The 57,241-nt window shown below is 61.1% G+C and carries 50 protein-coding genes, 1 tRNA gene and 1 pseudogene (2 of these 52 only partly in view); 23 read left to right on the top strand and 29 right to left on the bottom strand.

Annotated features, from left to right (window positions below; translation table 11 throughout):
• Positions 1–16, bottom strand: partial view of an acyltransferase family protein gene (locus AC07OO_RS22490; protein ID WP_495084380.1) — the 5' end (the start) only. The gene continues 1,019 nt to the left of window position 1, outside the view; the window shows 16 of its 1,035 coding nt (coding positions 1–16); it begins with the start codon at positions 14–16; its stop codon lies beyond the left edge, outside the window.
• Positions 17–367: 351 nt separating this feature from the next.
• Between AC07OO_RS22490 and AC07OO_RS22485 the strand changes: the two genes are divergently transcribed.
• On the top strand, positions 368–1,375 hold the full coding sequence (locus AC07OO_RS22485) for an alpha/beta hydrolase family protein (RefSeq protein ID WP_495084379.1): 1,008 nt from the start codon (positions 368–370) through the stop codon (positions 1,373–1,375).
• Between the two features lie 96 nt (positions 1,376–1,471).
• On the opposite strand, the gene AC07OO_RS22480 is transcribed toward AC07OO_RS22485, so the two are convergent.
• The 7 genes and pseudogenes from AC07OO_RS22480 to AC07OO_RS22450 form a co-directional block, all read right to left on the bottom strand.
• Positions 1,472–3,193 carry a fibronectin type III domain-containing protein gene (locus AC07OO_RS22480; protein ID WP_495084457.1) on the bottom strand — a complete coding sequence of 574 codons (1,722 nt, stop codon included), beginning with the start codon at positions 3,191–3,193 and terminating at the stop codon, positions 1,472–1,474.
• Between the two features lie 999 nt (positions 3,194–4,192).
• Positions 4,193–4,903, bottom strand: a pseudogene (locus AC07OO_RS22475) (alpha/beta hydrolase fold domain-containing protein); the annotation flags it as partial.
• Between the two features lie 275 nt (positions 4,904–5,178).
• Positions 5,179–6,237 carry an RNA 3'-terminal phosphate cyclase gene (gene rtcA / locus AC07OO_RS22470; protein ID WP_495084454.1) on the bottom strand — a complete coding sequence of 353 codons (1,059 nt, stop codon included), beginning with the start codon at positions 6,235–6,237 and terminating at the stop codon, positions 5,179–5,181.
• Entirely contained in the window at positions 6,230–6,652 is a 423-nt protein-coding gene (locus AC07OO_RS22465) for a zinc-ribbon domain-containing protein (protein WP_495084378.1), read from the bottom strand. Before AC07OO_RS22465 ends, rtcA begins: the two co-directional genes overlap by 8 nt.
• Before the next feature lie 9 nt (positions 6,653–6,661).
• The gene (locus AC07OO_RS22460; RefSeq protein WP_495084377.1) at positions 6,662–7,894 is read right to left on the bottom strand and encodes an RtcB family protein; all 1,233 of its coding nucleotides are present in this window, start codon (positions 7,892–7,894) and stop codon (positions 6,662–6,664) included.
• 285 nt (positions 7,895–8,179) lie between these two features.
• A complete protein-coding gene (locus tag AC07OO_RS22455) occupies positions 8,180–9,319 on the bottom strand; it encodes a slipin family protein (protein WP_495084376.1) in 1,140 nt (379 codons plus the stop codon).
• Between the two features lie 248 nt (positions 9,320–9,567).
• Positions 9,568–9,641: transfer RNA gene (locus AC07OO_RS22450), tRNA-Ile, on the bottom strand.
• A 351-nt stretch (positions 9,642–9,992) separates the two neighbouring features.
• Between AC07OO_RS22450 and rtcR the strand changes: the two genes are divergently transcribed.
• The 5 genes from rtcR to AC07OO_RS22425 all read left to right on the top strand — a co-directional run bounded on the left by rtcR (position 9,993) and on the right by AC07OO_RS22425 (position 13,699).
• A complete protein-coding gene (rtcR, locus tag AC07OO_RS22445; RefSeq protein WP_495084375.1) occupies positions 9,993–11,618 on the top strand; it encodes an RNA repair transcriptional activator RtcR in 1,626 nt (541 codons plus the stop codon).
• Positions 11,619–11,635: 17 nt separating this feature from the next.
• Positions 11,636–12,097 (top strand): GNAT family N-acetyltransferase, encoded by a 462-nt coding sequence (locus tag AC07OO_RS22440; protein WP_495084374.1) that lies wholly within the window; start codon positions 11,636–11,638, stop codon positions 12,095–12,097.
• Between the two features lie 128 nt (positions 12,098–12,225).
• Complete coding sequence (locus AC07OO_RS22435; RefSeq protein WP_495084373.1) at positions 12,226–12,759, top strand: hypothetical protein; 534 nt, start codon at positions 12,226–12,228, stop codon at positions 12,757–12,759.
• A gap of 23 nt (positions 12,760–12,782) precedes the next feature.
• Positions 12,783–13,232 carry a GNAT family N-acetyltransferase gene (locus AC07OO_RS22430; protein ID WP_495084372.1) on the top strand — a complete coding sequence of 150 codons (450 nt, stop codon included), beginning with the start codon at positions 12,783–12,785 and terminating at the stop codon, positions 13,230–13,232.
• 185 nt (positions 13,233–13,417) lie between these two features.
• On the top strand, positions 13,418–13,699 hold the full coding sequence (locus AC07OO_RS22425) for a cupin domain-containing protein (protein WP_495084371.1): 282 nt from the start codon (positions 13,418–13,420) through the stop codon (positions 13,697–13,699).
• On the opposite strand, the gene AC07OO_RS22420 is transcribed toward AC07OO_RS22425, so the two are convergent.
• Positions 13,696–14,514, bottom strand: coding sequence for a cysteine hydrolase family protein (locus AC07OO_RS22420; protein WP_495084370.1), 819 nt, complete (start codon positions 14,512–14,514; stop codon positions 13,696–13,698). The genes AC07OO_RS22425 and AC07OO_RS22420 overlap by 4 nt on opposite strands.
• A 161-nt stretch (positions 14,515–14,675) precedes the next feature.
• Between AC07OO_RS22420 and AC07OO_RS22415 the strand changes: the two genes are divergently transcribed.
• From AC07OO_RS22415 to AC07OO_RS22375, 9 genes are all read left to right on the top strand, one after another.
• Positions 14,676–16,481 carry a methyl-accepting chemotaxis protein gene (locus AC07OO_RS22415; RefSeq protein ID WP_495084369.1) on the top strand — a complete coding sequence of 602 codons (1,806 nt, stop codon included), beginning with the start codon at positions 14,676–14,678 and terminating at the stop codon, positions 16,479–16,481.
• Between the two features lie 104 nt (positions 16,482–16,585).
• The gene (locus AC07OO_RS22410) at positions 16,586–16,720 is read left to right on the top strand and encodes a lmo0937 family membrane protein (RefSeq protein WP_495084368.1); all 135 of its coding nucleotides are present in this window, start codon (positions 16,586–16,588) and stop codon (positions 16,718–16,720) included.
• 131 nt (positions 16,721–16,851) lie between these two features.
• Positions 16,852–17,457 (top strand): transcriptional regulator, encoded by a 606-nt coding sequence (locus AC07OO_RS22405; RefSeq protein WP_495084367.1) that lies wholly within the window; start codon positions 16,852–16,854, stop codon positions 17,455–17,457.
• On the top strand, positions 17,454–17,756 hold the full coding sequence (locus tag AC07OO_RS22400) for a 2Fe-2S iron-sulfur cluster-binding protein (protein WP_495084366.1): 303 nt from the start codon (positions 17,454–17,456) through the stop codon (positions 17,754–17,756). Before AC07OO_RS22405 ends, AC07OO_RS22400 begins: the two co-directional genes overlap by 4 nt.
• A 104-nt stretch (positions 17,757–17,860) precedes the next feature.
• Positions 17,861–19,915, top strand: a complete 2,055-nt coding sequence (locus tag AC07OO_RS22395) for a M13 family metallopeptidase (protein WP_495084365.1) — start codon at positions 17,861–17,863, stop codon at positions 19,913–19,915.
• A 27-nt stretch (positions 19,916–19,942) separates the two neighbouring features.
• Positions 19,943–22,240, top strand: coding sequence for an FdhF/YdeP family oxidoreductase (locus tag AC07OO_RS22390; RefSeq protein WP_495084364.1), 2,298 nt, complete (start codon positions 19,943–19,945; stop codon positions 22,238–22,240).
• 17 nt (positions 22,241–22,257) lie between these two features.
• A complete protein-coding gene (fdhD, locus tag AC07OO_RS22385) occupies positions 22,258–23,427 on the top strand; it encodes a formate dehydrogenase accessory sulfurtransferase FdhD (protein WP_495084363.1) in 1,170 nt (389 codons plus the stop codon).
• Positions 23,428–23,498: 71 nt separating this feature from the next.
• Positions 23,499–23,903, top strand: coding sequence for a group II truncated hemoglobin (locus AC07OO_RS22380; RefSeq protein WP_495084362.1), 405 nt, complete (start codon positions 23,499–23,501; stop codon positions 23,901–23,903).
• A gap of 120 nt (positions 23,904–24,023) precedes the next feature.
• On the top strand, positions 24,024–24,503 hold the full coding sequence (locus AC07OO_RS22375; RefSeq protein ID WP_495084361.1) for an arsenate-mycothiol transferase ArsC: 480 nt from the start codon (positions 24,024–24,026) through the stop codon (positions 24,501–24,503).
• A gap of 28 nt (positions 24,504–24,531) precedes the next feature.
• Here the strand turns inward: AC07OO_RS22375 and AC07OO_RS22370 are convergent, their stop codons facing one another.
• The gene (locus AC07OO_RS22370; RefSeq protein ID WP_495084360.1) at positions 24,532–26,319 is read right to left on the bottom strand and encodes a methyl-accepting chemotaxis protein; all 1,788 of its coding nucleotides are present in this window, start codon (positions 26,317–26,319) and stop codon (positions 24,532–24,534) included.
• 439 nt (positions 26,320–26,758) lie between these two features.
• On the opposite strand from AC07OO_RS22370, the gene AC07OO_RS22365 reads away from it, so the two are divergent.
• Together AC07OO_RS22365 and AC07OO_RS22360 are read left to right on the top strand one after the other, a co-directional pair.
• Positions 26,759–28,423, top strand: a complete 1,665-nt coding sequence (locus tag AC07OO_RS22365) for a sulfatase-like hydrolase/transferase (RefSeq protein WP_495084359.1) — start codon at positions 26,759–26,761, stop codon at positions 28,421–28,423.
• Positions 28,423–29,469 carry a formylglycine-generating enzyme family protein gene (locus tag AC07OO_RS22360; RefSeq protein WP_495084358.1) on the top strand — a complete coding sequence of 349 codons (1,047 nt, stop codon included), beginning with the start codon at positions 28,423–28,425 and terminating at the stop codon, positions 29,467–29,469. Before AC07OO_RS22365 ends, AC07OO_RS22360 begins: the two co-directional genes overlap by 1 nt.
• Before the next feature lie 24 nt (positions 29,470–29,493).
• On the opposite strand, the gene AC07OO_RS22355 is transcribed toward AC07OO_RS22360, so the two are convergent.
• The 4 genes from AC07OO_RS22355 to AC07OO_RS22340 form a co-directional block, all read right to left on the bottom strand.
• Complete coding sequence (locus AC07OO_RS22355) at positions 29,494–30,285, bottom strand: substrate-binding periplasmic protein (RefSeq protein ID WP_495084357.1); 792 nt, start codon at positions 30,283–30,285, stop codon at positions 29,494–29,496.
• 84 nt (positions 30,286–30,369) lie between these two features.
• On the bottom strand, positions 30,370–31,404 hold the full coding sequence (locus tag AC07OO_RS22350) for a cytochrome d ubiquinol oxidase subunit II (RefSeq protein ID WP_495084356.1): 1,035 nt from the start codon (positions 31,402–31,404) through the stop codon (positions 30,370–30,372).
• Complete coding sequence (locus tag AC07OO_RS22345; protein WP_495084355.1) at positions 31,397–32,779, bottom strand: cytochrome ubiquinol oxidase subunit I; 1,383 nt, start codon at positions 32,777–32,779, stop codon at positions 31,397–31,399. Before AC07OO_RS22345 ends, AC07OO_RS22350 begins: the two co-directional genes overlap by 8 nt.
• A gap of 10 nt (positions 32,780–32,789) precedes the next feature.
• Positions 32,790–33,449, bottom strand: a complete 660-nt coding sequence (locus tag AC07OO_RS22340) for a GbsR/MarR family transcriptional regulator (RefSeq protein ID WP_495084354.1) — start codon at positions 33,447–33,449, stop codon at positions 32,790–32,792.
• Positions 33,450–33,634: 185 nt separating this feature from the next.
• Between AC07OO_RS22340 and AC07OO_RS22335 the strand changes: the two genes are divergently transcribed.
• The 3 genes from AC07OO_RS22335 to AC07OO_RS22325 all read left to right on the top strand — a co-directional run bounded on the left by AC07OO_RS22335 (position 33,635) and on the right by AC07OO_RS22325 (position 38,021).
• A complete protein-coding gene (locus AC07OO_RS22335; protein WP_495084353.1) occupies positions 33,635–33,958 on the top strand; it encodes an ArsR/SmtB family transcription factor in 324 nt (107 codons plus the stop codon).
• Positions 33,959–33,976: 18 nt separating this feature from the next.
• The gene (locus AC07OO_RS22330) at positions 33,977–35,422 is read left to right on the top strand and encodes a DUF2867 domain-containing protein (protein WP_495084352.1); all 1,446 of its coding nucleotides are present in this window, start codon (positions 33,977–33,979) and stop codon (positions 35,420–35,422) included.
• A gap of 154 nt (positions 35,423–35,576) precedes the next feature.
• Positions 35,577–38,021 carry a bifunctional diguanylate cyclase/phosphodiesterase gene (locus AC07OO_RS22325; RefSeq protein ID WP_495084351.1) on the top strand — a complete coding sequence of 815 codons (2,445 nt, stop codon included), beginning with the start codon at positions 35,577–35,579 and terminating at the stop codon, positions 38,019–38,021.
• Between the two features lie 22 nt (positions 38,022–38,043).
• Here AC07OO_RS22325 and AC07OO_RS22320 read toward each other — a convergent pair whose 3' ends face one another.
• Complete coding sequence (locus AC07OO_RS22320; protein ID WP_495084350.1) at positions 38,044–38,343, bottom strand: DUF2917 domain-containing protein; 300 nt, start codon at positions 38,341–38,343, stop codon at positions 38,044–38,046.
• A gap of 157 nt (positions 38,344–38,500) precedes the next feature.
• Between AC07OO_RS22320 and AC07OO_RS22315 the strand changes: the two genes are divergently transcribed.
• Complete coding sequence (locus tag AC07OO_RS22315; RefSeq protein WP_495084349.1) at positions 38,501–39,946, top strand: aminotransferase-like domain-containing protein; 1,446 nt, start codon at positions 38,501–38,503, stop codon at positions 39,944–39,946.
• A gap of 105 nt (positions 39,947–40,051) precedes the next feature.
• On the opposite strand, the gene AC07OO_RS22310 is transcribed toward AC07OO_RS22315, so the two are convergent.
• From AC07OO_RS22310 to AC07OO_RS22300, 3 genes are read right to left on the bottom strand one after another with little or no spacing between them, the layout of a single operon-like run.
• Positions 40,052–41,191: a GGDEF domain-containing protein gene (locus AC07OO_RS22310; RefSeq protein ID WP_495084348.1), complete on the bottom strand. Its 1,140-nt coding sequence runs from the start codon at positions 41,189–41,191 to the stop codon at positions 40,052–40,054.
• 53 nt (positions 41,192–41,244) lie between these two features.
• Positions 41,245–41,700, bottom strand: coding sequence for a DUF2269 family protein (locus tag AC07OO_RS22305; RefSeq protein WP_495084347.1), 456 nt, complete (start codon positions 41,698–41,700; stop codon positions 41,245–41,247).
• 4 nt (positions 41,701–41,704) lie between these two features.
• The gene (locus AC07OO_RS22300; RefSeq protein WP_495084346.1) at positions 41,705–42,349 is read right to left on the bottom strand and encodes an NAD(P)-dependent oxidoreductase; all 645 of its coding nucleotides are present in this window, start codon (positions 42,347–42,349) and stop codon (positions 41,705–41,707) included.
• A gap of 113 nt (positions 42,350–42,462) precedes the next feature.
• Here AC07OO_RS22300 and AC07OO_RS22295 point away from each other — a divergent pair, with 113 nt between their 5' ends.
• Positions 42,463–43,383, top strand: a complete 921-nt coding sequence (locus AC07OO_RS22295) for a LysR substrate-binding domain-containing protein (RefSeq protein WP_495084345.1) — start codon at positions 42,463–42,465, stop codon at positions 43,381–43,383.
• 22 nt (positions 43,384–43,405) lie between these two features.
• Here the strand turns inward: AC07OO_RS22295 and AC07OO_RS22290 are convergent, their stop codons facing one another.
• Positions 43,406–45,058, bottom strand: coding sequence for a C13 family peptidase (locus AC07OO_RS22290; protein ID WP_495084344.1), 1,653 nt, complete (start codon positions 45,056–45,058; stop codon positions 43,406–43,408).
• A gap of 294 nt (positions 45,059–45,352) precedes the next feature.
• Here AC07OO_RS22290 and AC07OO_RS22285 point away from each other — a divergent pair, with 294 nt between their 5' ends.
• The gene (locus AC07OO_RS22285; protein WP_495084343.1) at positions 45,353–46,180 is read left to right on the top strand and encodes a transporter; all 828 of its coding nucleotides are present in this window, start codon (positions 45,353–45,355) and stop codon (positions 46,178–46,180) included.
• Positions 46,181–46,679: 499 nt separating this feature from the next.
• Here the strand turns inward: AC07OO_RS22285 and AC07OO_RS22280 are convergent, their stop codons facing one another.
• The 10 genes from AC07OO_RS22280 to AC07OO_RS22235 all read right to left on the bottom strand — a co-directional run.
• Positions 46,680–47,981, bottom strand: coding sequence for a DUF8617 domain-containing protein (locus AC07OO_RS22280; RefSeq protein WP_495084342.1), 1,302 nt, complete (start codon positions 47,979–47,981; stop codon positions 46,680–46,682).
• A gap of 253 nt (positions 47,982–48,234) precedes the next feature.
• Positions 48,235–48,660: a hypothetical protein gene (locus AC07OO_RS22275; RefSeq protein ID WP_495084341.1), complete on the bottom strand. Its 426-nt coding sequence runs from the start codon at positions 48,658–48,660 to the stop codon at positions 48,235–48,237.
• An 84-nt stretch (positions 48,661–48,744) separates the two neighbouring features.
• Complete coding sequence (locus AC07OO_RS22270; RefSeq protein WP_495084340.1) at positions 48,745–49,185, bottom strand: hypothetical protein; 441 nt, start codon at positions 49,183–49,185, stop codon at positions 48,745–48,747.
• A 92-nt stretch (positions 49,186–49,277) separates the two neighbouring features.
• Positions 49,278–49,727 carry a DUF4826 family protein gene (locus AC07OO_RS22265; protein WP_495084339.1) on the bottom strand — a complete coding sequence of 150 codons (450 nt, stop codon included), beginning with the start codon at positions 49,725–49,727 and terminating at the stop codon, positions 49,278–49,280.
• Positions 49,728–49,866: 139 nt separating this feature from the next.
• Positions 49,867–50,418, bottom strand: coding sequence for a hypothetical protein (locus AC07OO_RS22260; RefSeq protein WP_495084338.1), 552 nt, complete (start codon positions 50,416–50,418; stop codon positions 49,867–49,869).
• A 525-nt stretch (positions 50,419–50,943) separates the two neighbouring features.
• Positions 50,944–51,393, bottom strand: a complete 450-nt coding sequence (locus AC07OO_RS22255) for a nucleoside/nucleotide kinase family protein (RefSeq protein ID WP_495084337.1) — start codon at positions 51,391–51,393, stop codon at positions 50,944–50,946.
• Positions 51,394–52,326: 933 nt separating this feature from the next.
• The gene (locus AC07OO_RS22250) at positions 52,327–52,626 is read right to left on the bottom strand and encodes a hypothetical protein (protein WP_495084336.1); all 300 of its coding nucleotides are present in this window, start codon (positions 52,624–52,626) and stop codon (positions 52,327–52,329) included.
• Positions 52,627–52,638: 12 nt separating this feature from the next.
• On the bottom strand, positions 52,639–54,261 hold the full coding sequence (locus AC07OO_RS22245; protein ID WP_495084335.1) for a SpoVR family protein: 1,623 nt from the start codon (positions 54,259–54,261) through the stop codon (positions 52,639–52,641).
• Positions 54,258–55,526: a YeaH/YhbH family protein gene (locus tag AC07OO_RS22240; protein ID WP_495084334.1), complete on the bottom strand. Its 1,269-nt coding sequence runs from the start codon at positions 55,524–55,526 to the stop codon at positions 54,258–54,260. Before AC07OO_RS22240 ends, AC07OO_RS22245 begins: the two co-directional genes overlap by 4 nt.
• 52 nt (positions 55,527–55,578) lie before the next feature.
• Positions 55,579–57,241: the 3' portion of a PrkA family serine protein kinase gene (locus AC07OO_RS22235; protein WP_495084333.1), read on the bottom strand. 260 nt of this gene lie beyond the right edge of the window; 1,663 of the gene's 1,923 nt are visible here — the last part of the coding sequence; its start codon lies beyond the right edge, outside the window — the gene reads right to left on this strand; its stop codon occupies positions 55,579–55,581.

The following is a 57,241-nucleotide window of genomic DNA, read 5'->3' as shown; positions in this document are numbered from 1 at the left end:
TCTGGCGGCGTGACATGGTTTCCTGGCGCGGTGTCTACGCAACCGCGGGCCGCAGTATAGACCCCGCCCGGGCGTGCCAGGGCCCCGTTTGCGTAACAATGCGCAACACTTCGCGATACGACACGACGGGCCTGTGCATGAAAGTTCTCGCTATCTAAACAGTAGCATATCACCGACCACCGCCAGAGAGACTCCTGCGGAAGGCGGCGGCACAGGCGCCAAAGCTCGCGCATCCCTGCGCGCATTTCGCGCCCGGAATAAGGCGCTTCGTCTCAGGCCGGGCGACGGACATGCTGCCGCTTTACACAATGGCCGCTTCAAAGAAAAGAAAGAAAACCTTTCTTCCATCCACAGGAGAGAACCCAACATGATGAAAATGCGCACCCTGCACAAAGCACTGTCTGCCCTGGTATTCCCGCTTGTCCTTGCCGCTTTGGCGCCCGTGGCGCATGCCGCAGGCCTCCAGTTCATCGAAGTACCGGCCGATAGCAAAGGCCCCGCGCTCAAAGGCGCCGTCTGGACGCCGTGCAGCGCACCGGCCGCTGAGATTCAACTGGGTTCCATGACACTGTCCGGCGTCAAAGATTGCCCGGCAACGGGCAACAATCTACCGCTGGTCGTGGTGTCACACGGCAGCGGCGGCAGCTTTCTGGGGCACCGCGATACGGCCGAGACACTGGCCGACGCGGGCTTTGTGGTGGCCGCCATCAGCCACCCGGGCGACAACTTTCAAGACCTGAGCCGCCAAGGCCATCTGTCGGCCTTTCTCACACGCCCGGTGGACATGCAGCGCCTGGTCGACTACATGACCACGCAGTGGCCAGAGCATGGCCGCGTGAACACCCAGGCCATTGGATTCTTCGGCTTCTCGCGCGGTGGCTACACCGGCCTGGTGGCATCCGGCGCGGTGCCAAATTTCCGCGTGGGCCTGGGCCTGTGCGCAGAGCGCAGCGCTCCGCTGTGCCAGGAAGTCCAGGCCAAAGAGTTGCCACCCGCGCCTGCGCGTGACAGCCGCATCAAGGCAGCGGTGATTGCAGACCCGCTGAGTTTGTTCGACGCCCAGGGCATCGCCTCCGTGAACGTTCCCATCCAGCTGTGGTCTTCGGCACTGGGCGGAGATGGCGTCACGCTGCGCAGCGTGGAGGCGATTCGCACCGCCCTGCCCACCCTGGCCGAATACCAGGTGGCCGAGCGCGCCGGTCACTTTGCCTACCTGGCGCCCTGCTCTGCCCAACAAATGCAGGCCCTGCCCGCCATCTGCCGCGACAACCCGGACTTTGACCGCGTGGCATTCCACCAGCAGTTCAATGCCAAGGTGCTGGCGTTCTTCAAGGCGCGTTTGGTGCAGGGCGCGGGCGAAGCCGCAGCCCGCTAAGCAGCCACCTGCACCAGCACGCCGCCATCCAACGGCAGCAAGGTGGATACGCTGATACCGAGCAATAGCACCTGTATCTTGGGACGGGATCGAGCCCTAGGGGTTCACAGGGTCACTAGTCCAATCTGACCAAGGACCACTGCCCACACTACTGTTGGTCCTGGCACGGCACATGTATTGTGTGCCGTGGACTAAGCCTGTAACGGTGATAGGCGAACTAGTGCCAGTGACCAACGTGCCGCCGCATGCGGCGGTGTAGTTGACCAATGTACCGCTACCCAAGGCGCCCGGCGTAAAGTTAACCGTGGCGGAACCAAAACCAGCTGTTGCAGTACCAATGGTTGGCGCGGACGGCAGGGTCTGCACCACGGGTGTTACCGTGTTGGATACCCCAGACCACGGGCCGACACCCGCGCTGGTGGTGGTGTTGACCTTGCAGGAATACGACGCACCATTGGTCAGGCCAGTCACGGTGATCGGTGAGTTGGTCCCCGTAGCTGTGATGCCACCGCAGTCTGCCGTGTAATTGACCAAGGTGCCACTGCCCAATGCACCAGGCGTAAAGGCCACGCTTGCGCTGGCATTGCCCGCCGTGGCGCTAATGCCAGTGGGCGCTGCAGGCGCTACAAGCTGTACAGGCGGCTGTGCACCCACGGCTGTCCAGGCTTCCAGCTCAATGATGTAGGACCAGCCCTTGAGGCTATTGTTCACGTTGACGCGTATGCGATCCGTAGTGACCGCGGGGAACGTGACGGTGCGCTTGACTAGGTTGTTGCCGGTAACCGTTGCCTGGGTCACCCAGGATGAGCCGTTCCAGGTTTGCACGTCAAATTCTGTGATGCCGTACACCGAGAACGTCATGGTGTCACTAGGCTCCACGGCAGAGTCGTTCCACACGTCTTGCGGCGAGAACAGCACTACGCGGTCGATGGTTTTGGCGCCGTTGAAAGTGATTTGCGCCCAGTCCGAGAAGATATAGCGATCGGCATCAAACCAGGTCGTGACAACGCCGTTCACAGACCCTCTACGCTCGTTGTCGTTCATGTACGACGCAGGGAAGTAGCTGCTAAACGTGCTGGAGGCACTGGCTACTCCGCCTTGGGAAGCCAGCGCAACGTTCACACTAGGTATTGATGGCGCCGCCGGGGTCACACTGTTCGAAGCTGCCGACCATGGGCTGACGCCCGCTGTGCTGGTGGTCTTGACCTTGCACGAATACGACGCACCGTTAGTAAGGCCCGTCACAGTGATGGGTGAATTCGCTCCGGTAGCTGTAACGCCGCCGCAATCAGCCGTGTAACTGACCAAGGTGCCACTGCCCAATGCACCCGGTGTAAAGCTCACGCTGGCGCTGGCGTTGCCCGCCGTAGCGCTGACGCCCATAGGCGCTGCAGGCGCTACGGGCTGAGCAGGCGGCTGTGCACCCACGGATGTCCAGGCTTCCAGCTCAATGATGTAGGACCAGCCATTGAGACTGCCGTTCACCTGAACGCGTATGCGGTCCGTAGTGACTGCGGGGAATGTGACGGTGCGCTTGACCAAGTTGTTGCCGGTAACCGTTGCTTGGGTCACCCAAGCCGAGCCGTCCCAGGTTTGCACATCAAAGGCTGTGATGCCGTACACCGAGAACGTCATGGTGTCGCTGGGCTCCACGGCGGAGTCGTTCCACACGTCTTGCGGCGAGAACAGCACTACGCGGTCGATGGTCTTGGCGCCGCTAAAGTTGATTTGTGCCCAGTCCGGGAACGTATAGCGAGTGGCATCGAACCAGGTTGTGACAACGCCGTTCACCGAACCTCTGCGCTCGTTGTCGTTCATGTACGACGCAGGGAAGTAGCTGCTAAACGTACTGGAGGCACTGGCTACCCCGCCTTGGGAGGACAGCGCAACGTTGACGCTAACACTTGGCGCAGCCCCTACTGGGGTCACAGCATTTGACGCTAGCGACCATAGGCTGGTGCCCACGCTGGTGGTGGCTTTGACCATGCAGGAATACGACGTCCCATTCGTCAGGCCCGTCACTGTGATTGGTGAGTTGGTCCCCGTAGCTGTGATGCCACCGCAGTCTGCCGTGTAGTTGATCAAGGTACCGGTGCTTTGTGGGTTTGGGGTGAAAGCGACGCTAATAGAACCGTTTCCAGGCGTCACGGCTGTGATCGTCGGCCCGGATGCGGGAAACACGGGAGTGACTGAGTTGGAGGAGCCAGACCACCCGCTGCTACCCGTGCTAGTGTTGGTTTTGACTTGGCAGGTATAGGTGGTTCCATTCGTCAACGGCGTAACGACGATGGGTGAGCTAGTCCCAGTGCTGGTGACACCGCCGCAACTGGCGGTGTAGTTCAACAGCGTGCCGGAGCCAATCCCCCCCGGGGTAAAGCTCACGACAGCAGCGCCATTGCCCGCTATGGCAGTACCAATCGAAGGTGCGGACAGGGTCGCTTGAGACGAGGGGACGACTGAAACAGTCGTCCAGTCTGACCAAGGGCTACTACCCACACTGCTGCTTGCCATGACGCGACACAGGTATTGCGTATTGCTGGAAAGCCCGGTTACTGTGATGGGCGAGCTAGTGCCTGTAGCGAAGGCACCTCCACAAGCGGCGGTGTAGTTGACCAACGTACCCCCGCCCAGTAGGCCCGGGGTAAAGGCTACATTGACAGAATCAATGCCTGGTGTGGGAATGCCAATCGTTGGAGCAGTCAGCGGCATGGCAGAAGAGGTGGCCCAAGCGGTTAGAAATGCCTCCAACGGCTTTCTGACTGATGGATCGATTGGATTGGATTGGAAAAGTAGGCCAACGTCTTTATGCTTCAATGAGCCCAGCGTGATCAACTCACAAGATGCGCCTTGACTACGAATTTTGCCGCACGCGGCAACCGCTTGGTTATAAGGAACCGTCGTATCCGAATCCCCATGAAAAAGGAGTGTTGGCGGTGTCTGGGAATTGATGAAAGCAATAGGGGATGCATTTTCAAGGGAGGGCTCAGAAAGCGGCGTATTGGCGTACAGCAAAGCATCAATAGACGCCTTACCGTCATCGTCGAAGTCAGGGAGACCAGAAACCGGATTTTTTCTTGTCAAATCCCATGGGCCGGATATCGACACAATGGCCTGGACTTGGCTCGATACGTTAGAGTCATAGATTGCCTTCACTCCAAGCCACGCCGCAAGATGGCCGCCGGAGGAGCCGCCTATGGCTACTATTTTTTGCGGGTTGATCCCAAGCGAGCTTGCATTGTTTCGCAACCACCACACACCCGCCGCCACATCTTCGCCCTGCTTCGACCACTTATTTTCTGGCGCCAACCGGTATTCGACCGACATGGCGACCACTCCGTGCTCGGCCAGCCATTTCCCGATTGGGGCAAACTCAGTGCGCGTGAACGACTTATCAAGTCCCCAGCCGCCGCCATGAATCAATATCGCCGCAGGACGTGGGACAGTGGGAATAGGGCCGGGCGGTAGATAGAGGTCGTACGCCAAGTCGCCCTTGTAACAACTCGATTGAGTTGGGCATGTCTGTGCCATTGCACCCATAGGAAGCAACGAAACGACCAGCGCAAACAACAATAGTTCCAAATATTTTTTCATAGAAGAGGACACGGGCGTCCGGTTAAAGGTCAAACGAAAACAATGGATTGCAGATGTAAGAGAGGTCGATTTGGGAGCATTCGGACGACAAGACACGAACAACTCGATTTCCACACATTAATGGCCTACAAAATCGGCCGGCAAGTGTAAAGCAAGACGTTGGATGAATTCCTCTTAGCGATGGCCATCAGCACTTCGGTGGTGTACGTGGACTAAGCATCCACCCGCACCAAGAAACCGCCATCCAGCGGTTCCATCATGAAGTGCAGCGGCAGGAACTGCTCAATGACTTTGGCATTGGTGCGCGTGTGCTCCGACAATGTGGTCGCCCAGTACCGCCCGGCACGGCCTCGCAATGCCGCCAGCGCCAAAGGAATCATCAACTGGTCCGCCAGGTGTTCGCCCACCGGCGCGCGGTGAGCCAGGTAGACCTGGGTTTCGCGCAGCACGGTGCGAGCCACTTCCTCGGCACGCACGCTCTTCTCGCCAAAGGCGGTCAACACTTCGGTGATGTGCTCGTATTGCAGCACCACTTGCAGCGCGTTGCCAGGGCCTTCGTTGGCGCGCAGCGCGCGGTTACGCAACTGCGCTTCCGTCCACCCCAGCGCTCGGCCCAGCACGTCCAGCTCGCGGTCGGCCACACCACGGGGAATGCCCGCGTGCAGGCATTCGGCCCAGGCCTCGACCAAGGCGCCGCGCTCCATCAGGTGGATGGCTGCCAGTCCCTCTGGCAGCGGGGCGATGCGCACGCGCACCTCACCACCGCCAGCAGGGTAGAAGCCATGGCGCTGCAGCTCCAGCGCATACAGTGTCTGGCCACCTCCAGAAAAGTAGGGCGCCATGCGGCTCAAGAAGGTAGCCGATGGCGCCATCGGGTTGTGGGTGCCACCACGCAGCGTGAGGCTGGAGGCTTGCGCCGCCAGCGCCAACGGCCATAGCACGGTTTGCAGCACCAGCATGCAACTGCCGGCCGAGCCGACTGCAAACTCATAGTCGCCGCCACGCACTGGGCCGGGCGTGAAGTGCAATTGGTCGGCGCCAATCTGCACCGGTGCGCCCTCGGCGTCGAGCGCCTGGCAATGCTCAGGCCCGCCGCCTACAGCCACAGCCGCCTGCACGCAGGCCAGGTGCTGGCGCATCAGGCCGGGCTTGGGGCGCTTGGCGCGGATGTTGACCAGCTTGAACGCCTGGCCGGTGATCAGGCTCAGGGCGAGGGCTGTACGCAGGATCTGCCCACCGCCCTCGCCTTGCGAGCCGTCGATTTCAATCACTTCTTTGATTTCGGTTTTCGTCATCATCATTCTTCTTTTTCTCTGCTTTCAATGCCAAGCCGGCTTGGCTTACGCGCCGGGCCTCTTCAACCCGCGCGCGCTCCACCGCCCGGCAGGGGCGGCAGCGCACAGCGCGGCTGTCTATAGGCCCCTTGGCAATTTCATACCACCACTTTTGCTGCTTGGCCGTCCATATTTCGTGTGCGCCACAGTCTTTGCAGACGAAAGGCGTATCGATGTAGAACGAAGGCAGCAAACCCCATGTAGTGTTGTGGGCCAGTTGCGCAGGGTCCACCGCCACGGCACCCAGAGGCACTGCCTTTGCAGGCATATAGGGGTTGGGCGCCTGCGCGGCACGCAGGCGCACTAGGCGCTTGGCCTTGATTTCCTCCCGCCTTTGCTTTCCGCTCTTCATTTTCTTCAATCAACCTTTCACACACACCACTTGCTTCAGCGTGTAAACCACTTCCACCAGGTCGTTCTGCGCCAGCATCACGGCGTCGATGTCCTTGTAGGCCATGGGGATCTCGTCGATCACATCGGCGTCCTTACGGCATTCCACGCCGGCCGTGGCATCAATCTGGTCCTGCACCGTGAACAGTTTCTTGGCCTTGGTACGGCTCATGGTGCGCCCCGCACCGTGGCTGCAGCTGTTAAAGCTATCCGGGTTGCCCTTACCGCGCACGATGAAGCTCTTGGCACCCATGCTTCCGGGGATGATGCCCAGCTCGCCCGCCTTCGCGCTCACGGCGCCCTTACGGGTCACGAACACTTCTTGCCCAAAATGGGTTTCCTTCTGCACATAGTTGTGGTGGCAGTTCACCGCTTCCAGGTGCGTCTCGAATGGCTTGCTGATCGTCTTGCGCAATGCGCCGATCACGGCCTGCATCATCACCTCGCGGTTCAAGCGCGCAAACTTCTGGGCCCAACCCACGCCGCGCACGTAGTCACCAAAGTACTGGGCACCTTCTTCAAAGTAGGCCAGGTCCTGGTCGGGCAGGTTGCGCTGGTGCAGCTCCGCGTCCTTCTTGGCCAGCTCAATGAAATGCGTACCAATGGCGTTACCCACACCGCGCGACCCGCTATGCAACATGATCCACACACTACCGGCTTCGTCCAGACAGATTTCCACAAAGTGGTTACCCCCACCCAGCGTTCCCATATGGCGGTGGTTGTTGGTGTTCTTCAAGCGTGGGTAGTCCACACACAGCGCGTCAAATTCGGTCACCAGTTGCGCCCAGGCAGTGTCCGCAGCGGCAGGCGTGTTCTCCCACGAACCCTTGTCGCGGTTGCTCCCCTCACGACGGTACTGCTTGGGCGACATGCCGTGCGGCACGGCCTTTTCAATCTCGCTACGCAGCGGTCCCAGGTTGTCCGGCAAATCGCTGGCGACCAGCGTGGTCTTGCAGGCGATCATTCCGCATCCAATATCCACCCCCACCGCAGCGGGAATGATGGCCTTGAGCGTAGGGATCACGCTACCAATGGTGGCACCGATACCGTAGTGCACGTCGGGCATCACGGCCACGTGGCTGAACACGATGGGCAGCTTGGCCGCGTTTTCCAGCTGGCGCTGGGCTTCGGCTTCAATGGGCACGCCATTGGTCCACATCTTCACGGGCACGCCGTTGGGGACGTTGAGTTGTTGGTAGTTCATTTTTTTGATTCTCTTTCATTCATTTCTAATTTATGGTGGACACGGCGGGATTCGAACCCGCATCAATACGGCGACCACGGTGTTTGAATCCTGTGGCCCAGTGGACGATTGGAAACGCGCGCCAGTGACAGACCCGTCATCGGAGCCAGCACCTGCATCCTCAACCTTGCTCGTCCACCGACTTGCCCGCCGTACTCGGTGTTACCCGAGCTGCCGGCAATATCAACATTTTTGGCAGTGGCGCTCCCTTCTGTGCCTGCGTGCCCTTATCTCTTCAACTCCTACTCAACGCAGCTTCACCAGCCCGTTGAGCACCTGATCCAAACCGCCAAACACAGAGATCTTGTCAATGCGTTCAGCCACGCGTTCCAAGGTCTCCAGCTCTTTCATACGCAAGGCGATGGGGTTGTCTTCCATCAGCTTGGCGGTGTTCAACAGCGAACGCGTGGCGGCAGTCTCTTCGCGGCGGCGGATCACGTTGGCTTGGGCCGATTTCTCGGCTTCCACCACCTGGGCCAGGATGGTCTTCATCTCGCCGGGCAAGATGATGTCCTTCACACCCACGCCTTCCAGCGTGATGCCGGCTGCCATCAGTTTCTGCGCTGCGTAGTCCTTCACGATGGTGTCGATGGTTGCCTTGTCTTCCAGCAACTCGTCCAGCGTGCGGGTACCCACGGCGGCGCGCAGACCAAACTGCAGCTCGCGGTAAACCAGTTCCGCAGGCTTGGCGGTAGTAGCGAATGCCTTCTGCACTTCGTCATAACGCCAGGTTGCCGAAAGGTTCAAGCGCAAGCCCACCTTGTCCTTGGTCAGGATATCCTGGCCGCTGATCTCCAGCGCCTGCGAACGCAAATCGACACACTCCACCTGCACCTGGCGGTTGTAGCGCCAGAACCCGTAGGCACCGGCACCCAGCAACTCTTGCAACTTGCCGTCCACGGTCAACACACCCACGTGGTAGTCCGGCACTTGCACCAGCAACACACCGGCCAAACCAGTCACCGGGCGCTGGCGCAACTGGGTCTGGCTCAGCTTGGCGATCAATTCGGCAGACAGCTTTTCGCTGGTGGCGATATCCACCACATCCACACGCACATCGTTCAAGCCCTTCCAGTACAGCTTGCGGGTTGCGGGCGGCAAAATTTCCACTAGCAAACCGTTCTCATACCGCAGGCCCACTTGGGAGTCGGTCAGCGCGGCGTGCACAAATTCTTGCGCCAAAACTTCGGGCTCCTTGGCCATGAAGTAATCGGCCAGGCCGTGTACAAATGCCGTTTGCTCCATGGCAAAGGTCTCGATGCGCACGGGTGCACCCCAGGTACCCACCCAGTGTTGACCGGGCTGCAACACGCGCTCGAAGTCGCCATTGCGCAGCAACAGGCCGCGTTCGTTTTTCTTGATGGTGATGCGTTTTAAACCTAACATTTTTTTCTTCCTATTTTTCTACTTCTATCCGTGTGAAGGGCCGCTGCAGCAACAGGCGCGGACTCCGGGTGCAGGCACCGTTTGGCAGTGGTTTGAGGGGCCTGGGCGTCACCCAAATCTCAGTCCACTGTCGCTCGGTGTCGCAGATCCTTTGCTCTGGCGACTGCTGCTGGTGGGCTTTTTGACGACCCACGTGCGGCACTTCTCTCTTCTTCACTACTTCCAAGTAAGCTGGCTTTTTGACGACCAGCGTTCGGCGGGAATCGAACCCGCGACAGACGCGTTATCAGCGCGTTGCTCTACCAATCTGAGCTACAGAACGGTGGCATCCAGGAGTTGAACCTGGCGGGGCGGCTCCTCTACCCGAGCCACCCCTTGACCGCATGCCTTTGCCCCACGTTTCCAGGTCGCGGCATACAAAAAAACATGGCATGAACCAAATCTCTTTGCACCAGCGAGGCCCGGCTACCCGGAAACCCCTGCTTGTCAGCGAACACCTTCTGCGTATGGCACTTCCTATATTGCATGGGGCGTGCCAAATCCCCTCGCCCGGCATGAATTTTTCATAAACCATTGAATTTATTGAATATTTTCAATACTCAACCACATTCAACCCCAAACAGCTCAGATGGAAAATCAATTAATTTATCTTTTTAGCTAGTAAACTAGCCATATGAAAAAGCTCGTCGTCATAGGATTCCTGGGCACCCAACTCGATTCAGGCCTCAGCCCCACGCGCTGGGAGAAATGGCGACCCACGGTATCGCTGGCGCAGCATGAGGACTTGGTCGTGGACCGGTTGGAGCTGTTCCACGATGCGCGCAGCACGGCGCTGGCGCGGCAGGTGCAAAGCGACTATGCGCAGCTGTCCCCCAGCACCGAGGTCAAGCTGATAGAGATGAACCTGGCCAACCCCTGGGACTTTGGCGAGGTCTACACCGCGCTGTACGACTGGGCGGCGGCCTACCCGTTTGACACCAACCGCGAGACCTACCAGGCCCACATCACCACCGGCACGCACGTGGCGCAGATATGCCTGTTCTTGTTGGTGGAGGCACGCTTCCTACCCGGTGTGTTGCTGCAAAGCGCCCCGCCCCGGGGGCGCCAGGGGCGCGGCCCCGGCAGCCACGAGGTGATTGACCTGGACCTGTCGCGCTACGACGCGATCAACCAGCGCTTGCATGTGGCGCAGCAAGATGCCGTGTCTTTTTTAAAGAGCGGTATCGCCACCCGCAATGCCCGCTTCAACACGCTGATCGAAGAGGTGGAGCGCGTGGCGGTGCAGAGCAAGGCGCCGATGCTGCTGACCGGCCCCACCGGCGCGGGCAAGTCCATGCTGGCGCGGCGTGTGTATGAGTTGAAGAAGTCCCGCCACCAGATCGGCGGCGAGTTTGTCGAGGTGAACTGCGCCACGCTGCATGGCGACGGCGCGGGCTCCACGCTGTTTGGCCACAAGAAAGGTGCATTCACCGGCGCCATCACTGACCGGCCTGGCCTGCTGCGCACCGCGCATGGCGGCCTGTTGTTTCTAGACGAGATTGGCGAACTGGGCTTGGACGAGCAAGCCATGTTGCTGAAGGCGGTGGAAGAAAAGCGTTTTCTGCCCATGGGGGCGGACCGCGAGGCGCACAGCAATTTCCAGCTGATAGCCGGCACCAACAAGGACTTGCGCATCGAAATCAATGCGGGACGCTTTCGTGAGGATTTATTCGCCCGTATCAACCTATGGACCTACACCCTCCCCGGCCTGGCCCAGCGGCGTGAAGACATTGAGCCCAATATGGACCACCAGCTCACACTGGCCGCACAAGAACTGGGCCGGCAGGTGCGCTTTACAGCAGAGGCGCGTAGTGCCTACCTGCGCTTTGCCACGGCGGTAGACGCGGTGTGGCGTGGCAACTTCCGCGATCTGAGCGCCTCCATCACGCGCCTGGCCACGCTGGCGGACCATGGCCGCATCGGCATTGCACTGGTGAACGCCGAAATCCAGCGGCTGCGTTGGCAATGGCAAGCATTGCCGGCTGCTGATGTGGACGGCGAGCCGGGCCAAGCAAGGACGGCCGCAAGCAATCCGTCGCTGCAAGACCTATTGGGTGACACCGCGGCCACGCTGGACACATTCGACCAACTGCAACTCCAGGCGGTCATCGCGGTGTGCCGCAAACATGCCAGCATCAGCGACGCGGGGCGTGAGCTGTTCAACGTTTCGCGCCAACAGCGCAGCGTCATCAACGATGCAGACCGGCTGCGCAAGTATTTGCTGAAGTTTGGACTGGAGTGGGACACGGTGGCTGGGTAGCTATAGTCATCAACAGCATGCACATAGTCCCCGCCTCACCCGACATCCAATCCCACGCCGAGCGCGTGCTGCGCAGTTTGCCCATGTGGTTTGGGCAGGAAGAATCCACGCAGGAATACATCCGTGACAGATCTTTACACCCGACCTTTGCTGCGGTGGACGGTAAGGGCGTTGGCGGATTTGTCACGCTGAAACAGCACTTCGCCCAAGCCTTTGAAATCCATTGCATCGCGGTGCATGCCGACAAGCGCAACCAGGGCTTGGGGCAAGCGCTGCTGAAGCACGCTGAGGCGTGGGCCCTTGCGCAGGGAGCGCGCTTCATGCAGGTGAAGACACTGGCCGACTCCCACCCCAGCCCCGAATACGCGCAAACCCGCGCCTTCTACGCGCGTGCTGGCTTTGTGCCGATGGAGTTGTTTCCTACCCTATGGGGTGAGAGAACGCCCTGCTTGCAGCTCATCAAGCACCTTTTGCCATAGAGCAGGCCCACGCCCTCTTCCGGTTTAGGGATACGATGGCGCGCGATATTGGAACCAATGTTGACCAATCCACTACTGACAGAGCTGCCAGCCACACCAATATCTTCAACACACTTCAGGAACACGGAATGCACCGACGGCTATTGATTTCTCTCGTACTGCTATGCAGCGCGTTGCTGGCTTCGTGTGGCGGTGGGGGTAGCGCGAACAATCCCATCGAAGCCATCCGCATCGCAACGGTTACCCGATCCGTACTTGTCAACTGTTTGCAGGCGCCATCTTCGCTGGATGAAGTGTTGCTGGGCTGCCTGGCTGGAACGGTATCCACCGGACAAGATGCGTCGGGCAAGGCATGCACGGTGAATTTTTCCATCTCCGGGCTACAGCTCCTCAGCACGGCCTACCAAGGCGCTGTTGCCTACCAACGGGGCTCCAGCGGCAACGCGAAGGACACCACCTATGTATACGAGAGGGCCTACGATCCCAAGACCGGCGCCTTCAACTTCAGCGTGACCGCCAACACCAATGGAGCCGCCTACTTTGGCTTCAGCTTCAGTAACGCCCCGACAGAAGGCAGCAATAGCGCCACTTTCGGCTTCGAGGTAGCGCCAAGCGCACCAGGAGGCCCCAAGGTGTCGGTGAAGTGTGCGGTGCAAATCTAGCCCACCACGATTAGCCTCAGCCCATGCTTATCCGACCGTACAAGCCCAGTGACTGGGACGCCGTCTGCACCATCTACGACTTGTCGAAACCTGACGAGTTCAGAGGACAGCCCACGCCACCTGTCATTCCACCACTGAACGAGGACGCAAGGATGAAGCCCTCGTTTCAGGCCTCCGAAATTTCCGTAGCCGAGCGAGATGGTGTTGTCATAGGGTTTACCGGAATACATGGAAGCACCGTCTCATGGCTGTTTGTCCACCCTCTGCATCGTCGCAAGCGGGTTGCCGAGACACTGCTGCAAAAGGCGATAGCCGGCATGCACGACAAGATTGAACTCAATGTTGTCAAATCCAACGAGGCTGCGGTTCAGCTATACGAGAAGCTTGGCTTTTGTGTGCTGCGCGAGGTTACCGGTGCCTTCAATGGACAAGATTGCCAAGTCTTGCGATTGCAACTGAAGAAACCCGGATAGGTAACTGTTTGCGCAAGCAGTCAATGGAGTTGCAATATCTGAAGATATTCAACGCAGACAAGCGGCACTAAATGCCGAATGCCTGAAACACCAACTATGCCCTTGCCAACCCCCATCGCCCTGCACCCTGACGACCTTCCCTTCACAACTGTCTCCCCCGTGTAATGCTCAAGGAGCTGACTGGCTTGAGCGCCCTGCCCGGCGCCAAGACACCGCAGGTCAGCGTGGCACTCTTTCGCCTGGAGCCCGGCTGCGCTAGCGCGTGGAGCTACAACAAGGTGGGCGAGGAGTCATTTTTTGTGCTGCAGGGCCGCGGCGAGGTGTGGACAGATAGCACCGTCCACGCCGTGCGCCCCGGTTCCCTCATCCTGATTCCGCCAAGCACGGTGAGCTCCATTCGCGCCAGCCCTCTGAAAATAGACGCGGTCCGCTATCCCTACGATAGCAGGCATCAAAGCACAGTCTAGGCCAACAAGGAAGCTGCCTCTTTGCAAGTCATCACCTCCGCACCCCAGGTCGTGGCCCGCTGCATGAAGGCCTGGGCCATGTCTTCAAAGCCCGTCACCGGACTCATGCAATCGCCCAGCAGCACGATGCGTGGCCGCGGGCCGGGGTGCTGGTCCAGGTAGCGGGTCAGTTGGTCGAAGCTGGCGGCCACACAGTGGCTGGATGCCTCGCCAGCCACCAGCAGCAGATCCACGCCATCGGTGACGGAGCGGGCCAGCGCTGTATTGAACAGCGTAGAGGGCACGGCGGCATCAGGCGCATCGGCCTCGAAGACGCCAAAGTGTTCGGTCAACGGGTATTCCCCTTTCAGCACCTTGCGCACTGCCTTTTGCTGGTCAACTTCCCAGGCCTGTAGTGCATCCGCCACGGCGCCGTGGATGTTGTGGCCCCAGGTGCCGGTGACGCAGTGCACCGGCCACACGACCAAGCCTGGGCGGCCACGTTCGGCCAGTTGCTGCAGCATAGCCATCACCTTGGGCGTGTGCTCGGTCCTGCGGGGGCGGTAGCGGCCCGACGCCACATCGGCTGCTGTCACAAAAGTGAAGGGCGCGGGCGCAGCCCCCTGGGCATCCACCCAAAATGGGGTGCGCTCCACGGCCACGCTGGCGTGGGAGTCCAGCGTCACCACCATCGCATCTAGCCGTTGCTGCTGCGCGGTGATGAAGGCGGCAAGGCGCTGCATGTCCTGGTGAGCGCCCGTCACCGGCAGCGCGGCGCCGGGTATGTCGCAAAAATCGTTTTGGGGATCAATGATGAGCAGTGTGGTGCTGGGCATGGTGTGCGCAATTTACACCACAAGTGCCGCACCCAAAGCGTGCATGGCCACCGGTTTGTGCGCGGCCACCAAAATTTCAAACGATGGCTATTGCCCTGGCCCTGCTTTTGCTTTAGCCTCGTGGCAAACCTGCGGTCGAATGTTTTTTGGAGGAGTAGCCGATGCGCTTTTCTGATCTGAAAATCGGTGCCAAGCTGGGCATCGCGTTTGCGACGATTCTGGTGTTGACCGTCATCACTGGCGTCTTCGCCGTCAGCCAGCTGGGCAAGGTCAACGGCAGTACGCAAGACATCGCCACCAACTGGCTGCCCAGCATACGCATCCTGGGCGAGATCGACGCCGGGCTCAACGAATACCGCCGTGCAGAGATCCAGATGGTGCTGGCGTTGGAACCCAAGGGCGTAGAAGAGAACGACAAACGTGCGGCCAGCGCCCGCAAGCGCATCGAATCGGCCTTCACCAAATACGAGCCCACCATCTCCTCCGACACGGAACGCAAGCTGTTTGACGAACTCAAGCAGATGTCCCAAACCCACTACGGCAACTACCCCAAGCTGCTGAAACTGTCCCAGGGTGGTGACGCCGAGCACGACGCTGCCAAAGCCTTCTTGAACGGTGACTCGCGCACCAGCTTTCGTGTAATGGCGGGCGCCATTGAGAAACTGGTCACCCTCAATGGCGACGGGGCGGATACCGCATATAAGGATTCTCAGTCCACCTTTTCGTCCTCCCGTGCCTGGGTCATCGGCCTGCTGGTTGCGGCCATTGCCATGGCCAGCTTTCTGGCGCTATGGATCACGGGGCTGATCACCCGCCCCATGGCGCAGGCCAATACCGCGGCCAGCCAGATTGCGGGGGGCGACCTGTCCCAGAAGCTGCACACCGACGGCAAGGACGAAACCGCCGCGCTGCTGCGCTCGCTGGAGGCCATGCGCGGCAGCCTGCTGGACGTGGTCAGCCGCGTGCGCCAGGGCTCGGAGAGCGTGGCCACGGCCAGCGCCGAGATTGCCCAGGGCAACCAGGACCTATCCTCCCGCACCGAGAGCCAGGCCAGCGCGTTGGAGGAAACCGCCGCCTCCATGGAAGAGCTGAGCTCCACCGTGGCGCAGAACGCCGATAGCGCGCGCCAGGCCAACCAATTGGCAACCAGCGCCTCCCAGGTGGCCGTGCGCGGTGGCGAGGTGGTCAGCCAGGTAGTCGAGACGATGAAGGGCATCAACGAAAGCTCCAAAAAGATTTCGGACATCATCAGCGTCATCGACGGCATCGCCTTCCAGACCAACATCCTGGCCCTGAACGCAGCGGTAGAGGCCGCCCGTGCCGGCGAGCAGGGCCGTGGCTTTGCCGTGGTGGCCAGCGAAGTGCGCGCCCTGGCCAGCCGCTCGGCCGAGGCCGCCAAAGAGATCAAGATGCTGATCAATGCCAGCGTGGAGCGCGTGGAGCAGGGTACGGCCCTGGTCGACCAGGCCGGCGTCACGATGTCCGAGGTCGTCACCTCCATCCGCCGTGTCACCGACATCATGGGCGAGATCAGCGCCGCCAGCAACGAGCAGTCCAGCGGTGTGTCGCAGATCGGCGAGGCGGTGCAGCAGATGGACCACACCACGCAGCAGAACGCCGCGCTGGTGGAACAGATGGCCGCCGCGGCCAGCAGCCTCAAGACCCAGGCGCAGGAATTGGTGGCCGTGGTCGCCGTGTTCAAAGACGGACGTGAAGGCCACCATCCGGTGTCGGCCGTGGCAGCCGTGCGTTCCCCCACTGCCAGCGCCAAGCCCTTTGCCGGCGCCGAGCGGCGCACTGGCGGCATACCCAAGGGCGCGGCAGCACGAGGCCACACCAGCAGCAAACCCGCAGCACCCAAACCCGCCTTGCAAACACCCAAGGCTGCCAGCACGGCAGCGGCAGCTCCAGCGTCCAAACCCACGGCCGCCAGCGGCAGCAATGACGGCGATTGGGAATCGTTCTAAACCTGTCAATCTGGCACGCGCACCTGGGTGCGCTGCCGCACGGACACCGCGCTACAAGGACTCAACAATGGCACAACCTTATAACCAAAGCAAAAGGTACTGCCATGCTATACACCATCGCCGTTGTTCTGATTATTTTGTGGCTGCTGGGCGTGGTCACCGCCTACACCCTGGGTGGCTTTATTCACATCCTGCTCGTCATTGCCATCATCTCGGTGCTGTTGCGCATCATCGGCTAGCGCTGGTGGGGTTGATGCCTCAGCGGCAGCTATTGTTTTGATAGCTACTGACATAATACCGACGAGGGCTACAGCCCAATTTAATCTAGAAATCGTCAGAATTGAGACAAACCGGATAAAATAAACCCATTATGGGTACAAAACACCAACCCCCTCCTCCCCGCGCCAGCCTGGCCGATGCCCTGTTCCCCAAGGTGCGCCAACGCGTGCTGGCCGTGATGTTCAATGCGCCCGAGCGCAGCTTCTTCATGGGAGAAGTCATCGCCCTCGCCCACTCGGGCACCGGAGCCGTGCAGCGCGAGCTGGCAGGCTTGGCGGCCGCCGGCATATTGAGCGTGCACAAGATCGGCAAGCAAAAACATTACCAGGCCAATGCCGATGCGCCGGTGTTTGAAGCCTTGGGTGCCTTGGTCAGCAAGACCATGGGCGTGGTCAATGTGCTACACGCCTGTCTGGAGTCGGTAACCGGCGAAGTCAGCGCAGCTTTTGTGTATGAAGAGGCCAACAGCAACGCTGCCGTCAGCGTGGTGCTGTTCAGTACCACCGGTGACCGCACGGGTGCCATCGCCCAAGCCATGCAAGATGCGGCCAACACGCTGGCCCGCCAGTTGAGCTTCACGCTGCACACACCCGAATCCCTGGCGGCCCAGAGCGGCAATTTCCTGCCCCGCCTGCTGAACCCGCCCAAGACCTGGTTGCTGGGTAGCCAACAAGACCTTTTCAGCCAAGCCACGTGACGCAGCAACACCCATCGCAACCCACCCTCCACACTGCCCGCACCGAACCCGACGAACTCCAGGTTGACGCCTGGGAATCCGACACCCTGCTGTTGTCGCTGGAGATGGGTGGCAGCGACTGGCCTAGCTCCTGCCGCAATGGCACCTGCCGCACCTGCATTGGTCAATTGAAGAGCGGTAGTGTGCGCTATGCCATCGAATGGCCCGGCCTCAGCGCTGAGGAACAGGCTGAGGGCTATGTGCTGCCCTGCGTGGCCTACCCCTGCTCCGATGTGGTACTGCGCCAAGGCTACGCCTGAACGGCGCCAAGCGGCCTGTGCGCAAATAGCCGCCATTTAGCTGCGGCTCGCAAGAAGCCGTACCATCTGGGTTTTACAAAAATCCATCCGAGGAACATCTATCCATGAAAGCGAAATTCCTGGGCTCACTGGCATTCCTGATCGCCAGCGGCTGCGTCACCCCCTACGCCTTGGGAGGCGAGCCCGCCAAGTCCATCAGCGCACCGTATTCGGGCGTGGTCTCCCAGTACAACGACAAGCACGTGCGCGCGCAAGACGACTTCTTCCGCCATGTCAACGGCACCTGGCTGAAGACCGCCGATATCCCGGCCGACCGCTCCTCGACCGGCGCGTTCATGGACTTGCGCAACGCCGTGGTGCCACGCCTGCACGCCATTGTTGAAGACCTGGCCAAATCCAAGCCCGCTGACGGGAGCGACGCCCGAAAGATTGGCGATATCTACGCCAGCTACATGGACACCAAGACCATCGAAGCCCAGGGCCTCAAGCCCCTGCAGGCCGACTTCGCCAAGATCGACGCGATCGGCGATGCCAAGCAGATTCCGGCCCTGATGGCTTGGCTCAATCTAGTCAGCATCAAGGCGCCCTACGACGTGCAAGTGCACCAGGACAACCGCGATGCCACAAAATACGTGCTCGACATCGGCCAGTCTGGCCTGGGCATGCCCGACCGCGACTACTACCTGAAGGACGAGGACGCCAAGCTCAAGGATGCGCGTGCCAAGTACCTGAAGCACGTGGCCACCATGCTCACGATGTCTGGCGACGCAGAGGCTGAGGCCCATGCGGCCGAGATTCTGGCCTTTGAAACCGAGTTGGCCAAGGTGCAGTGGACCAAGGTGGAGCTGCGCGACCCCATCAAGGCCTACAACAAGATCGAACTGAGCAAGCTCGACGAGCTGACCCCCGGCTACGACTGGGCGGCCTACCTGCAGGCTCTGGGCGTGACCGGCAAGATCGACTATGTGATCGTGTCGCAGCCCAGCTACATGAGCGCCATGCACAAGATTCTGCAAGCCACGCCCTTGGCCACGCTGAAGACCTACTTCAAATGGCAGACCTTGAGCGCCAGCGCCGCCCAGTTGCCGCAAAAGTTTGCCGACGAAAACTTCGCCTTCTTCAATACCACGCTGCGCGGCACGCCGGCGCAAGAGCCACGCTGGAAGCGCGGTGTGCGCCTGGTCGATGCCGGCCTGGGTGAAAGCCTGGGCAAGCTCTATGTGGCCAAACACTTCCCGGCCCAGAGCAAGGCCCGCATGGAAGCCCTGGTGGCCAATCTACTGCAAGCCTTCAAGGAAAGCATTGATACGCTGGACTGGATGAGCCCGGCCACCAAGCTCGAAGCCCAGGCCAAGCTGGCCGCTTTCACACCCAAGATCGGCTACCCCAATAAGTGGAAAGACTACTCGGGTCTGACCATCACCAAGGGCGATACAGTGGGCAATTTGCGCCGCATGAACCAGTTTGCATCGCAATACGAGCTGAACAAGCTGGGCAAACCGGTGGACCGCGACGAGTGGGGCATGACGCCGCAGACCGTCAACGCCTACTACAACCCCGAACTCAACGAGATCGTGTTCCCCGCAGCCATTTTGCAGCCCCCGTTCTTTGACGCCAAGGCCGACGACGCCGTCAACTATGGCGGTATCGGTGCGGTCATCGGCCATGAAATCAGCCATGGCTTTGACGACCAGGGTGCGCAATTCGACGGCAAGGGCAATCTGCGCGACTGGTGGACCAAGGAAGACCACGACAAGTTCGCCGCCAAGACGGCCACCCTGGTCAAACAGTACAGCGCCTTCAGCCCGGTGCCTGGCTACAACGTCAATGGTGAGCTGACGCTGGGCGAGAACATCGCCGATAACTCGGGCGCGGCCATCGCCTACAAGGCCTACAAGCTGTCGCTGAAGGGCAAGCCCGCACCGGTGATTGGTGGCCTGACCGGTGACCAGCGCTTCTTCATCGGCTTTGGCCAGATCTGGCGCAGCAAGATGCGTGAGCAACAGGCCATCGTGCTGATCAAGACCGATCCACACTCGCCCGGCGAATTCCGCGCCAACGGCACGCTGCGCAATATGGCGCCGTTCTACGATGCCTTTGGCGTCAAGGATGGCGACAAGATGTTCCTGCAGTCCGCTGATCGCGTGACGATCTGGTAATCGGCAAACCCGTATGGCACTTCTTGCATGAAGAAAATCAAAGTCTATAAGCGTCCTGCCGGTGGCTGGGGCGCCTTGAAGAGTGTGGCCCACCACCTGTTGGAGCAGGGGGTGGCAACCAAGGGCGCACGCACGCTGCTGGCCGCCAACCAGCCGGACGGTTTCGACTGCCCGGGTTGTGCATGGCCCGATGCGGACCACACCTCAACCTTTGAATTTTGCGAGAACGGCGCCAAGGCCGTGGCGGCTGAGTCCACGGCCCGCCGCGCCACGCCTGCCGTGGTAGGGGCGGAGACGGTCACCGCACTGCAGGCGCGGTCGGACCAGGAGCTCGAAGGCCTGGGCCGGCTGACCGAGCCGCTGCAGTATGACCGCGCCAGTGACCGCTACCTGCCCATCAGCTGGGACGCGGCCTTTGCGTTGATTGCTGAAAGGCTCAACGCCCTGCCCAGCCCCGACGACGCGATCTTCTACACCTCGGGGCGCACCAGCAACGAGGCCGCATTTTTATACCAGTTGTTTGTGCGCGAGTTCGGCACCAACAACTTCCCCGATTGTTCCAATATGTGCCACGAGCCCTCAGGCGTGGCCATGCGCCAGGCCATAGGCGTGGGCAAGGGCACGGTGTTGCTGTCCGACTTCGAGCTGGCCGATGCCATCTTCATCTTCGGCCAAAATCCCGGCACCAACCACCCGCGCATGCTGGGCGAGTTGCGCAAGGCCGCCAAGCGCGGTGCGCAGATCGTGGCGTTCAACCCGCTGCGCGAACGCGGGCTGGAGAAGTTCCAGAATCCGCAAAGCGCGATGGAGATGTTGACCGGTGGCTCCACCGAAATGACCACGGATTACTTTCAGCTCAAGATCGGTGGCGACCTGGCCGCCGTCAAGGGCATGGTCAAGTGCGTGCTGGAGGCCGACCACCAAGCCCAGCAGCAGGACCGCAAGCGCATCATCGACACCGCCTTCATTACCGAGCACTGCACCAATTTCGAAGCCTTTGCAGAAGACGTGCTGAGCGAATCCTGGGATCTGATCGAGCAGGAGTCCGGCCTGACCCAGGCACAGATTGCCCGCGCGGCCCAGGTCTATGTGCAGTCCGAGCGCGTGATCGCCTGCTGGGGCATGGGCATCACCCAGCACCAGCAGGCTGTGGGCAGCATCCACATGATCGTCAACTGGCTGCTGCTGCGCGGCAATATCGGCAAGCCCGGCGCCGGCGCGTGCCCGGTGCGCGGCCACAGCAATGTGCAGGGCGACCGCACGATGGGCATCTACGAGAAGCCGGCCCCGGCCTTTCTCGACAAGCTGGGCCAGGTGTTCGACTTCACGCCACCGCGCGCAGACGGTCTGAACACCGTGGCCTCTATCGAGACCATGCTGAACCAGCCCGGCAAGGTCTTCTTTGCAATGGGCGGTAATTTCGCCGCCGCCACGCCCGACACCCCCCGCACCCACCACGCGCTGCAGAACTGCGCACTGACCGTGCATGTGGCCACCAAGCTCAACCGCAGCCACCTGGTGCACGGTACCGAGGCCCTGATACTGCCCTGCCTGGGCCGCACCGAGATCGACGTGCAAGAGACCGGCCCACAGGCTGTCAGCGTAGAAGACTCGATGAGCATGGTGCACCTGTCCAGCGGCATCAACGCGCCGGCCTCGGCCCATTTGCTATCCGAGCCCATGATCGTGGCGCGTCTGGCCCAGGCCACGCTGAAGCACAGCAAGACACCTTGGCAATGGCTGGTGGCCGACTACGACCGCATACGCGACAAGATTGCTGCCGTATTTGAAGACTTTGCCGACTTCAATGCCAAGGTCAAGGTGCCTGGCGGATTTCACCTGCGCAACCGCGCGGCCGAGCGCCTGTGGGTCACGCCCAGCGGCAGGGCCAACTTCCATGTGCATGCCGTGCCGGTGGACCTGCCCATCCACCGCGCGCGCCAGGGCAAGCTGGGCAGCACGGAGCGTGTATTCAACCTGACCACACTGCGTTCGCACGACCAGTACAACACCACCATCTATGGCCAGAACGACCGCTACCGCGGCGTGTTTGGCGAGCGGCGCGTACTGTTCATGCATGCCGACGACATCACCAGCCTCGGTATGCAGCCCGGCGACTGGGTGGACCTGCAAAGCGTGGCCGAGGATGGCATGGAACGTGTGGCCAAGCGCTTCATGCTGGTGGCGCACCCCATTCCCCTGGGTTGCCTAGCGGCCTACTTTCCCGAAACCAATGCGCTGGTGCCGCTGTCCAGCGTCGCCATTGGGGCGGACACGCCAACCTCCAAGGCCGTGCCGGTGGTGTTGACGCCGCACGTGGCGTAAACAGCATGGGTGGCCCTATGCCCACGCCATCTGCCGATCAGGTGGGAGATATATCGGCAGCCGTGCTGCAGGAACTGGCTCAACATGCGCAACCCATATCCAGCGCGCGGCTGTGCAAGGCGCTGGGCATACGTATGAGCACGCTGCTGCGTGCACTGGCCTACCTGGGCGAGGCCGAAATTGCCGGTCAGGCCGGGCTGGGCTGGGTAGAGCAACAGCAAGACGGCGAGCGCTTGATGTTGGGCTTATCGGCGCAGGCTCGCACAGCACTGGGAGTCTGGGCGGCAGAGCGTTCTGTGCAGGTAAAGGAGGAGCCCGCGCAGCGGGCGGGGGACACGGAGCAGAACGCTCTGATGCCCAGCCTCCTGGAAGAAGCCGCCGCCATCCTTCCAGCCCCCACACAACAGCACGCCGTACTGCGCTACCGCGAGGCCACGCCCGAGACCACGCAAGATGCGCTGGCCGAGGAAACCCCCGTCGCCCTGGTCTACAACGGCATCTCCCACGCGGTGATGATGGCCACACCGGCCGACCTGGAGGCCTTTGCGCTAGGCTTCAGCCTGTCGGAAGGCATAGTCGACGACGCGGCTCAGATCTACGACACCAACGTTCAGACCCAGCCCCAAGGCCTGGAGCTGCACATCACCATTGCCAGTGCGCAATTCGCCGCGCTGAAAGACCGCCGCCGCCAACTGGCTGGCCGCACGGGTTGTGGCCTGTGCGGACTGGAAAGCCTGCAGGCGCTGGAGCTGGACATGGCCCCGCTGGCGCATGCCGTGCACTTGCGCCACAGCGACATACTGGCCGCACTGCAACGCCTGCCCCAGCACCAGCCGCTCAATGCACGGACAGGCGCCTTGCATGTGGCAGCCTGGGTCAACACGCAGGGCGAACTACTGCATGCGCTGGAGGACGTGGGCCGCCACAACGCACTGGACAAACTGATCGGCACACTGGCCCATCACCACGTGGACCCCACCACCGGCTGGGTACTGATGAGCAGCCGCGCCAGCTACGAGCTGGTGCAAAAGTGCGCCCGTGCCCGCATCGCCTTGCTAGCCACTGTGTCGGCGCCAACGGCCATGGCCGTGCGCCTGGCGCAGCAGGCGGGTATCTGCCTGGTGGGCTTTGTGCGCGAGTCGGGGTTGGTGGTCTACAGCTTTCCCGAACGCATCACGCCCGACTGATATTCCCTTTACTATCCTTTTAGGAGCTGCCAAAGCCCATTCCACGGGGGCTAGCGGCAAATTTAACCAACATGAACATCCAAGAGAAGCCCCTTTTTGATACCCACTTCGAATGGATGGGTGGCGAGGCCAAGGTCAAGGCCCTGACCGAACGCTTCTACGACCTGATGGACCTGGAACCCGGCTACGCAGCCCTGCGTGCCGCGCACGGGCCTGACCTGTCTGGCGCGCGTGAGCGGCTGTTCTGGTTTCTGTGCGGCTGGCTGGGCGGACCACAGCACTACACCGACCGCTTTGGCCACCCCCGGCTGCGCATGCGCCATATGCCGTTCAAGATCGGCGAGATCGAGCGCGACCAGTGGCTGGCCTGCATGGCCCAGGCCATGGCCGAGACCGGCGTGCCACTCGACTTGGCCGAACGCTTGAAGGAGTCGTTCTTCAAGACGGCTGACTGGATGCGTAACACCGAAGGCTAAAAGCCCGGTTACTGCTAAGATGGTGCCCACGGGGAACCGAGCAGTCTCCCCGTACCACAGGACGCCCGCCGTCCCAAGTACTGCTCCTGTCATGGGCTCAATGCCCAGTTAGGAGCGTCTATGAAAAATCTACTCAACGCATTGTTTCTGTCGGCTGGCTTGCTCCAATCCGGCATTGCCGCGGACGTGCCGCCGGCCCCGCAGGTGGTTTTCATCTGCGACCACGGCTCCGCCAAGAGTGTGATCGCCGCCAGCTACTTCAACCAATTGGCCTCTCAGCGCGGGCTGCCCTACACAGCCATTTCCCGGGGCATCACGCCCGACACCGTACTACAGCCCGCCACAGAAAAGGGCCTTCGCCAGGATGGCATGGCCACGGAGGGCCTGACCCCAAGGGCCGTCAGCCCGGAGGTGGTCGCTGCGGCCACGCGGGTGGTCACCATCACGGTGGAGAACACCCCTGACTACCTCCGTCAGCGTGCCGCACTGGAGGAGTGGAACGATATACCTGCCGTCAGCAAAGACTATGCCGCGTCACGCGATGCCATGGTACGCAGGATCGAATCGCTGATAGCCGCCCTGCAGGCGGGCAAGCCGTAAGCCTACCCTGCCTGCAGCCGAGTGGCTGCTAAAACGTCTCCCACTGCGCGTCGGCACCCGCCGTCGCCAGCTTGGGGCCTGCGGCGGGCAGCACGGCAGCCAGCAAGGGCCTTGTGCCCTGCGGCTTTTTGGCGGCGGTCTGTGCCAAGGCCTTGCGTGGCGCGGTGGCCGCCTGCCCGGCTGCGGCCGATGCGCGCACCGGGGATACACGCGGCGATGGCGCGGCAACCGGACCGTCGGCCAGCTTGAACACCGCCACCGTCTGCACCAGATCGCCAGCCTGGCTCTTCATGCTGCTCGCGGCCGCAGCCATTTCTTCCACCAAGGCCGCGTTTTGCTGCGTGGTGTGGTCCATCTGCGTGATGGCCTCGCCGACCTGCGACACACCGGCGCTTTGCTCGCTGCTGGCCGCGCTGATCTCACCCATGATGTCGGTTACGCGGCGTATGCTGGCCACCACCTCGGTCATGGTCTCCCCGGCCTTATCGACCAAGCTGCTGCCCTGCTCCACGCGTTCCACACTGGCATTGATCAGGTACTTGATCTCCTTGGCGGCCTCGGCGCTGCGGCCGGCCAGGCTGCGTACCTCGGACGCCACCACGGCAAAGCCGCGGCCCTGCTCACCGGCACGGGCCGCTTCCACCGCAGCATTCAGGGCCAGGATATTGGTTTGAAACGCAATGCCGTCTATGACCTGGATGATGTCCGAAATCTTGCGGCTGGATTCGTTGATGCCCTTCATGGTCTCGACAACCTGCCCCACCACTTCTCCGCCCTGCAGAGCCACCACACTGGCGCTTTGCGCCAATTGGTTGGCCTGGCGGGCGTTCTCGGCGTTTTGCTGCACGGCGGAGTTCAGTTGCTCCATGCTGGCTGCCGTCTGCTGCAGCGCGCTGGCTTGCCGCTCGGTGCGGGCACTGAGGTCCTGGTTGCCCTCGGCAATCTCGGAGCTGGCATTGGACACGGTTTCCGAGCCATGCCGCACCCGCGAGACTACGGTGACCAGGCTGTCCTGCATGGTCTGCAGCGCGCGAAAGAGCTGGCCGGTTTCGTCACGGCTGCTCACGTCGATGCGCGATGACAGGTCACCCGCAGCCACTGTTTCCGCGATGCTGACGGCCTGTGACAGGGGTCGGGTGATCTTGCGTGTCATGACAACGGCCAAGGCCGCCGCCACGGTCAGCGCCAATGCGATGACGCCGAACATGCGCAAGCGCAGGCTTTGGTTCTGGGCCAAAGAGGCTGCCACATCGCGGTCGCTGATGTCGCGGATTTCTTTCTTGGCCACTTCCACGGCCGCCACCAGTGCCATCAGCAGCGGTCTGCAGTCCGCAGCAATCGATTTGGATGCGCCTTCGCGATCGCCGGCCAATGCCTTCTTGACAATCTCGGTGGCCACCACGGCGTACTTGGTCTCGATCTTGTCGATCTCCTCAACCTTGCGCAGCAGCGCTTGCGCGCTCGGGCCGTCTGCCGCCAGCATGGTCTTGAGCGTCTTCATCGAGCCATTGATACGCTCAAACGCCACGTCTATGCTTTTTTTCTCGATAGCGATTTCCGACGCGGAATCCAGCAGCACGATGTTGCGCGCCGCCACCGCACGGGCATTCACCGCGTCGAACAACGTGACAAGCAAGGCGTCTTCCTTTTCGATGACATTGACCTGGTTTTCATAGTTGCGCTGCGACGCCGCCAGATTGGCGATGGCCATTGCCGACACCAGCACCACGGCCAGCGCCAGCACCACATAGCTGAAGATCAGCCGGGCCTTGATGCTGGTCAGGCCTAAGCCCCCCTGCTTGACGGAATTGTTCATTTGTTGGACCTCCTTGAATTGACAGCTTTCACAGGCGCCCATGGGCCGGGCGATCCGCCTCCAAAGACATCGGCGCAGCATCACGCCTGGGCGTGCACCACCGCCTTTCTAGTCAACGTACCGGCTTGGCCAATTGCTTGGCATTCCCTTTTTTAACGCGGCCCCAGTCGTCTTTATCACCCGCAGGTGCCAGACATTTTTTTGCCGGAGCAGGAAAATAGTACTCCGCCTATGGTCTGAGCGAAAGAACTTTTTTTGCCGTTTGCATGCCTCTGCCATTTGGTGCACAATGCGAATCCATACACACATGTATTGATTGATTCAAACAAGCCCCGCACAGGAATCGCCGAGGGGGCGTCACTGAAAGTACTACGTTGGAGAACAGCATGCCCAGAGTCCGCACCAGTGCCCGCTTGCATCCGCCCCCGGGTGGCCAGTCATGAAGACGCGTCGCATCGCACTAGGCACCGTGGCACTGCTGCTGGTACTGCTGGCCACGGCCTACATAAACCGGCTCTACATCCTGCAATACTCGCTGGGCTGGTACACCGACTGGCTGCACCCGCGCGAGCCCTACCGGCCCGCGCCCTGGCAGAGCGGCCCCAAAGAGCCCGGCCAGGCGCTGGCGCAGCGGCCGCCCAACATCATCTTCATCCTGGCCGACGACCTGGGCATCAACGACGTCACCACGCGGGGAGGTGGCTATGCAGCCCAGGGCGCACCCACGCCGGCCATTGACTCCATCGCACGCGACGGCGTGCGCTTCGACCAGGGCTATGCCGGTGCAGCCGTATGCACCGTATCGCGTGCGGCGCTACTGACCGGGCGCTATCCCTGGCGCTTTGGGGTGGAGTTCACACCCACGCCCGGCGCCATGGCCCAGGTGGCTAGCATGCTGTATGGCACGACGGACAGGCAGTTGCCGGTCATCGTCGACCAGCAGAAGGCCGACGAGGCCCGCGACTTCGACGAGCTGGGCATGCCCCCCTCCGAGCAAACCATTGCCAAGCTGCTGAAAACCCGCGGCTACCACACGCTGCACATTGGCAAATGGCACCTGGGCAGCACACCCGATATGCGGCCCAACAACCAGGGCTTTGACGAAAGCCTGTTCATGGAGAGCGGCCTGTACCTGCCGCAAAACCATCCCGACGTCGTCAACTCCAAGCAAGACTTCGACCCCATAGACCGCTTTCTGTGGCCCAACATGCGCTTTGGCGTCAGCTACAACGGCAGCAAGTGGTTCGAGCCGTCTAAATACCTGACCGACTACTTTACCGACGAGGCCGTGGCCGCGATCCGGCAAAACAAGAACCGCCCGTTCTTCCTGTACCTGGCGCACTGGGGCGTGCACACGCCGCTGCAAGCCAGCAAGGCCGACTACGACGCCTTGGCCAACATCCCCGACCACCGCCGCCGCGTCTACGCCGCCATGGTGCGCTCGGTGGACCGCAGCGTGGCCCGCGTGCTGCAGACGCTGCGTGAAGAGGGCCTGGATGAGAACACCATCGTCGTCTTCACCAGCGACAACGGGGCGCCCGGCTACATCGGCCTGCCCGAAGTGAACCGTCCCTACCGCGGCTGGAAACTGACGCAGTTCGAGGGCGGCCTACGCGTGCCCTACGTGGCCAAATGGCCGGGCCACATCGCCCCCGGCACGCAATACGCACCGCCTATCTCCAACATCGACATGCTGCCCACACTGGTCGCTGCAGCAGGGGCCAGCCTGCCCACGGACCGTGTCATTGATGGCGTCAACCTGCTGCCCTACTTGAGCGCGCAACCGGCCAAGCAGCCACCGCGCCCCCTGTTCTGGCGCGACGGACTCTACCGCGCGGTGCAAAACCAAGACTGGAAGCTGATCATGTCGGAACGCCCCAAGCGCAACTGGCTGTTCAACCTGCGACAAGACCCCTCCGAAAAGATCAACCTCGCCGAGCGGGAACCGCAGAAGCTGGCCGAGCTGAAGACCCTGCTGGACAGCCACCACGCCAGCATGCCCGCGCCGCTGTGGCCCTCGTTCATAGAAATGCCGGTGGCGATCGACAAAACGCTGGACCAGCCGATGTCGCCGCAGGACGAATACACCTACTGGTACAACTGATGGCTGCGCTGCTCCCCACCGTCAAGCGCATTGCGCCCTGGGCCGCAGTGCTGATGATGGTTGCCGCGGCGGCAGCCAGTTGGGCCTGGTCCCACCACGCGCCCATCGCCCCGCAACGCGACGGCAGTACCGTGCTGCACTGCGACCTGCCCCGCCCGTCGAGCGCGCCGCGCTATCCGGGCATGGCCTGGGTGCCCGGCGGTAGTTTTGAATGGGGTGACACGGTCTACCCCGAAGAACAGCCGGTGCGCCCCACCCAGGTGGGTGGCTTCTGGATGGACCGCACCGAGGTCAGCAACGACGCGTTTGCCGCTTTCGTGGCCGCCACCGGCTATGTGACGGTGGCCGAACGCCCTGTGGACCCGCGGCGCCACCCCGACCTGCCCCCTGAGATGCTGCAGCCCGGCGCCGTAGTGTTCAGCATGCCGCAGCAGACGGCGGACCGGGCCGACGTGCGGCAATGGTGGCGCTACGTGCCGGGTGCGAACTGGCGCCACCCCGGCGGCCCCGGCACCGACATCCAGGGGCGCGGCGCCTTCCCGGTGGTGGCGGTCACGATCGAGGACGCCAAGGCCTATGCCGCTTGGGCCGGCCATGCGCTCCCCACCGAGGCCGAGTGGGAATGGGCGGCACGCGCAGGCCAGAGCCAGGCGGCGCAAGACCATGACCAGCCGCTGCAGGCCAATACCTGGCAGGGCATTTTCCCAGTGGTGAATTCGGGTGACGACGGCTTCGTCGGGCTGGCGCCGGTCGGCTGCTATGCACCCAATGCGTTAGGCCTGTTTGACCTGATCGGAAATGTCTGGGAGCTGACTAGCGATAGCTACACGCCCAACCACAATGCCCCAGCGCCCACCGGCTTGGAAGCCGGCCCGCCGACCCGACTGGAGAGCGGTGCGGCGCAGCACGTCATCAAGGGCGGCTCTTACCTGTGCGCGCCCAGCTACTGCATGCGCTACCGCTCGGGGGCTCGCCAGGGCCAGGAGGACGACCTGGCCATCAGCCACCTGGGCTTTCGCACCGTGCTGCGTGTCGCGGGGCCTTGAGCTGACACCCCGCAGACCGGCGCTTCACTTCACCAGCACCACGGGGTTCTGCTTCCACTGCATGAAGGCCTGGCGAATCAATTCGTCCAGCACACCGGTTTTCTTCAGCAGGGCCAGGCGGGCGTCAATGGCCTCCAGCTTGTCGGCGCAATGGCCGTTGCGTGTCAGCGTGATGTAGTTGGGCGTGTCCACCAAAAATGGCGACTGGGCGACGAAACGCTGCTCATCGCCCCGCTTGAGCAGGTAGGCCATGCCCGCGTAATAGCCGGTGATGAAATAGTCCAGCCGGTCGGCACCGAGCTTGCTGAAGTTGTTCTCGGGGCTGTTGGCTTCCTCGATGGTGAGGTGCTGCTTCAGGTAGTCGTCAAAGCCATCGCCAAACACATTGCCCCGCGTGATTCCGCCACGCAGGCCGACCAGATCGGCGCGACTCTTGAATTCCATCGGCTTGTCCCGCGCGGTGAACACCGCCACCGGATTGGCCAGAGCCGCAGTCTTGGGGTAGAGCAAAAATTGTTCACGCTCGGGCGTCTTCTTCAGCGTGGTCACCATGTCAACGTCGCCCCGCTCGGCCGCCTGCATGACCCGCGGAAACGGCCCCAGGTAGCGCACTTCGTAGGGGATTTTCAGATCGTCCAGCACCCGCTTGGCAATGGTGATGGACGCCCCCTGCATCTGCGTGCCGTCATACCAGTGCAGCGGCGGATAGGTAGGGTCCGCCGCCAGCACCAGGCGCGTGCACTCGGCACGGCCGGGCCCGCCCAGCATGGCCAGGGTCATCGCCACAACGCACGCACGCCATGTCAGTGGATTCATGCTGCCCCCTCTTTTGGACGGATGGATCGGAAACGCGAGTCCGAGTATTGCACTGAATCCCGTCCTTGCCAAAGGGGTGGCCGCCTAGTATTTCAGCGCGGACGCCTTGCCCCAGAAAACGCGGTACGCATACACGGTGTAGCCGATGATGACCGGCAGCACCACGGCCACGCCGTAGAAGATCACCATCAGCGACTCGGGTGCACTGGCGGCTTGCCAGATGGTGATTCGGTCTTCCACCAGCCACGGAAACAGGCTGTAGCCCAGGCCATAGAAGGCCAGCAGGAACACGCCCACTGTCGCTGCAAAAGGCACGCCGATGCCATATTCATTGCCCTGGGCCAGGCGCACGGGCAAGCGCTTGACGCTGCGCGCAATCACACCCAGCAGCACGACCGTGACCAGAGGAATGGGGAACAGCAGCACGATGTTGGGAAACGCAAACCACTTGCCGAAGATGCGCTGGCTCACCAGCGGCGTGACGACGGATATGGCGGCCACCCCGGCTGCAGTCAGCCACAGGCTACCCTGCGCCCAGCGCACCGCCTTCAGCTGCAGGACCCCTTCCGTCTTCATGATGAGCCAGCCCGCACCCAGCAGGCAGTAAGCAGCCACCAGGCACAGACCGATCAGCGCGCAGAACACATAGGTCCACGCGTCGCTGCGGAAGCCGGTGATCAGCCCGCCCAGCATGAAGCCCTGGGCCCAACTGGCCAGCACCGAACCGGCCCAGAAAGCCGTATCCCACAGCGGCTTGTGGTGGTCGCGCGCCTTGACGCGGAAGTCAAAAGCCACGCCGCGTAGCGTCAGGCCCACGAGCATCAGCGCCACCGGCAGGTAGAGCGCACCCAGGATGGCGCCGTGCGCCGCCGGAAACGCCACCAGCAGCACACCCACGCCCAGCACCAGCCAGGTCTCGTTCGCGTCCCAGAACGGGCCTATGCTGGCGATCATCGCGTCCTTCTGCGCGCGGTCGTCGGCGCGGCGCAGCAGAACGCCCACGCCCAGGTCGTAGCCGTCCATGATGACGTAGGCCAGCATGGCCAGCGCCATCACGGTGGCAAAGACCAGCGGCAGCCAGCCCTGGGGTTGGCTCAGATCGGGAATCGCTTCAAGCATTTTGGCCTCCAGCCCTCGTGGAATCTACGTATGCCGCTCCTGATTCAGGAGCAACCAGGGGTTCGAAGTTTTTCTTGGCCGCGCTGGTAGCCAGGTAGAACACCACCGACACATAGGCCAGCAGCAGGAAGGCATACAGCACCAGGTACATGGCCAGCGTGGTCGCGATACGGGGCGATGGCACGGTGGACGCGGCATCCGCCGCCAGCAGCAGGCCCTGCACCAGCCAGGGCTGGCGGCCGATCTCGGTCACATACCAGCCCGCCACCAGACCCACCCAGCCTGCGAATGTCATGGCGACCAATACACGCAGCAGCCACACATGCGGTGTGCGCCCTGCCCGCGTCTGCCAGGTGCCAAACCAGCTCACGGCCAGCATCAGCAGCCCCACGCCCACCATCGCACGGAAGGCAAAGAACAGCGGTGCCACCGGTGGGTGCTGGGTGCCAAAGGCGTCTATGCCCTTGATCTCGCCGTCCCAGCCATGGGTCAGGTACAGCGACGCCAGCTTGGGGATACCCACTTCATAGCGGTTGCTCTGCGTGGCCGCATCGGGCCAGGCGAACAACACGGCGGGCGCGCCGGTCTGCGTCTTCCAGATGCCTTCCATGGCGGCGATTTTGGCCGGCTGGTAATGCAAAGTGTTCAGGCCGTGCTGGTCGCCCACGCCAATCTGCAAGGGGATCAGTACGGCGGCCAACACCAGCCCGGTGCGCAAGCTGGCGCGCACCTCGGCACCCCTGTCACCCTTGAGCCAGCGGAAGGCACTGATGCCTGCCAGCAGGAAGGACACCGTCAGGCCCGAGGCCAGCAGCATGTGGGTCAGCCGGTACGGGAAGGATGGGTTGAAGATGACCTGCAGCCAGCTCGTCACATGGGCTTTGCCACCAATCAGCTCGAAGCCGGCGGGCGTGTGCATCCACGAGTTGAGCGCGATGATCCAGAAGGCCGACAGCGTGGTGCCGCCGGCCACCAGCAGTGTGGCCGTGGTGTGCACCCGTTCGCTGACCCGGCCACGGCCAAACAGCATGATGCCCAGCATGGTGGCTTCCAAAAAGAAGGCGGTCAGCACCTCATACGCCAGCAGCGGCCCGGCCACGTTGCCCACCGTGTTCATGAAGCCCGGCCAGTTGGTGCCGAACTGGAAACTCATCGTAATGCCGCTGACCACGCCCAGCGCAAAGGTCAGTGCAAAAATCTTGACCCAGAACTGGTAGGCGTCCATCCAATGCTGCTGGCCCGTGCGGCTGAAGCGCAGTTTGAAGAACAGCAGCACCCAGCCCATGGAGATACTGATGGTGGGGAACAGGATGTGGAAGGTGACGTTGGCGGCAAACTGGATGCGCGCCAGGATGAAAGGATCGAGGTGGTCCATGGCTTGATGTTCAATGCTCGTTCTTGGGAATATCGGGCGGGGTAGCAGACGGCGCCGAAGCCTCGGGTTCCGCTGCAGGTGCCAGATCGGGCATTTCAGCATCGGCAGACGTGCCAGACGACATGCCAAACACCTGCTTGACCTTGTCCTTCATCTCCAGCAGCTTCTGCACCTTGGCGCCCATCTTCATCAGGCTGGCCAGCGTGGCCGAATCCATCTTCTGCACCTCGTCCAGCCAGTCGGTCATCAGTTCGATGAAAGCGTGCATCTGGCGCATGCGCTCCTGGGCGATGCGCTCGTCCTCACTGGCGGGCGTCTCCATCAGCGCGTCGCGCAGCATGGATAGCGTGGGGTCCACCTCGCGCTTGCGCCGCTCGGTGGCCAGCGTGCGGAAGATCTGCCACACGTCTTGCGGCGACTGGAAGTATTCGCGCCGATCATTGGGCAGGTGGATCAGCCGAACCAGGTTCCACGACTGCAGCTCCTTGAGCCCCATACTGACATTGGAACGCGAGAAGTTCAGCGTGTCGGCAATCTCGTCGGCATTGATGGGCTTGGCAGACACGTATAGCAGCGCATAGATCTGCCCCACGGTGCGGTTGATACCCCAACGGCTCCCCATTTCGCCGAAATGCAGCACAAAGGATTGGGTCAGGGGGGGCAGGTTCATGGCTAGGTCTGGGTGTTGTGCTGATTTTCTTGAATTTTCAGTATTTTCTGAAATTACATGAATTGCAGGGATCAACAGTTTGAGTTTCCCACCACAGAGAAGGGTTAATAACCTGCCCACCCATGCCCATTTGACACCACTGCGGCCTTTCCAATAAACTTATTAACGAATTAGTTAATAGTTAAATGACAGCCTCTCTCGACAAAATATTTGAAGCACTGGCCTCCAGCCCCCGGCGACAAATCCTGGCCTATCTGACTGAAAAAGAGCTCAGCACCACAGAGTTGGCCGAACGCTTTGCAATGAGCGCTCCGGCTGTGTCCCGCCATCTGTCCATCCTCGAAACGGCCGGCCTGGTAACCAGCGAACGCAGCGGGCAGTTTGTGCTCTACAAGCTCAACGCCGACAGCTTGGCCAACACCCTCACCTCCTACGCCTTTGAGTTGTGCCCCGTGGCCCGCCCGCTGAAGCGAGAGCGCGTCGTCCCCAAGACGCCAAAAACCGAATGAAGAGAAGGAGCAATACGTATGTTGAATCTCACCCAGGTTGTGGAAACTTTCCCATCGGTTCGAATCCCGTCAGAGTCAGGCGGGCTGGCGGTAGAAGTCTCTTTGATCGCCCAACTGGGCCATGGCGCGGGCAATCACCTGTTCGCCAGCGTTGCATCTCGGCAGCGGCAGCACGCATCGTTCATTGATGCGCTGGAGGAGCCCTCCGCCAAACTGGGTGGCACCAACTTCCCCAAGGGAGACCCGACCTCGCTGTATTCGTTTGTCGTGGGTCCACAAGGGCACCCCTTCCACCGGCACGCGGGGCACCGGGTGTTTACCGCGGTTTCGGGTAGCGGCGGCGCCCAACTGCGTTTCTCCAGCGCGTCGGACCAACACATCCAGCAAGACCCGCACAACTTCATCCGCGCACTGCGCTTCGTCAACATACCGCCCGACTGCCTGTTCACGGTTCGTTTCGGCGGGGAAACCTGGCACCAGTTTGCGCCACTGTCGCGCAATTCGCTGCACCCCGTTTTCTTTGCTCTGTCTTGCCACACCAATGAGCTCGGCGGGAATCTGTCCGACGACTTGAAGCAAACCGTATTGGCCAATGCCGCAAGCATTCCGGCACTGACCGAACTGCTGCCGCCCGACGTACAGGCACTGCTGCAGACCAAAGAGTTCCAACCCAAGGTGGTACCGACGACGACCCTGGCCTTGGACGCCCCAGCCGGAACCTTCCACCGCGTGGTCTGCAACACCGTGCGCGGCACTGCAGGCATGCTGCGCGGGTGGTGGGGCGCGTGGAAAGACGCCTCGGGCTCCCTGTCCTACACAGGAGCGGCGCGCAGAGTCAGAGAGCTGGCCGCCTTGCCATCCGATGCCTTATTGCACCAACAATTGCCATCCCTGCGCATCCACCACGACGACGCCTTCTGCCTGCGCTTGAGCGGGGCCAACTTTGCCAACACCAGCGCCACGCAGCTGCTGGGGGCGGTTCTGGAGGGATTTCTGCTCAATGCACCCAAGAGCGTCTCCAGGATGATGGCGGTGCGTAATACGCTGGTCCGGCCCCTGGGCTTGCGCCGCTCACCGCTGGGCTGCCCGGTGTCATCCCTGTTGTCACAAGACAAGAGCAATTTGTTTGCCCACCGCTACCCCGTCCTGGACCAGCGTGTGGATGCTGCAGACACCCACGCCGAGGTCATCCTGGGTGCCGACGACAAACATCTGTCGTTCCGCTCCGGCGTGAGCGTGCACGTTGTCGACCGCCACCATATAGACGTGATGCTGGGGACCCGCGTGCATTGCAAGAACCTGTTCGGCCGCTTCTACATGGCGGCCATCGACTATGGCCACCGGCACTATGTCTCGCCCACCATGCTGCGGCTGGCGGTGGAGTATGCGGTTGTTCAGGAGGAAGCCCCGCCGATACGACCAAGCCAAGCAGGCATCAGCAAGCAACTTCAGGCAGCGAGCTAAGGCCAACACCGCCGACACAGGCTCGAACCCAGTTTAACCCTGTAGCCCCCGTAAAATATACGCATATAGCTACTATATTCATAGCATATCAACACCCTGTCCGATAGTTGGTGTAGACTGGCTTGGCATCTGGAATGAAAGCCATCGCAATCCCATGCAGATCAGCAAAAGCCCCCTCAAAGAGCCGATTCAGCACGGGGCTTTGTCGCTGGGGGATGACCACGCGCCGTCCCTAACCCGTCCGCTGCAGATCACTGCACTCCTCATCCTGGCTTGGTGGGTGCTGGCCTGGGTGCTATCGGGGCACTATGTCCAGGGGCAGGTAGACGACGCGCTGGCCCGGGGGAACCAGAAGATCGGCAAAGACATCAGCGACATCGCTGCCGGGCTGGAGCACAACCTCGTCATCTTCCATGGTGTGCCCGCCATCCTCAGCCGCGACACCGCCGTACAACAGGTGCTCGCCCTACCCGCTCCCGATGCGGGTCAGCCGCCCTTGCCGCTGGCCCAGCGGCGTGTGCATTGGAGCAGCCTGCCCACATTGGCGCCGCTCAACGCGTTGTTGGCCGACACCGTCAAAGACATTCGGGCCATCAGCGTCATCTGGGTCATGAATCCATCGGGGGACTGCATTGCCGCCAGCAATAGCAACGCTGCGGAAAGTTTTGTCGGCATCAACTACGCTGATCGTGAGTATTTTTTGACCGCCATGCAGGGGCAGCCCGGCCAACAGTTCGCCGTGGGACGCGCCACCGGCATTCCCGGTTTGTTTTTTTCAGCACCGGTGCTGGTCAATGGCAAGGTCATCGGCGTCGTGGGCGGCAAGATCGATTTGCCGCACCTGGCCTCGTGGGTCAACCAGGCCAATGCCTTCATCACCGACAAATATGGCGTGATCATTCAGGCCCAGGACAAGCGCCTGGAGATGCACGCCCTGCCCGGCGCGGCGGTCGCCCAACTCAGCGCCAAACAACGCCAAGGGCGCTACCGCAGCGAGACGATACCCTCGATCTCCATCTCGCCAGAAACCTACCCTGCGGGCCTGGACTTGTACCGCCTCAACGACGACCCCGCGCCCCTGCTGATGCGCACCCGCGCCATAGCCAACGAAGACTTGAGCGTCACCGTATTGCAGACCGTACCCGCCTTGGCCGAGCAGATGCATGAGCGGCGTGCCTTGTTCCTGATCGCCTCGGTGCTGGGCAGCACGTTGATAGGCCTGATAGCAGGGAGCCTGCACTACCTGAGCAACCGCCAGCACACGCGACGCCAGCACGCGCACCAGCGCCAAATCGAATACCTGGCCAGCCACGATACATTGACCGGGCTGTTCAACCGCGCGGTCATCGACCAGATGATCAGCCAGGGCATTGCCATTGCCGCCCGCACCGGCCGCAAGCTCGGCGTGCTGTTCATGGACCTGGACATGTTCAAGAACATCAACGACTCCATGGGCCATGAGGTGGGCGACCTGGTGCTGAAGGAAGTGGCGCAGCGCCTGCGCGCGGCAGTGCGCGCGTCAGACCCGGTGATACGCCACGGCGGCGATGAGTTCGTGGTACTGCTGCACGACATCGATTCACCCGATGACGCGGCCCGCCTGTCGACCACGCTGCTCAAAGCACTGCGCGCACCGTTTGTGGCCCAGGGCATGACGCTGAATTTGTCCGGCAGTCTGGGCGTGGCAATCTACCCGGACGATGGCGACAGCGCCTCCATGCTGCTGCGCAATGCCGACTCCGCGCTGTACCGCGCCAAGGCCGCTGGCCGTGCCGATTTTTGCTTCTACCACGCCAGCATGAACGCCGACACCATGGCCCACCTGGCGCTGGAGAATGAGTTGCGCCAGGCGCTGGCGGAAGGCCAGTTTGTGCTGCACTACCAGCCGCAGTACTCGCTCGAGAAGAAACGTTTCATCGGTTGCGAGGCCCTGGTGCGCTGGCAGCACCCCACGCGCGGCCTGCTGCCGCCCAGCGAGTTCATCGTCGCCACCGAGAAGTCGGGGTTGATCGTGCCTTTGGGCCAGTGGGTGCTGGAAGAAGCCTGCCGCCAGGCCAGCGCATGGCGTACCGAGGGCCTTATCGATTTCCCGGTGGCGGTCAACCTGTCGGCTATCCAGTTCCGCAAGCCCGGCCTGGTGGCCACGGTGCGGGCGGCGCTGGATGCCAGCCAGCTGAGCCCCCACGGCCTGGAACTGGAGCTGACCGAAAGCGCGCTGATGGAGAACACCGACTCGGCGATGCAGACCCTGTGCGGGCTCAAGGACATGGGCGTGGCCCTGTCCATCGACGACTTCGGCACCGGCTATTCCAGCCTGGCCTACATCAAGCGCTTCGAACCCAATGTGCTGAAAATCGACCGCAGCTTTGTGCGCGATGTCGACACCGACGCCAACGATCTGGCCATCGTCAACGCCATCATAGGCCTGGGGCACAACCTCAACTACCGGGTGATCGCCGAGGGCGTAGAAACCGAGGAGCAGATGGTCCAGCTGCAGCAGATGGGCTGCGACGAGATCCAGGGCTACTGGTTCAGCCGCCCGCTGCCGGCCGCCGAGTTTGCCGCCTTTGTGCGCAAAACCCAGCAGGGACTCGCGTGAACGCCAAGCCCCTGCATTCGGTCTAAGCGGTAGCCGCCACCGGTAGACGACCCTTGAGTGGCGTGGGTCTGGCAGGCGCCACCGGCGGCGATGCATGGCTGCTGACCGTCAATGTGGCTGCGGCGTCTGCGCTGATCCACGCCTTGGCATGTACCGGCACTGTCCAGCGGTCATGGGCCTTGAGCCACACATCTCGGCTATGGCCTTCCAGCGTCAGCCAGATGCAGCCCTGGCCCACCTGCACCATGTCGCCCGCTACCAGATTCAACGCCAGGGTCTGCGCGCTGTGCAGATGGAAGTGTTGTGTTGGGCTGTATGGCATGGTGAACTCCTGTCAGTAGTGGATGTCAACGGGCACTTGCCTATTGACGCTGTCAGTGTAAAATTTGTACCAATACAGTACCTATACAGTTAGCTAGATAGTTAAGCAAACTGGCCAGGTATTTTTACCAATACAGATCACGCCGGTACAGATGCCCATGGCCCTTACGGAATCAACCGCCCTCGCCCCCACAACGACGCTGGCCGAACAGATCGTGCAGTGGGCCACGCACCGCATCCAGGAGCAGGTGTTTCGCCCCGGCATGCGCATGCCCTCGGTGCGGCAATTGGCAGTGGACCGCGGGGTTTCGCGCTTCACCGTGGTGGAGGCCTATGACCGGCTGGTGGCGCGCGGCTACCTGCAGGCACGCCAGGGCTCGGGCTTCTTTGTGCGCGAACGCGCCAGCAAACCGGTGCGTCGCGCCAAGGCCACCACCCCGCCGACGCGCCCCATCGACATGGGCTGGCTGATACGCAATATGCAAAGCGGCATTGCGGCCGACATGTCGCCCGGCTTTGGCTACCTGCCACCCGAGCTATGCGGGGGCGACCTGATGCGCGCCGGCCTGCGCTCGGTCTCCACCACCATGGGGCTGCAGCTCTCGCACACGGCGCTGGCGCAGGGTTATGCGCCGTTGCGCGAGCAGATCACCCGCAAGCTGGAGGAGATGGAAATCTCCAGCACCGCGGCGCAGATCCTGACCACCTCTGGCTCCACGCAGGCGATTGATCTGGTGGTGCGGCACTTCTTGCAAGCTGGCGACACCGTCATCGTGGGTGACCCTGCCTGGTCGGCCCAGCTGGCGTCCCTGGCCATGGCAGGAGTCAACGTGGTGGGCATGCCCTACACGCCCGCCGGGCCGGATGTGAAGGCGCTGGCCGAGCTGGTGGCCGCACACAAACCCAAGATGCTGCTGATCAACACCCCGCTGCACAACCCCACCGGCACGCTGCTGACTGTGGCCGCCGCGTACCAGATCCTGCGCATCGCCGAAGCCCACGACATGGTGGTGGTGGAAGACGATATCTACGCCGACTTCCTGCCCAACGGCGTGCAGTATGCGCGGCTGTCCAGCCTGGACCAGCTCAAGCGCGTGGTCTATGTGGGCAGCTTTTCCAAAACCCTGGTGCCGGGCATTCGGGTGGGCTATCTGGCAGCCAGTGCCGAACTGGTGGAGACTTTGGCCGGGCTCAAGCTGTTGACGTCATTTGCCACACCGGAGATCAACGAGCGCATCGTCTACCAGACGCTGACGCAGGGCAGCTACCGCAAGCACTGCCAGCGCATGCATGCCGCACTGGAGAGCCTGCGTGAGCCCGCTTTCAAACGCTACGAGGCCATGGGGCTGAAGGCGTTTTGCCGGCCACTGGCAGGCTTTTTGGGTTGGTTTGATGCCGGGGTGGACACCGCCAGTCTGGCGGCCATAGGCCTGGAAGCCGGTTATCTGCTGGCACCTGGCGCGATCTTCTCACCGCAGCAAACACCCAGCACCTGGATGCGCCTGAACGTCGCCACCAGCCAGAACCCGGCCATGCTGGAGTGGATGGCCAAGACGCTGGATCAGTTGCGCGCACAGCGGAGTCAGGCACCTACGCACGTCTAGGGACGCAGCGTGGGGGCCAACAAATCCGCGCCGGGCCGCCCCCAAGCGGATTTAGCCCCCTCGGGGGGCAGCGACCCGCGCAGCGGTGGAGCGTGGGGGTCATATCTATTCTGCCGTCTCGACGCGGTTGCGCCCCTTGGTCTTGGCGCGGTAGACGGCGGCATCGGCACGGGCGATCAGGCTGTCTACCGTGTCATTGCCCTGGGAGTTGGTCGCCACACCAATGCTGACGGTGCAGTTGGGTTCCGCATTCGGCGCGGCACACGCGGCGCGTATGCGCTCAGCCACACCCAACGCCTCAGACAGCGATGTCTCTGGCAGCAGCACCACAAACTCTTCCCCACCGAAGCGGCCCAACTGATCGGGGCGGCGCAGCAACACATTCACCTTGCGCACAAAGTCCACCAGCACGCGGTCGCCATGCTGGTGACCGTGCGTGTCGTTGACGACCTTGAAGTGATCCAGGTCCATGATCATCAGAGCCATGCTGTGGCCGTGGCGCTGGCTGCGGTCCAGCTCGATGCTGCAGACCTCGTTCATATGGCGGCGTGTCAACGCATTGGTCAGCGAATCATGGCTGGCCAGGTAGGCCATTTCGGTGTGCATGCGCTCCGCTGCCAACAACACGTTGCTGACCGAGAGCAGCAGGATGAACACCGACAGTGCACTCAGATACACCAAGTGGTGTGGCGAGTTGTCGTAGATATCGATGCCCACCGGCAGGATCAACGCCGTCACCAGGCGCATGCTGACGATGGCACACATGCAGAGCAGCACGCCCATGGTCAACAGTTTGGCGAACGAATCCATCCCCTGTTTGCGCAACAGGTTGACGAAGGCCACGAACAGGCACACCGACAACGCACCCGACACCCGCAGCCGCGCAGCGTAATTGGGCGCACCAAACGTGAACCACATCTGCACCGCCGCGGTCAGGACAATCAAGGCCACCCAGGGCCAGTAACGCGGCGTCTGGCCAAAGAAGCGTTGCGCGCCCACGTAGCCGAGGAAAAGCCCGGTCGGGAACAGAATGCGCGGCAGCGTCATCGACACAAAGTTGGGAAAGGTGCCCAGGCCAAAGGCTAAGGTGCTGCCCACCGTGACCAGCAGCAGCGCCACGCCCCATTCGCCCAGACCCTTGATGCTGGGGGGGTAGCTGCGCTTCAGCGAGAACATGATCAGGGCCATGAAGCTGCTCATGACACCTGCCAACAGGACGACCGTGCGGGGGTCTATTTGCGGCATGTGCGGGTGGATCGTCCTGTCATGCGGACATTATTGCACCGCGCTTTACAAACCTATACGCTGCGGGCCACCATCCAGTACAAGGGTGGCAAGGCCACCACAGTCGCGGCGACTCCGACAGCGCCCCAGATACGGGTCAGCCGCCGGTACTCGGCAGGAATGCCGTTGCGGGCCGTGCGCAGTAGCCGCGCCTGGCGGATCTGTATCGGCACCAGTACCGCCACCCACAGTGCACCCGAAAGGCTGAAGGCCACATAGCTCCAGCGTATCCAGTCGTTGGCCAGCACACCACCATGGCGGCCCGCCATGGCATGGCCACCGATCAGTAGCAGCGCAGCGCCCACGGCGGTGAACAGCACATCGGTCAGATTGACCAGCCGGGTCGCGAAGCGCGCCACCGCCAGTTCGTCGGATCGATCTGCCATCGCCTTCCAGACGCCGCTGACGATGATGTTGCCGATGAACAGGCAGACACCCAGCAGGTGCAAGGTTTTGAACAGGGTTTGCATGGTCTTAGTGCGCCACCGTGAAGCGCTTGCGGATATGGCGTGGCGCTTCGATCTCGTCGACGATGGCCACCGCAAGATCGGCCGTCGAAATACCAGCGGGGTGCTCGCCCTGCCCTGGCATCACATCGTCCGCACCCAGGCGGTACTTGCCGGTGCGGGGGCCGGGTGCCAGCGCGATGGGGGGCGAGACAAAGCTCCAGTCCAAGGCCGAACCGGCCACCATCTTTTGCAACACGGCCCGTGCCGCCAGGGCGCCCTGCTTGTACGCGGCGGGGAACTGCGGCGTGTCGACCAACTGCATGCCGGGCGCTAGGTACAGGCTGCCCGCACCACCCACCACCAGCAGGCGGCGCACGCCCGAAGTCTGCACACCGGCTTCAATCGCCTCGCTGCCTTGCAAAAACAGTTCGTAGATTTTGGCCTCACCCCAGCCTGGGTTGTAGGCGCTGACGACCGCGTCGTGCCCGGCCACAGCCTGGGCAACCTGCTGGGAGTCCAACACATTGGCTTGTACGACGCTCAAGCCGGGTTGGGCTTCGATCTTGCCGGGATTGCGCGCCAACGCTGTCACCTGGTGGCCCCGCACCAGCAACTCGCTCAATACGGATGCGCCCACAAAACCGGTAGCGCCAATCAATGCAATTTTCATACGAAGCTCCTGTGGAAGAAAGAAGTCTCTAGTATCATTACTTCACAAAATACTAAATAGACAGTATTTTTTGCTATTACTTTGAAGTAAAACTAATCAATAGAGCCCAAACCATGGACCAACTCAAGCGCATGGCCATCTTTGCCGAGGTGGTAGCGGCCGGCTCACTGACAGCAGCAGCCAAGCAGTTGGACATGACGCCCTCGGCCGTGAGCCAGCACCTGCGCCAGTTGGAACAGACCTTGGGCCTGGCCCTGCTACACCGCTCTACCCGGCGCCTGACACTGACCGAGGCCGGCGAGCGCTACCACGAGGGCTGCGCGGCCATGGTGGCAGCCGCACGCTCGGCCGAGCAGGCCTTGGCCCGGCTGCGCGACGAGCCCGAAGGCGAGCTGCGCCTGACCGCCCCCATAGGCTTCAGCGGCGTGCTGGCCCAGGCGCTGGCACCGCTGCGCCGCTTTCCCAAGCTGTCGCTCAATCTGCTGCTGGATGACTCGGTGATGGACCTGATCGACGGCCGTGTGGATATCGCATTGCGCGTGGGCACGCTGACAGACTCTGCGCTGGTAGCCCGCAAACTGGGCGACCTGGGCTTGCAGCTCTGCGCCGCCCCTGCCTACCTGGCCGCACGCGGCTGGCCCACACACCCGCGCGACCTGCTGCAGCACGACTGGCTGGCCACCAGCTCCCGCAGCCCCAACGGCGACATGCTGGAGCTGCGCGGCCCTGCGGGCGAACACGAGGTCGTGCGTCTGGAGGCCCGTGTGCGCGCCACACAGGTCAGTGCACTGCACGCCCTGTGCGTGGCGGGCTGGGGCATCACCGTGGGTGTCAGCGATGAGGACCGCATGGCCCTGGCCGATGGCCGCCTGGCGGCCGTGCTGCCAGGCTGGAAGATGGCGGACATGCCGCTCTACGCCATCACCCAGCGCCGAACCGAGCAGCCCGCCAAGGTGCGCCACGCGCTGGACCTGCTGGCCAGCCACTTCAGCCAGGCTGCCAATCTGGTGGGCGTAGGGCGCGCCAACCCCTAGCCCAGACCTGCTGGGCTGGGCCCTACTTGCCGGCTTGCGCGCGCCAACGTTGCAGGTAGGCCTCTACCACCGGGTTCGTGGCCATCTGCGGTTCGGAATGGTCGTTCTCTTCAGTATTGCTGACCTGCTTGAAATCGTTGTCCTCCCACTTCTGGACCAGTGACTTGGCGCTGTGGAAAGCATCGGTAAACGACGCACTGGTGCGCAAGGACTCCTTGAAGAAGGCCCGCCCGAAGTAGGTGAAGTCGTTCTCGTCCGCACAACCAAACGAGCGCCGGTCCGGGCGCGACGCCGTGATCACCAGCGTGTGATCGTCCTGCAGCGGCGCAATGAAGCCACCGGAGTAGCAGGCCGAGACCACGATCACCTTCCAGCGGATGCCGGACTCCTTCAACACAGCGGCCAGATCTTGGGCGCCCAGGTTGCGCAGGTTCATGCCATCCTGGTCCAGCGTCAACTGGTGGTCCGCCGAGCCATGGCTGCTGAGGTACAGAAACAGGATGTCCTTGTCTTTGTCCATGCGGCCCGCCATACCCATGATGCTCTCGCGAATGCTGGTCTGCGTCGCCATGGGCAGTTGCGACACCGTATTGCGGCTATTGGCCAAGATCAGCGAATGCCCGCGGGTGCGGAAGTCGCGGTCAAACTGCGTTTTGACAAATTCGACCTCGCGGTGGAACACCTCTTGCCCGCCATCACCCGCCACAGCCAGCAGGTAGAGGTTGATGGCATCCGGGTTACGCGGCGCCAGTGCTGCCAGCGCCCCATCCAGCAGCGCACGCTGGCTGTACAGCGCCGTCTCCACATTGGCCAGCATCTTTTGCGCGGCCTCCTTGTCCTGGAAACGCCCATAGCGCCAGATGCCGGTCTTTTGGGTGGCACCATCCTTCTGCGGCTTGGCATAGGTCAGCGTGCCCTCGCCGTCGAACAGCCCTTGCGAAAACGCACCCTTGTATTCGTCGCCATTGGCCAGCGTCAACACGCCCTGGCCCTCGTAGGCCCAGCTCTTGAATTCGCCGACAAAACGCATGCCGTCCTTGCCTAGCATGCGGCCCGGGCCATTCAGCGCGCCGTCTATGAAGCTGCCCACATAGACATTGCCGTGTGCATCGGTATAGCTGCCTGCACCATGGGGCCGCCATTTGAGGAACAGGCCTTGGTGCTGCACGCCGTCGGGGCGCTTGTAGGTGCCAGTGCCGGTGAACTCGTTCTTGTCGAAACTGCCGGCATACGTCTGGCCATCCGCCGCGGTGAAGACCCCATAGCCCTGAAACTGCCCCTGCGCGAAGTCGCCCGCATACCTGCGGCCATCCGGATACTGGATGGCACCGCGCCCCGCAAATCGCCCAGCCTTGAAATCCCCCTCATAGGCCTCGGTCAACCCCGTCAGCTTGCCTTTGCCTTCAAAGAGACCGTTGACGAAGTCGCCCTCGTACCGCAGGCCGCCGTCCCATTCCACCCTGCCATGGCCTTGGCGCAGGCCCTGCACTAGCGGGCCGTAGTAACGGCCTCCATCGGGCGTTACCGCATCGGGCGGCGCTACCGGGCTCTGCGCATGGGCTGCCAAGGGGTTGAGCGCGCATACGCACAGCAGCAACGCCAGCCGCAAGCGTGCGTGGCGCGGAAGTGGACGCCCAGAGGGCCAGTTTGCGGAGAGAAAACGTGGGGTAGTCATCGAAGTTTGCTATCGGTAGGGGCGCTGCGCGCAGCGGCATGTGTACGCAGGCGCATGGATGGGCTATCGTACCCTGGCTCTGTCGCCGGGCATTTGAAAGGCAATAACTACACAATTGATAGCACTATAGGCTTATTTCACGAGGGCTAGTGGCCAGTTTCCCTTCAACGCCCTTCCAACATACCTATATTGGGGTTTATGAAGCCCTATTGCGACCGCATACGACCACAATACAGGTCCACACTGCACAGCACCGCGTTGACGCGCCTATGGCCACGGCTTTACCATGGCTGCATGACGACGACCCACACCACCCTACCCCCCCGGCCCACCCCTATCGCCACCTTGCTGGCGGCCAGCCTGTGCACCTGCGCCCTGGCGCTGCCTCTGACCGCCCATGCCGCAGATGGCGACGACGCTCCCAGCGCCACCCCGTTTCGCCCCACCGTCACCAGCGGGGCCAGCATCTCGGCGCCCGGTTGGCTGGAGCTGGAGTTTGGCGGCCAGCGCCAGGGCGGCAACGGCTTCGATGCGCGCAACAGCTGGCCCTATTTGCTGAAATACTCGCTCAACGATCGTTTCGCGCTGCTGGTCGGTGGTGACAGCTACGTGGAGACCACACCCGCCCAGTCCGCCCTGCTCAGCGGGCGCGGCGACACCACGCTGACGCTCAAGTACAAGGCCGCCGCCATGCCGGAAGGCATGAGCCTGGGGCTGGAGACGACCATCAAATTCCCCACTGCAGCCGTCGGCCTGGGCAGCGGCGAGCGCGACTATAGCCTTAAAGGCATTTATGGTTTCGACATGGCCAACGGCTTCCACATCGACACCAATCTCATGGCCACCCGCCTGGGCAGCGTAGGCCCCGACCAAGGCCAGTACCAATGGACCTGGGCCGCCTGCCTGTCGCGCCAAGTGGGTGAGGCCTGGACTTTGGCCGGCGACCTGTCCGGCACCAACCAGAACGGCGCCCCCTCCACCGCCCAATTCCTGGCCGCCGCCAGCTACGCGGTCAACAAACGCCTGGTGGTAGACGCCGGCTTTGCCAGCGGGTTGAACAAGGACACGCCGCAGTTCACGGTGTTCGCGGGGCTGACGGTGCTGATTGGGAAGGTGAACTGACTTCGCGTTTTTTCTTGCGCACTTGAAGAACGGATGCCTGCCCACAGTTGGTCGGGCACATATGTTCAATTTTCTTCACCCCCAGCCCGTTGTCAGCCGAAAGCCCGTTGCCGAGATGGTTGTGAGGCAAGAGGTTCGGAAGCAGGTGGCGGCTGGGACAGTGCTTGTGGCTAAGCCTGATGGGGAGCGACCGGCTTTAGCAGGAACGGAAGTAGAAGTCGCTAGTGAGGTCAATGCTTCGAAGTCGCCTTCAGACGCTTAGCTGACTTTGGCTTCGCTCCAAAGCGGGCGCTCAAACACGGGTTTAACCGTACCCTTTACCGCCGCACAGGTCAGTTGCGACCGGGTGGCGCAGACGCACTTGTGCGTCTGCGCCGAAAGACCTGTTGGAGGATGCCTAGCTCGCGCAACCAGAATGACCAGCGCGAACCAGGGCCGTGTTCTATTGGCTGCGCACCCAGAGGCCGCTTCCGACGAAATGGCTAACCTTCCAGAGGTTTCAAAACTTGACCATTGAATCGTGACTAACGTGTTCAGCGCCAAAGCTAGCGTCAAGAACCCACACTGCTGGTTCTCCGACAAAGTAGGTGTGAAAGTCTTCAACCTCGATACTAAAGACGCGTTGCCGGAAATAATCGGATTGTTCACCGAGCGCAAAGCTATTAGGGCTGTAATCCTCAATCCCAGTGACTTGGATATTTCCACCCCGCAAGTCAACATGGGGCCCTTCGCACGTTTGCCCGTCATACGTCCAACCAACGTTTGGGGTTTCCGTTGTGAGCAACCTGGTCATCTTGTATGAGCACGCTAGGGTCCCGTTTTTCAATTCGATTGAACAGCCATCTGATGTCAAAGTGTCGACGCTTGCCCAACCTACACGTTGAACAAAAATTGGATTGTTTCCAGTGACTACCAAGTGGTGCAAGGTAGTTTCGCCGCTAACAAAATATTGCAACAGCCATACCTGTTGATCCTCGTGCACAAGGGTCTGAAGCAGCCGCTTGTATGCCAGTTCACCATTGGTCGCTGGCCGTGAAAGCACCATATCACCAACACAAAGCTTTTCGATTGGGACCATGCCCTTATCCGTGTGCACTAAAGTGCCTGCAACAAAACGGGAACCTATGCTCACGGGAGCCACATGAACCTCCTCATCTGGCCGATACGTTTTGAGCTTCGGTGGTAAAGTTTCATTGAGTGGAAGACTTAGTGAAGCGGCCGAGGAACCCGTCACTTGATCAAATTTCTTCATCCACAATTCGTGAATTTCCATCCTCATCTGCTCTGTGCGATCTATGCCTTGAGGATGTTCTTTGGAATACTCGATCGTCGTTCCACTGGTCCCCGGCGGGGGCTCGGGTTTCTCGCCTCGCTCAAGCGCAGCATGGTAATTGGAGAGCCGGTCCATGTGATCACCACGTTCACTCCAGTAGGCCTCTGTACTAGCTTTTACGGTCGCCTTCACTTGATCGCCAACCCACAATTTTTCAGAAAGGACAGACTTAGATGTTTGTTCGAACTCTGGCTTGAAGCAGTGGTACGCACCAGCTGAGTCGGCGACATAGATGCGTCCACATTCAGAACATTGGTGAATGTCCCGTAAGCAGTGCCTTGTTAAGGCAACCATGGCGTGCCAAATCTCATCCTCATCCCCTTGGAATCGCCTCGGCGGCACTCCACAGGCGCTAAGAGTGTCGAGATACTCTTCCCACTGCATGTCAGGGATGAAGCGTGCTTTGGTTGGGTGGCGGTCAGAATTGTCGGTGATTCTCGCGCCACATTGGCATCCTATGCTTGACATGTTCCCTCCAAGGATTTGGAAATTTGGCGCTCGACGGAAGTGACAGGCTTCACGCGTTGCGCGAGTTCAGTATGGAAAGGCGGCGTATATCAAATTGGGCCACGGGCCTGGACGTCCGCTTCCGCCCCGATGCAGAGACGATATCAGACGCATAGCAGACTTCAACATTGTTCAAAAGCAGTCGTCACGTTGGAGTTAAGCGGACCCGATGCAGGCGAACGCCTGCTGTAGTGGTTCCGCCCTGACTGACCTATTAAGTTGCATCGCCAGCCTTTCCAAGCAACCACTTGTCAACAATGCCGGCGACGAAGAAGCCAACCGCTCCAGCGATGAAGAAGGCACAGAACGAGTACCCCACAGCGATTGCGTTCACCCTGAGTGAGTACCAGCCAAGCAAGCCTAAGGAAAGGCAACCCCAGAAAACCATATTTGGTAGGTTGACGTACTCCGACACCTTAATCCACCAAGACGGGCTCTTTCTACCGTTCATGCAGTGACTGACTAGCGCCAGGAATGGCGGGCCGAATAAGCCGAAGCAGACCACAAGAGTGAAGTCCAACTCGCGCCCGGCCGGCGCGAATTGATGGATCTGATCTGGAACCATCAGGCCCTGCGGAACACCCTGAATTAAGCCGAGGACCAAGGCGTTGCGCTCGGGGTGACGAAGAAAGTCTCTCATGCAATTTAACGTGAAGATGACCGGACCACAGCACGTCGTGGCGAAGCCGTTTTCTGCTGTTGTGGGTCCATATCGATTGAAATGTCATCCCTCAGTGGCACCATCCACGATTTCAATTTCATTCTCGGCCGCCCACACGCGTAAAGCATCACGCACTCCTGCAGCTTCATAGGTATACCAGTCTTCCAGGCGACCGCGCTCTTCAAGCAAGTCCTTGAACTGTGCATATGCTCCTGCCCTTGCGAAGAAACTCTTTACCAGTTCATGACTCTCGGGAATCGATTGCTGCACGAACGCCAGCGCAAGGTTTCGACCCAAGTCTAATTCCTTCTTACTCGGAACAGGAAGGTACAGAGTCTCGTCGTCCACATCTTCAGGCGGATCTTCACCTTGGTCATCGAAGTCAGTAACCAGCCAGATTCGCCCTGATGCGCGACTCACATACGCTGCATTTTCATAGGGCCCCGTCGCGCTCACCCAATCAAAGGCGTCCATGAGTTCCGAGAGTTTGACGCGCGCGGTCATTTCAGCTTGAGGAACAACTTTGAAGATGGCCGGACAGCAATAGCTGCGGTGAAGCCGCGTCCTGAAGACGCGGGTCCGTGACGAACAACCAGTTAGCCGTCGCAGTCATTCCAGGTCGAGTCGTCATTGGCGAATTGTAGGAGTAACGCTGCGCGGCGTCGGAGAAGGTCACCCAACTCGGGCCATCGGTCGGGCCTACCAATTGTGGTGTGCGGGTGTGGCTCTCCGCGAAGCATGGAAGAGGAGACCTCTGCCCACTGCTGCGCAAAGTGGCGCATAGCCTCGCGTGGATGTTCGGCATCGGCAAAGCTGAGATAGTCAGTAGGACAGTCGCCACTAATGGTCCACCATCCCATGCGACCCGGAGCCGCAAACGACTCGATGGCTAGGATTGCGAGATAGGGCTGAAGATGCCAGGCAGGCCATTCGCCAACCTCCCCATGCCTGACTCCCTCGCGTCCAAGGTAGTCCGCCACAGTTCGTCGCTGATCGGCCACCCAGGCTTCTTGCGATGCCTCATCGAACTTGTCGTCAGGTCTCATATTGATTCGGTTTCGGTGAGCGCCAGCGACGGCTAACGTCGGCCGTGAATGGGCCGCAACGGCACACTCAGAATTGAAGAATGGCGACCACGACCGCCGCCGTTGTGGGTCCATTTAACGAATCTGTTAACCCCCAACGTCATTGTTCATCCTCCGCCCTCAATGGTGAGTAGGACCACTCGAAGGCGTTAAGCACAGCAGACGCTTGTTGATCGAACTCTTGCCTGTAGTGGTGCTGGTGGGGGACGGATACGTTTATCACTCCATTCAAGAAGCCAATGGCTCTGAGCTCAGACGAAAATTTCTCAATGAGGCCGTAGGCGAAAAGCTGGTTATGACGGTCCCATACGACCGTGGCACCATCAGCGGCAGAATGCGCCCAAATATCGAACCGAGCATCTGAAGCCAGAAAACCGCCAAATTCTTTCAAAAATCCACGAAGTTGTTCGATCGAAACTGGTGGACTTTGGTATCGGCCCGGGTCTGCTTCGCCTCTCGGCGTGTGAAGCACATAAAGCAAGAAATAGGGTGGCTGCATGCACGCAATCAGCCGCTCAAATGTGACCGCATCACCGCCAGGAATGCCGCCCACGATTTTCGGGCTTGCGTTGCCTTTCGCGACTATTGAAAACATCGGCGCGTATGAATGGGGCACCCACTCTCCAACAACTTGATGCGACAGCTTGTGCATTTGGGGTTTAACGTCGACCGTGAATGGGCCGCAACGGCGCACTCAGCATTGAAGAATGGCGACCACATTGGCCGCCGTTGTGGGTCCGTTCGACGAACCTGTTATACGGAATTTTTCGGCTAGCCACGAAGTTTTGTACCTCGCCAAGTGTTGTCAATTCTTCTGTCAAGTGGCAGAACGACAACTAAACCAAGCACCCAATACAACGTAAAAGCCCAGGCAGAACTTGCACCAAGAAAGCTTGCAAAAGTTAATGCCAATACCCCCGGAAAGAGCCACAAACCGAGAATACTTAAATAGTACTTGAACGTATGAGCCAGTCGAAATTTGGCGGAGCAATTTTCGCAAGTATGTCTACCAAATGGGGATAGAAAATACCTTCGCCAAGTTAATTCGTTTTCTGCGTTGCAACTTGGACAGATCATTGATATTCCGTATAACGTGAAGATGACCGGACCACAACAGTTGCGGCGAAGCCGCAGTCCTGCAGTTGTGGGTCCGTGCTGATTGACATGTTAGCCGTCACTATGGCTCCCACACAACCTCATAGTCCGGCGAGACACTTCGAGGGTGCGACTGACGATACGTCGCGAAAAGGCCTGCCCACGTGTGACTCCCCTGGTGGCCCGTGGCTGACACGCGAATAAGAATGTCCGCAGCCACATTGGCGCTTGCCAATGACTTCAGTACGAACAACCCTTCCACAATCACTGGCCGGTTGCGTTCGTGGCGTGCGGCGACGAGCCGACTCAAAAGTGCCGGGTTCGGGATCGGTTCGCTTGCATTCGGATCGAATAGGACATCCATTTCGATGCAAGGCATGCCCGTCTGCCACGAGAGAAAGCGGGCAAAAGGTGACTTTCCGGCACCGTCCACGCCGTCCACTGCAATCGTCAGCTTCCGCCAAGGAATTAGTTGCGGCTGCAGCCAGCGAAGTGCAGCAAGAAACTCGGGTGCAGGCTCGCGGTAGTGCATGGCTAACGTTCGACATAACCGGCGGATTGCGGCTTGCCGCAAGACGTCCGGTTGATGGAGAGGTTAGGTGCAACGAATGGGCACCAACCGGGGCGACGCTGAATGAAGCTCACCAGGCGCTCAGGCCGAGGCCAAGAGCTGCAGGTGAACAGGGCTGCGACTTGCTTCATTTCAACAGTGTTGTGGCGCCTGAACCGACGAGCGGGCACGCCCACACTGACCGCCGTGGGTGAACGAAGGCACAGGACTGCCTGGCCAAGCGCGACGACGGCGAGTTTTGCACGGAAGAAGGCCGGTTGACAAACACGCTGGCCGCGGCGACGAGGCGACCTCAGTGAACTCGGCAACCCGGGAGGGAAGGCGAGGCATTTTGGCAACCGATCGATCACTGGTACGGTTCCTTGGCGTGGTGGCCTGCAGCGTCCGCCTCACCGCACACCTAACGTAATGTAGACCGCAGAACCTGCGGATTAATCTGGGCGCTGCGGGATAATCTGGACATGAATTTCTCCTAAGAGTGGCTTGGGGCCTTGCTTGCAGCGGTTTTACCTGAAATTTATACAGGTATAAAAATTCCGACAAACCCCGCAGATTGAGATTGCCAGATTCTAGGTGCCAACGCGCTAAAAACAGGCAATTGGGCCGGCTTGGTGAGCGACCGCTTCCTCCCCAAAGCTGATATGCGCGCGCGTCTGCTTTCGCCCCGCAACGGCAGTCGCGCTACGCACAGTCATCATTACTGAATGAGGCAACAATCAACCTAGGATTCATTCGGAATCTCACCCGTGCTCTGCCCCTCTTGCGGAAAAAACCAGCAAACTTCTTTGGAGAAGTGCGAAAAGTGCGGTGAGCCGCTAGCTGTTTCTCAAGAAAGTGTGTGGATGCAATCCATTGGCCTATTGGTGCAGCCATTGGCAGGTGGATGTACCGACCTTAACCCCTCCGCGCGCCCTCTTCCCCCTGCACCACCCGCATCACACCCGTGCTATGCGGCGCAAGGCCAAAGGTGCGGATGTTCCTTTTGAGGCTGGCGGTGTCCAGTTCGTTCCAGACCAGGCCACAGTCCAGGCAAGCATGGGAGTGTTCGTCTTTGATGAAGACCGGCTTGCCGAGCATGGCCTTGAAAAAACCGCGCAAGGGGTAGAACCGTGCCGACTCTCCCAATGAGCCGCGCACCACTTGCTTGCTGCTACAGCGCAGGCAATACATGCCGCGCACTGCTTTATCAACCATTCAAAAAACTCCTTAAGCCGGGCTGGAGACACTCCACTCCTTGACCCGCTCGCCCGCACTGTTGACGCTCTCCAGCGTCACACCAAAACCCCACAGGCGGGCGGCGTGCTTCATGACCTCCAGCGTACTTTCACCCAAGGGCCGGTCCTGGTATTGGGTGTGGCGCAGGGTCAGCGTGCGGTCGCCGCGCAGGTCTACGTCCCAGACCTGGATGTTGGGTTCGCGCGTGCCCAGGTCGTACTGCAGCGACAAGGCCTGGCGTATGCGCTGGTAGCCCACGTCGTCGTGGATGGCAGACACCTCCAGGTCGTTGATCTTCTCGTCGTCGTGGATGGCAAACAGGTGCATGTCGCGTATCAGCTTGGGTGACAGGTATTGGCCAATGAAGCTCTCGTCCTTGAAATTGCGCATGGCGTGGTGCAGCGTAGGCAGCCAGGGCTTGCCGGCAATGTCGGGGAACCAGGTACGGTCTTCGTCGGTGGGGTTGTCGCAAATGCGCTTGATATCGGTGTACATCGCAAAGCCCAGCGCATAGGGGTTGATGCCGCTGTAGCCGCGGTGGTCCACCGGTGGCTGGAAGATGACATTGGTGTGCGAAGTCATCCACTCCAGCATGACGCCATCGCTCAGGTGGCCGTCGTCATACAGGGTGTTGAGCAGCTTGTGGTGCCAGAACGTGGCCCAGCCCTCGTTCATGACCTGGGTCTGGCGCTGCGGGTAGAAATACTGCGAGATCTTGCGCACGATGCGCACCACCTCGCGCTGCCAGGGCTTGAGCAGCGGTGCGTTTTTCTCGATGAAATAGAGCAGATTCTCCTGCGGCTCGGGCGGGAAGCGATCCACCTTCTGCGGCTGGTCGCCAGCGCCCTCTTTCACCGGCACGGTGCGCCACAGGGCATTGATTTGCTGCTGGGCGTGGGCTTCGCGTTCCTTGCGCTCGCGCATCTCTTGGGCCAGCGTGCGTTTGCTGGGCCGGCGGTAGCGGTCCACGCCAAAGCTGGCCAGCGCGTGGCAAGAGTCCAGCAGGTCCTCCATGTCTTGCATGCCATAGCGCTCTTCGCACTCTGTGACGTAGGCGCGGGCATAGACGAGGTAGTCGATGATGCTGGAGGCATCGGTCCACATGCGGAACAGGTAGTTGCCCTTGAAGAAGCTGTTATGCCCATAGGCGGCGTGGGCAATCACCAGGGCCTGCATGGCCGTGGTGTTTTCTTCCATCAGGTAGCTGATGCAAGGGTTGGAGTTGATGACGATCTCATAGGCCAGGCCCATATGGCCGCGGCGGTATTTCTTTTCCGTCGCAATGAACTCCTTGCCATAGCTCCAGTGCCGGTAGTTGATGGGCATGCCGACCGAGGCATAGGCATCCATCATCTGCTCGGCGGTAATGATCTCCAGTTGGTTGGGGTAAGTGTCCAGCCCGAAGCGTTCGGCCGTTTGTCGAATAACCTCGTGGTAACGCTCGATCAGGTCGAAGGTCCAGTCACTGGGGTCGGGCAGATGGGCGGCTGCACGCGGTGGCGCGGGCAACGGCGCTTGCAGAATGGTGTGCGGGCGCCGGTCGCCAGAGGTTGGCACGCGGCCCAGGTTCTCGGTCTTGCGCCGTTCTAGCACGGGGTGTAGTTCGGCGGTCACGCGCGCGTTCCTTCCTTTTTGAACAGGTCACGGAAGACCGGGTAGATCTGCGAGGCCTCGGTGGCCTTGCGCATCGCAAAGTTGCTGTGCATGGCTTGTAGGGCCACATACTCGCGCCACAGGTTCTGCTCTTCGTCAGCCACCTGTACATAGGCGAAGTAGCGGCACAGGGGCAGCAGCTTTTCGGTCAGCAACTCGGTGCAGCGTTCGCTGTCATCTGAAAAGTTGTCACCATCGCTGGCCTGTGCGCCATAGATGTTCCAGTCGCCATGGGGGTAACGCTCGGCAATGATCTGGTGCATCAACACCAGCGCGCTGCTGACCACGGTGCCACCGCTCTCAGTGGCGTGGAAGAAGGTGTCTTCGTCTACTTCTTGTGCCTGCGTGTGGTGGCGTATGAAGACGATGTCGATCTTGTCGTAGTGCCGCGTCAAGAAGAGATAGAGCAAGGTGAAGAAGCGCTTGGACAAATCCTTGCGCTCCTGGTCCATGGAACCCGACACGTCCATCAGGCAGAACATCACGGCCTTGCTGGTGGGCACGGGCACGCGCACGCGGTTGCGAAAGCACAGGTCGATGGGATCCAGAAAAGGGATGTTCTGCAAGCGGCGTTTCAGTTCCAGAATATCGCGCTCCAGTTCCAGAATTTCTCTCTCTCGGCCCGCGGGGAAGCGTTTGAATTCGGCCAGAAGCGCTTCTTTTTCGTGCAACTCACGCCGCGCCGAAGTGCCCAGCGCAATGCGGCGGCCCAACGCGCCGCGCATGGAACGCACAATGTGCAGGTTGTTGGGTGTGCCGTCGTGCGAATAGCCGGCGCGGTGGCTCTTCCACTCGGGGCTGTCGCCAATCTGGGTACGCAGCAGGTGCGGCAGGGCCAGGTCTTCAAAGAAGATTTGCATGAACTCTTCTTTGCTCAGTGTGAAGGTGAAGTCATCCTCACCCTCCCCCGAATCGCTGGCCTGGCTACCGCCACCACCGCCGCCACCCTTGGGTCGTGCGATGCGGTCGCCACGCACATAGTCCTTGTTGCCGGGGTGCACGGTGTCGCGTATGCCGCCTTGGCCGTGGTGGAAGACCGGCTCGCTGATGTCCTTCTTGGGAATGGTGATGTTCTCGGCCTGCTCCATGTCCCGTATGCCGCGGCCTGACACGGCGCGCCGCACCGCGTCGCTGATCTGCTCCTTGTAGCGGCGCAGAAAGCGTTCGCGGTTGCCTATGGACTTGTTCTTGCCCGACAGGCGGCGGTCAATGATCTGAAGGGACATTGCGATGATCCTCCGTCATTGCTGCTGGGTGGTGGCGGTGATTGCCGCCGAATCAGGAACTCTTGCGTACGCGCAGGTACCACTCGCACAACAGACGCACCTGCTTGGCCGTGTAGCCCTTGGCCACCATGCGGGTCACAAAGTCTTCGTGCTTCTTGGCCTCGTCCACACTGGCCTTGGCGTTAAAGCTGATGACGGGCAACAGCTCTTCGGTGTTGGAGAACATCTTCTTCTCGATGACCAGGCGCAGCTTCTCGTAGCTGGTCCAACTGGGGTTCTTGCCCTGGTTGTTGGCACGCGCCCGCAGCACGAAGTTGACGATCTCGTTGCGGAAGTCTTTGGGGTTGGCAATGCCGGCGGGCTTTTCTATCTTCTCCAACTCAGCATTCAGTGCAGAGCGGTCGAAGGACTCGCCGGTGTCGGTGTCGCGGTACTCGTTGTCCTGTATCCAGTAGTCGGCATAGGTCACATAGCGGTCAAAGATGTTCTGGCCATATTCGCTATAGCTTTCCAGATACGCGGTCTGGATTTCCTTGCCGATGAATTCGGCATAGCGCGGTGCCAGGTGCTCCTTGATGAAGCCGGTGTACTTGGTTTCCAGATCGGCAGGGAACTGCTCGCGCTCGATCTGCTGCTCCAGCACATACATCAGGTGCACGGGGTTGGCCGCCACCTCAGAGCTGTCGAAGTTGAAGACCTTGGACAGGATCTTGAATGCAAACCGCGTAGACACACCGTTCATGCCCTCGTCCACACCGGCGTAGTCGCGGTACTCCTGGTAGCTCTTGGCGCGCGGGTCGGTGTCTTTCAGGCTCTCTCCGTCATAGACCTGCATCTTGCTGTACAGACTGGAGTTCTCGGGCTCCTTCAGGCGCGTCAGTATCGAGAACTGCGCCATCATCTTGAAGGTGCCGGGTGCGCACTTGGCATCTCCCAGCGAAGAGTCGCGCACCAGCTTTTCGTAAATCTTGATTTCTTCGCGCACGCTGAGGCAGTACGGCACCTTGACGATGTAGATGCGGTCCAGGAAGGCCTCGTTGTTTTTGTTGTTACGAAATGTCTTCCACTCGCTCTCGTTGCTGTGTGCCAACACAATGCCGTCAAACGGTATGGCGCCAAAACCTTCCGTGCCTTTGAAGTTGCCTTCTTGGGTAGCGGTCAGCAGCGGGTGCAGCACCTTTATAGGCGCCTTGAACATTTCCACAAACTCCAGCATCCCCTGGTTGGCCAGGCACAGGCCACCCGAGTAGCTGTAGGCATCGGGGTCGTCCTGCGCATAGCTCTCGAGCTTGCGGATATCGACCTTGCCGACGAGTGAGCTGATGTCCTGGTTGTTTTCGTCACCCGGCTCAGTCTTGGCCAGGCCGATCTGCTTCAGGATGCTGGGGTAGCGTTTGACCACCTTGAATTGGCGGATATCGCCGCCAAACTCGTCTAGGCGCTTGACGGCCCAGGGCGACAGAATGCGCTGCAGGTAGCGCCGCGGAATGCCGAAGTTCTCTTGCAGAATAGGCCCGTCTTCAATGGGATCGAACAGAGCCAAAGGCGTTTCGTTGACGGGCGAGCCCTTGATGGCATAAAACGGAACCTGCTGCATCAGGTATTTGAGCCGTTCGGCGATGGAACTCTTGCCCCCGCCCACTGGCCCCAGCAGGTACAGAATCTGCTTGCGCTCTTCCAGCCCCTGCGCGGCGTGCCGGAAATAGCTGACGACC

Source organism: Rhodoferax sp. GW821-FHT07G04, assembly GCF_059418585.1.
The sequence above is the reverse complement of the archived record's forward strand: the minus strand, read 5'-3'. Positions and strand labels throughout refer to the sequence as shown.

Excerpts from the sequence above, each read along its gene's own strand:
- AC07OO_RS22290 (WP_495084344.1), bottom strand. The coding sequence starts at position 45,058 with ATGACTACCCCACGTTTTCTCTCCGCAAACTGGCCCTCTGGGCGTCCA.
- AC07OO_RS22320 (WP_495084350.1), bottom strand. The coding sequence starts at position 38,343 with ATGCCATACAGCCCAACACAACACTTCCATCTGCACAGCGCGCAGACC.
- AC07OO_RS22440 (WP_495084374.1), top strand. The coding sequence starts at position 11,636 with ATGCACATAGTCCCCGCCTCACCCGACATCCAATCCCACGCCGAGCGC.
- AC07OO_RS22315 (WP_495084349.1), top strand. The coding sequence starts at position 38,501 with ATGGCCCTTACGGAATCAACCGCCCTCGCCCCCACAACGACGCTGGCC.
- fdhD (WP_495084363.1), top strand. The coding sequence starts at position 22,258 with ATGCCCACGCCATCTGCCGATCAGGTGGGAGATATATCGGCAGCCGTG.
- AC07OO_RS22260 (WP_495084338.1), bottom strand. The coding sequence starts at position 50,418 with ATGCACAAGCTGTCGCATCAAGTTGTTGGAGAGTGGGTGCCCCATTCA.
- AC07OO_RS22410 (WP_495084368.1), top strand. The coding sequence starts at position 16,586 with ATGCTATACACCATCGCCGTTGTTCTGATTATTTTGTGGCTGCTGGGC.
- AC07OO_RS22275 (WP_495084341.1), bottom strand. The coding sequence starts at position 48,660 with ATGAGAGACTTTCTTCGTCACCCCGAGCGCAACGCCTTGGTCCTCGGC.
- AC07OO_RS22250 (WP_495084336.1), bottom strand. The coding sequence starts at position 52,626 with ATGGTTGATAAAGCAGTGCGCGGCATGTATTGCCTGCGCTGTAGCAGC.
- AC07OO_RS22270 (WP_495084340.1), bottom strand. The coding sequence starts at position 49,185 with ATGACCGCGCGCGTCAAACTCTCGGAACTCATGGACGCCTTTGATTGG.
- AC07OO_RS22355 (WP_495084357.1), bottom strand. The coding sequence starts at position 30,285 with ATGAATCCACTGACATGGCGTGCGTGCGTTGTGGCGATGACCCTGGCC.
- rtcR (WP_495084375.1), top strand. The coding sequence starts at position 9,993 with ATGAAAAAGCTCGTCGTCATAGGATTCCTGGGCACCCAACTCGATTCA.
- AC07OO_RS22415 (WP_495084369.1), top strand. The coding sequence starts at position 14,676 with ATGCGCTTTTCTGATCTGAAAATCGGTGCCAAGCTGGGCATCGCGTTT.
- AC07OO_RS22310 (WP_495084348.1), bottom strand. The coding sequence starts at position 41,191 with ATGCCGCAAATAGACCCCCGCACGGTCGTCCTGTTGGCAGGTGTCATG.
- AC07OO_RS22285 (WP_495084343.1), top strand. The coding sequence starts at position 45,353 with ATGACGACGACCCACACCACCCTACCCCCCCGGCCCACCCCTATCGCC.
- AC07OO_RS22395 (WP_495084365.1), top strand. The coding sequence starts at position 17,861 with ATGAAAGCGAAATTCCTGGGCTCACTGGCATTCCTGATCGCCAGCGGC.
- AC07OO_RS22390 (WP_495084364.1), top strand. The coding sequence starts at position 19,943 with ATGAAGAAAATCAAAGTCTATAAGCGTCCTGCCGGTGGCTGGGGCGCC.
- AC07OO_RS22280 (WP_495084342.1), bottom strand. The coding sequence starts at position 47,981 with ATGTCAAGCATAGGATGCCAATGTGGCGCGAGAATCACCGACAATTCT.
- AC07OO_RS22420 (WP_495084370.1), bottom strand. The coding sequence starts at position 14,514 with ATGCCCAGCACCACACTGCTCATCATTGATCCCCAAAACGATTTTTGC.
- AC07OO_RS22405 (WP_495084367.1), top strand. The coding sequence starts at position 16,852 with ATGGGTACAAAACACCAACCCCCTCCTCCCCGCGCCAGCCTGGCCGAT.
- AC07OO_RS22460 (WP_495084377.1), bottom strand. The coding sequence starts at position 7,894 with ATGAACTACCAACAACTCAACGTCCCCAACGGCGTGCCCGTGAAGATG.
- AC07OO_RS22360 (WP_495084358.1), top strand. The coding sequence starts at position 28,423 with ATGGCTGCGCTGCTCCCCACCGTCAAGCGCATTGCGCCCTGGGCCGCA.
- AC07OO_RS22300 (WP_495084346.1), bottom strand. The coding sequence starts at position 42,349 with ATGAAAATTGCATTGATTGGCGCTACCGGTTTTGTGGGCGCATCCGTA.
- AC07OO_RS22345 (WP_495084355.1), bottom strand. The coding sequence starts at position 32,779 with ATGGACCACCTCGATCCTTTCATCCTGGCGCGCATCCAGTTTGCCGCC.
- AC07OO_RS22365 (WP_495084359.1), top strand. The coding sequence starts at position 26,759 with ATGAAGACGCGTCGCATCGCACTAGGCACCGTGGCACTGCTGCTGGTA.
- AC07OO_RS22380 (WP_495084362.1), top strand. The coding sequence starts at position 23,499 with ATGAACATCCAAGAGAAGCCCCTTTTTGATACCCACTTCGAATGGATG.
- AC07OO_RS22335 (WP_495084353.1), top strand. The coding sequence starts at position 33,635 with ATGACAGCCTCTCTCGACAAAATATTTGAAGCACTGGCCTCCAGCCCC.
- AC07OO_RS22265 (WP_495084339.1), bottom strand. The coding sequence starts at position 49,727 with ATGAGACCTGACGACAAGTTCGATGAGGCATCGCAAGAAGCCTGGGTG.
- AC07OO_RS22240 (WP_495084334.1), bottom strand. The coding sequence starts at position 55,526 with ATGTCCCTTCAGATCATTGACCGCCGCCTGTCGGGCAAGAACAAGTCC.
- AC07OO_RS22480 (WP_495084457.1), bottom strand. The coding sequence starts at position 3,193 with ATGAACGACAACGAGCGCAGAGGTTCGGTGAACGGCGTTGTCACAACC.
- AC07OO_RS22325 (WP_495084351.1), top strand. The coding sequence starts at position 35,577 with ATGCAGATCAGCAAAAGCCCCCTCAAAGAGCCGATTCAGCACGGGGCT.
- AC07OO_RS22375 (WP_495084361.1), top strand. The coding sequence starts at position 24,024 with ATGAAAAATCTACTCAACGCATTGTTTCTGTCGGCTGGCTTGCTCCAA.
- AC07OO_RS22455 (WP_495084376.1), bottom strand. The coding sequence starts at position 9,319 with ATGTTAGGTTTAAAACGCATCACCATCAAGAAAAACGAACGCGGCCTG.
- AC07OO_RS22435 (WP_495084373.1), top strand. The coding sequence starts at position 12,226 with ATGCACCGACGGCTATTGATTTCTCTCGTACTGCTATGCAGCGCGTTG.
- AC07OO_RS22485 (WP_495084379.1), top strand. The coding sequence starts at position 368 with ATGATGAAAATGCGCACCCTGCACAAAGCACTGTCTGCCCTGGTATTC.
- AC07OO_RS22430 (WP_495084372.1), top strand. The coding sequence starts at position 12,783 with ATGCTTATCCGACCGTACAAGCCCAGTGACTGGGACGCCGTCTGCACC.
- AC07OO_RS22350 (WP_495084356.1), bottom strand. The coding sequence starts at position 31,404 with ATGCTTGAAGCGATTCCCGATCTGAGCCAACCCCAGGGCTGGCTGCCG.
- AC07OO_RS22255 (WP_495084337.1), bottom strand. The coding sequence starts at position 51,393 with ATGCACTACCGCGAGCCTGCACCCGAGTTTCTTGCTGCACTTCGCTGG.
- AC07OO_RS22370 (WP_495084360.1), bottom strand. The coding sequence starts at position 26,319 with ATGAACAATTCCGTCAAGCAGGGGGGCTTAGGCCTGACCAGCATCAAG.
- AC07OO_RS22305 (WP_495084347.1), bottom strand. The coding sequence starts at position 41,700 with ATGCAAACCCTGTTCAAAACCTTGCACCTGCTGGGTGTCTGCCTGTTC.
- AC07OO_RS22330 (WP_495084352.1), top strand. The coding sequence starts at position 33,977 with ATGTTGAATCTCACCCAGGTTGTGGAAACTTTCCCATCGGTTCGAATC.
- AC07OO_RS22465 (WP_495084378.1), bottom strand. The coding sequence starts at position 6,652 with ATGAAGAGCGGAAAGCAAAGGCGGGAGGAAATCAAGGCCAAGCGCCTA.
- AC07OO_RS22340 (WP_495084354.1), bottom strand. The coding sequence starts at position 33,449 with ATGAACCTGCCCCCCCTGACCCAATCCTTTGTGCTGCATTTCGGCGAA.
- AC07OO_RS22295 (WP_495084345.1), top strand. The coding sequence starts at position 42,463 with ATGGACCAACTCAAGCGCATGGCCATCTTTGCCGAGGTGGTAGCGGCC.